Here is a 40,679-nt window from a genome sequence, read left to right on the forward strand (position 1 = left end):
GAGGTCTCCTTCGACATCGACGCGAACGGCATCATGCACGTCACGGCCAAGGACCTCGGCACGGGCAAGGAGCAGAAGATGACCGTCACCGGCGGTTCTTCGCTCGGCAAGGACGAGGTCGACCGCATGCGCCAGGAGGCGGAGCAGTACGCGGACGAGGACCTGCGGCGCAAGGAGGCGGCCGAGTCCCGCAACCAGGGCGAGCAGCTCGTCTACCAGACGGAGAAGTTCGTCAAGGACAACGAGGACAAGGTTCCGGCCGAGGTCAAGACCGAGGTCGAGGCCGCCGTCACCGAGCTGAAGGAAAAGCTCAAGGGCGAGGACACGGCTGAGATCCGCACCGCGACCGAGAAGCTCGCCGCGGTCAGCCAGAAGCTCGGCCAGGCGATCTACGCCGACGCTCAGGCCGGCCAGGCCGCTGCCGGCGCTTCCGGCGCCGAGCAGGCCAAGGCGGAGGACGACGTGGTCGACGCCGAAATCGTCGACGACGAGAAGCCGAAGGGCGGCGCTGCCTGATGTCGGAGGAGACCCCGGGTTTCGACGAGAAGCCCGAAGTCCCCACCGGCGCCACGCCTGACGACGCCGCAAAGTCGAAGGCCGCAGCTTCCTCCGAGGAGGAGGCCGCGGCCCCGGCCGGGGACTCCGGAGCCCAGTCCGCGCAGGACGCGAGCGCAGCTCTGCTGGCGCAGCTGGACCAGGCCCGTATGGCGCTCGGCGAGCGCACCGCGGACCTCCAGCGGCTCCAGGCGGAGTACCAGAACTACCGCCGTCGGGTGGAGCGGGACCGGATCGCCGTCAAGGAGATCGCGGTCGCTTCCCTCCTGACGGAGCTGCTCCCGACCCTGGACGACATCGGTCGGGCGCGGGATCATGGCGAGCTGGTCGGCGGCTTCAAGTCGGTGGCCGAATCGCTGGAGACGGCTGCGGCCAAGATGGGCCTGCAGCAGTTCGGCAAGGAGGGCGAGCCCTTCGACCCGACGATCCACGAGGCCCTGATGCACTCGTACGCGCCGGACGTCACCGAGACGACCTGCGTGGCGATCCTGCAGCCGGGGTACCGGATCGGCGAACGTACGATCCGCCCCGCGCGGGTCGCGGTGGCCGAGCCCCAGCCGGGGGCGGCCCCCAAGTCCGAGTCCGCGGACGGCGACACGTCGTCGGACAAGGACGCGGATGCTCCCGACAAGGGCTGACATCCATCAGTTTGAGCAGGTAGCAGTACGAGAGGAGGGACACCGGGGATGAGCACGAAGGACTTCGTCGAGAAGGACTACTACAAGGTCCTCGGTGTCCCGAAGGACGCCACCGAGGCCGAGATCAAGAAGGCGTACCGGAAGCTCGCACGCGAGTTCCACCCGGACGCCAACAAGGGCGACGCCTCGGCCGAGGAGCGCTTCAAGGAGATCTCCGAGGCGAACGACATCCTCGGCGACGCCAAGAAGCGCAAGGAGTACGACGAGGCCCGCGCCCTGTTCGGCAACGGGGGCTTCCGCCCCGGTCCGGGCGGGGGCGGCCAGTTCAACTTCGACCTCGGCGACCTGTTCGGCGGCACCCAGCCGGGTGGCGCGGCCGGCGGCTTCGGTGGCGGAGGCCTGGGCGACGTCTTCGGCGGACTGTTCAACCGCGGGGGCCCGGGCCCCGGGACCCGCACCCAGCCGCGCCGCGGCCAGGACATCGAGTCGGAGGTCACCCTTTCCTTCACGGAGGCGGTGGACGGGGCCACGGTCCCGCTCCGGATGTCCTCCCAGGCCCCCTGCAAGGCCTGTTCGGGCACCGGCGACAAGAACGGCACGCCGCGCGTGTGCCCGACGTGCGTCGGCACCGGCCAGGTCTCGCGGGGCAGCGGCGGCGGCTTCTCGCTGACTGACCCCTGTGCGGACTGCAAGGGCCGCGGCCTGATCGCGGAAACCCCGTGCGAGGTCTGCAAGGGCAGTGGTCGCGCCAAGTCCTCGCGGACCATGCAGGTCAGGATTCCGGCGGGCGTCTCCGACAGCCAGCGGATCCGACTGCGCGGCAAGGGCGCGCCGGGCGAGCGCGGTGGTCCCGCCGGCGACCTGTACGTGGTCGTCCACGTGGGCAGCCATCCGGTCTTCGGCCGCAAGGGCGACAACCTGACGGTCACCGTCCCGGTGACGATCGCGGAGGCGGCCCTGGGCGCCGACATCAAGGTCCCGACCTTGAACGGTCCCCCGGTGACGCTGAAGCTGCCGCCGGGTACCCCCAGCGGGCGCACGATGCGGGCCCGCGGCAAGGGCGCGGTCCGCAAGGACGGCACCCGTGGCGACCTGCTCGTGACGGTGGAGGTCACGGTTCCGGCCTCGCTGTCGGACAAGGCTCGCGAGGCGCTGGAGATGTACCGCGACGCGACGGAGTCGGAGGACCCGCGCGCCGTGCTGTTCGAGTCCGCGAAGGGAGCATGACATGGACGGCCGCCGACGACAGCCTCGCTTCGGCAGCGGTGCGTACGAACTGACCGACGAGACCCCGGTCTACGTGATCTCAGTGGCCGCCCAGCTCTCGGGTCTGCATCCACAGACCCTGCGCCAGTACGACCGCCTCGGTCTGGTCTCCCCGGACCGTACGGCGGGCCGCGGCCGGCGCTACTCGGCTCGCGACATCGAGCTGCTCCGCACGGTGCAGGCGCTGTCACAGGACGAGGGCATCAACCTGGCCGGGATCAAGCGGATCATCGAACTGGAGAACCAAGTCACCGCGCTCCAGCAGCGCGTGGCCGAGCTCTCGGCAGCGGTGGACGGCGCAGCCGCCGTGCTCCAGCAGCGCGAGGCCCAGGTGCACGCCTCGTACCGGCGCGACCTGGTCAAGTACCAGCCACCGGTGCCGGGCAATGCCCTGGTCGTCTGGCGACCGGCGCCGAAGCGCGCGACCGACTGACCTTCCCGACCCCGCACGTCCCCGCACGGCCCCGCCCGGGAGAGATCCCGGGCGGGGCCGTGCGTTTTCAGTCACCCTCGTCCTCCAGGATTCCGGAGCGTGCGATCAGGAAGCCGAGTTGGGCACGGCTGCCGCTGCCGAGGGTGCTGGCGAGCTTCGCGATGTGCGCGCGGCAGGTCCGTACGTTCATGCCGAGCCGGCGGGCGATGGCCTCGTCCACGTGTCCCTCGATGAGGAGCTGCGCGATCGTGCGCTGCACGCCCGAGATGCCGCCGCGGGTGTGCTGGTACGTCACCTCCTCCTGGAGGGGCACGGCGCGGTGCCACAGCTGCTCGAACACCTTGATGAGGTAGTCGACGAGCCCGGGGTGGCGCAGCTCCAGGGCGACCTGCCGGTCGTCGCTGGCCGGGATGAAGGCGACAGTCCGGTCGAAGATGATGAGCCGCTCGAAGAGCTCTTCCAGCGTGCGCACTTCGACCTTGCCCGCTTTGAGGAGATCGACGTACGCGAGCGTGCCGCGGCTGTGCCGGACCGTGTGCTGGTAGAGGGTCCGGATCCGGACACCGCGGTCGGTCAGCGGCTGGTCGCGCTCCAGGGCCTCCGTGAGCTCCAGGCTGGGGCGTGCGCCGCCGGGCTGGATGGTGAGCATCTCGGTGTGGCACTCGGCGGTGGCGAGGTTGAGGGCCGCGTTGATGGGGTCGAAACCTTCGAGCACGGTGATGGCGTGGGTGCTCGCCGGGTTCTGCGCGCTAATGGCGAGAAACGGCTCGAAAGCCTCGGACAGTTCGAGAGAATCGCGGCGCCGGTCGCGGATCTCCCGTTCGATCGGATGCAGCCGCTGTGCGAGGGCGACGGCCGGTGGAACCGGACGCAGCGAATTGGCGTCATCGGGGTCTGGCTGCAACAAGGCCAGATCGAGCAGGCAGGGTGCCGTTTTGACATCCCCACGTGCGATACGTCCCGTCCGCAGCGCGCTCGTGTAGAGCCGCGCCCCCTCGCTGCACAGCTCGGTGACCGAGTGGGGATGTGTCGCTTTTGTTCGGTTTATGGTCAAATCTCCACCCCCCAGGGTCCTGAACATGCAAGAACATGATGCATCGTCCCTGTGGCAGCGACGTGCCTGAATGAGCCATCGTCTGACAGGCGGGGGAGAGGATTTCATCAAGTGAGGACGAAGCCGACCATGAACAAGAGAATGCTTCGCTCGGCGCTTGCCACCGTCATCTTCTCGGCTGTGGCCGGTCTGGGACTTGCCGGGGTCACCCTGGGGGGCGCCGATGGGGGTGCCGCAGGCATCCAGGCGGCGCCGCTCGAGGACAGCGGATGGCGCGCGGCGCCGATGGACAGCGGATGGCGTTCGGCCCCCGTCGACGCCGATTCCAGCACCCTTGTCGTGGAGACCGCGGTATGACCCCCGACGACCGCGGTTTCCGACGCGAAATGGCCTCTGCCTACCGCTCCGGCTGGCAGTTCATCGACCTCGCCACGGCCATCCCCCACCCTGGCGACTCGTTGATGGTCACCCTCTTCGGACAGCCGATCGTCATCACGCGCGAGGAGGACGAAGACGTCCGGGCGTACCGATGCCTGCGCCGCCCCCGCGGCGCGCCGCAGCCCGTCCGCTGCGAGGTGCGCTACGGAATGGTCTTCGTCAACCTTGACCAGCGCGACCATCAGCTCTTCGAACCCGATATCACCACCGCCACCCCCCGCAGTGCCTGAAGCGATTCCCCCCGTCGTCGCAGATCGCTCCAGGTGCTTCCCCCACACAACGGCGCCATCGTGGACCTGACCACGATGGCGCCGTTGTGATGTCCGCGTCCAGTAGTTGAACCGGACAAGGTGAATCCTGAACTTCGCGCCGACCCCGGGCGTCAGGCGCGACCCATGGCCCGGTCGAGGGCGATCTCCATGACCACCCGGTCCGGGTTGGGCGAAGGCGTCCGCCCGTAGCGCTCGGCGTAGCGCGCCACCGCCTCGGCGACCGAGGCCTCGTCGGTACGGATCACCGCGCGTCCTTCGAGGGTGGCCCAGCGGCGGCCCTCCATCTGGCAGACCGCGACCCGGGCCGGGCCCTGCGGCGCCCCCTGGGCCGCCAGCACGTTGCGGATCTTCTTGCTGTTCTTGTTGCTGATCACCCGGGCCAGGCCGGCCTCCGGGTCGTACGTCACGCCCACCGGGACCACGTGGGGCGTGCCGTCGGGGCGGGGTGTGGTCAGCGTGCACACGTGCCGCTCCCGCCAGAAGGCGAGGTACTCGGGCGTCGGGTTGAGTACGTCAAGGGACATGCGCCGAGGGTACGCGCTGAGGGTATGACTCCAGCCTTGAGTGGAATAGACTCAACTTTGCGCACGTTGAGCGTGTCAGACCCTGTCAGGCACGTACGAACCGTTCGGAGAGGAGAACTCGCACGTGGATGCCGAGCTGACGAACAAGAGCCGGGACGCGCTGAACGCAGCCACCAGCCGGGCAGTCAAGGACGGCCACGCCGATCTGACTCCGGCGCACTTGCTGCTGGCCCTCCTCGCCGGCGAGGAGAACGAGAACGTCACCGACCTCCTCGTGGCCACCGATACCGACCAGGCCGCCGTGCGGGACGGCGCCGAACGACTGCTGGCCGCCCTGCCCAGCGTCACGGGCTCCACGGTCGCGCCCCCGCAGCCCACCCGTGACCTGCTCGCCGTACTCGCGGAGGCCGACCAGCAGGCCGGGAAGCTCGGCGACGAGTACCTCTCCACCGAACACCTGCTCATCGCCATCGCCGCCAAGGGCGGCGCGGCCGGTGAGGTCCTTTCCACCCAGGGCGCGACGGCCAAGAAGCTGCTGAACGCCTTCGAGAACGCACGAGGAGGACGGCGGGTGACCACCCCCGACCCCGAGGGCCAGTACAAGGCCCTGGAGAAGTTCGGTACCGACTTCACGGCAGCCGCGCGTGAGGGCAAGCTCGACCCCGTCATCGGCCGCGACCAGGAGATCCGGCGCGTCGTCCAGGTCCTGTCGCGCCGTACGAAGAACAACCCGGTGCTCATCGGTGAGCCCGGCGTCGGCAAGACGGCCGTCGTCGAAGGCCTGGCCCAGCGCATCGTGAAGGGCGACGTCCCCGAGTCCCTCAAGAACAAGCGGCTGGTCTCCCTCGACCTCGGCGCAATGGTCGCGGGCGCGAAGTACCGCGGCGAGTTCGAGGAGCGGCTCAAGACGGTCCTCGCCGAGATCAAGTCCAGCGACGGCCAGATCATCACCTTCATCGACGAGCTGCACACCGTCGTCGGCGCGGGCGCCGGGGGCGATTCGTCCATGGACGCGGGCAACATGCTCAAGCCCATGCTGGCGCGCGGCGAGCTGCGCATGGTCGGCGCGACCACCCTCGACGAGTACCGCGAGCGGATCGAGAAGGACCCGGCGCTGGAGCGGCGCTTCCAGCAGGTGCTGGTCGCCGAGCCGAGCGTCGAGGACACCATCGCCATCCTCCGTGGACTCAAGGGCCGCTACGAGGCGCACCACAAGGTCGCCATCAACGACAGCGCGCTGGTGGCCGCCGCGACCCTCTCGGACCGGTACATCACCTCCCGCTTCCTCCCCGACAAGGCCATCGACCTGGTTGACGAGGCCGCCTCCCGCCTCCGCATGGAGATCGACTCCTCACCGCTGGAGATCGACGAGCTCCAGCGCGCGGTCGACCGCCTGCGGATGGAGGAGCTGGCGCTGAAGAACGAGTCCGACCCGGCCTCGCTCGAACGCCTGGAGAAGATCCGCAAGGACCTGGCGAACAGGGAGGAGGAGCTGCGGGGGCTGACCGCCCGCTGGGAGAAGGAGAAGCAGTCCCTCAACCGCGTCGGCGAGCTCAAGGAGCGCCTGGACGACCTGCGCGGCCAGGCCGAGCGCGCCCAACGCGACGGCGACTTCGACACCGCCTCCAAGCTGCTCTACGGGGAGATCCCGACGCTGGAGCGCGAGCTGGCGGAGGCCACCGAGGCGGAGGCCGAGGCCTCGAAGGGGACGATGGTCAAGGAGGAGGTCGGCCCCGACGACATCGCGGACGTGGTCGGCGCCTGGACGGGCATCCCGGCGGGCCGGCTCCTCGAAGGCGAGACCCAGAAGCTGCTGCGCATGGAGGCGGAGCTGGGCCGGCGCCTGATCGGTCAGGGCGAGGCCGTACGGGCCGTCTCGGACGCCGTGCGCCGCACCCGGGCCGGGATCGCGGACCCGGACCGCCCGACCGGCTCGTTCCTCTTCCTGGGCCCCACGGGCGTGGGCAAGACGGAGCTGGCCAAGGCGCTCGCGGACTTCCTCTTCGACGACGAGCGGGCCATGGTCCGCATCGACATGTCGGAGTACGGCGAGAAGCACAGCGTGGCCCGCCTCGTCGGCGCGCCGCCCGGCTACGTCGGCTACGAGGAGGGCGGCCAGCTGACCGAGGCCGTGCGCCGGCGCCCGTACAGCGTGGTGCTGCTGGACGAGGTCGAGAAGGCCCACCCCGAGGTCTTCGACATCCTGCTCCAGGTCCTGGACGACGGCCGCCTCACGGACGGCCAGGGCCGCACCGTGGACTTCCGCAACACGATCCTGATCCTGACCTCGAACCTGGGCAGCCAGTTCCTGATGGATCCGGCAAGCTCGGCCGAGGAGAAGCGCGACCGGGTCCTGGAGCTCGTCAGGGCCTCCTTCAAGCCGGAGTTCCTCAACCGTCTCGACGACCTGGTGGTCTTCTCGGCACTGACCGAGGAGGAGCTGGCCCACATCGCCGAGCTCCAGATCGGCCGCCTGGCCCAGCGTCTGGCGGACCGCCGCCTCACCCTGGACGTCACCCCCGAGGCCCTGGCCTGGCTGGCGGACAAGGGCAACGACCCGGCGTACGGCGCCCGCCCGCTGCGCCGCCTGATCCAGACGGCGATCGGCGACCGCCTGGCGAAGGAGATCCTGGCGGGCGAGGTCAAGGACGGCGACACCGTACGGGTGGACGTGGCCGGCGAAGACCTGCTGGTCGGCAAGGCCCTGTAAGCCCCACGAGGGCCCCCGGAGCCCCGGGCCGCGGCAGCGCGGCCCGGGGCTCCCACCCGTACGGGGTAGTCCGCTCCCCTTATCGGCGCTTTACTCCTGTCCGCCCGGAGCGGATCGCGCGTGCAGGGGTGGACAGGGGGTGGGAGCGATGGGGGAGGATGACATCATCCGCACGAAGGGAAATACACGGTGAGCATCGACCCGGCCTCGATTCCGAACTTCGGAGGGCAGCAGCCCGATCCGCAGGCCACAGGACCGGCGGGCCCCGTCGTCCCCGACCAGGATCTGGTCAAGCAGCTGCTGGAACAGATGGAGCTCAAGTACGTCGTCGACGACGAGGGTGACCTCGCGGCGCCGTGGGAGGAGTTCCGTACGTACTTCATGTTCCGCGGCGAGGGCGAACAGCAGGTCTTCTCGGTGCGGACCTTCTACGATCGTCCGCACGCGATCGAGGACAAGTCCCAGCTCCTGGAGTCGATCGACGACTGGAACCGTCGCACCCTGTGGCCGAAGGTCTACAGCCACACGCACGACGACGGCTCCGTTCGCCTGATCGGCGAGGCGCAGATGCTGATCGGCACCGGCGTCAGCCTGGAGCACTTCGTTTCTTCCACGGTCAGTTGGGTCCGTGCCTCCATCGAGTTCGACAAGTGGCTCGTGGAGCAGCTCGGACTGGAGAAGGAGATCGACTCCACCGACGGCGAGGACGAGGACGGCGACGACAACTAGTCGTCTGTTCGTCTGCTCGTCCAGTCGGCGGTACCCGTCACAGCGGAACCCGGGCGACCAGCAACAGGTACAGCCCGTAGCCGTACGAGAGCCCGGCCAGCCCCGCGGTCACCATGACCGCGGAGCGCGGTCGGGCTCGTGCCATTGCGGCGGCGAGAGGCAGCAGCAGCGGGAACGCGGGGAGCAGGAAGCGCGGCTTCGATTCGAAGTAGCCGGCCCCGCCGAAGGAGATCAGCAGCAGTACCGCGGTGTACACGAGCAGCGGCAGCGGCGTCCGGTCGAGCACGGTCAGCACCGCCAGGAGGCCCGCCGCGGCCAGGACGCCCACCGTCACCACGGTGGCGAGCGGTGCCGGCCCGCCGGTCAGCACTCGCCAGACGGATGCCGTCGTGCCCGCGCCGAAGTCGAAGCGGGACCCCCAGCGCTGCTGCACGGTGAAGTAGCCGACCGGGTCCTGCATGCGTATCCCGACGGCCGTGACGTACGCCGCCCAGCCCGCAGGGGCCAGCAGCCCGGCCGCCCACACTTCGGGGGCGCGGGACCTTCGTACGAGCAGTGCGTGCAGGGCCGCGGCCGATACGGCGACCGCCACGGCGATCCCGGTCGGGCGGGTCAGCCCGGCGAGCACCGCCAGGCTCGCGGCCCACAGCCAGCGGTCCCGCAGCAGGGCGTACAGGGCCCAGGCGGCGAGGGCGGTCAGCAGGGGTTCGGTATAGGCGAGGGTCAGCACCACCGCGTGCGGCGCCACCGCCCACAACCCCACCAGCAGGACCCCGGCGCGGGGGCCGAGCACCAGCTCACCGACCCGGTACACCCCGATCGCGGCCGCTGCGGCGGCGGTCCAGGCCACCAGCAGCCCGGCCCAGGGGGTGCCGCCGGCCAGCCGCACGAGCAGCGGGTACAGCGGGAAGAAGGCGTAGTCGCTCTGCACCAGACCGGAGGCGACCCACATCTGGGTACGGCCGTACCCGTGCGCGGCGATACCGAGGTACCAGACGGAGTCCCACGAGACCCCCAGCACGCGGACGGGGCTCCGCCCGGCCCACCACGCCCCGACGGCCAGCACCACCGCCCCGCCGGCCCGTACGGCGGCGAACACCCCGAGTGCGACGACGGCCGTGGACGCTCCACTGGTCCGGAGCTCCTGCGGCCGTTCGGAAACCGACGCGCTGTCCGTCGCCGTCATGAACCCCGACTCTCCCGCGCTGCGTGGCCATGGCCGTCCCGACGGGGAGAGCCTCGGGCACCCTAGGGCCGCGGGTGCCACCCGGGCGTGAATGGCCCCGGAAGCTCCGGTGAAATCGCCTTCCCGGCTGGCACCCGGCCCCGCCGCGACGGACCGCCGCTCAGAGCCGCCGCAGCCGGGCCGCGGCCTCTTCGAGCACCTCCGTCTTCTTGCAGAACGCCCAGCGGACCTGGGTGGCGCCCGCCGCGCGGTCGTCGTAGAAGACCTGGTTCGGGATGGCGACCACGCCGCAGCGTTCCGGGAGGGCGCGGCAGAAGGCGAGGCCGTCCTTCTCGCCGAGCGGGGTGATGTCCGTGGTGATGAAGTACGTGCCCCGGGGTCGGTAGACGTGGAAGCCGGCCGCCGCGAGGCCGTTCGCGAGGATGTCGCGTTTGGCGGCCAGGTCGGAGCGGAAGTCGGCGTAGTAGCTGTCGGGCAAGTGCAGGGCCTCCGCGATGGCGTACTGGAAGGGGCCCGAGGAGACGTACGTCAGGAACTGCTTCGCCGAGCGGACCGCGGAGACGAGCTCCGGCGGGGCGGTGATCCACCCGACCTTCCAACCGGTGAACGAGAAGGTCTTGCCCGCCGAGCTGATGGTGACCGTGCGTTCGCGCATGCCGGGCAGGGAGGCGAGTGGGATGTGGGAGCCCTCGAAGACGAGGTGCTCGTAGACCTCGTCCGTGACCACGAGGAGGTCGCGTTCCACGGCCAGCTCCGCGATCGCCGCGAGCTCGTCAGCGGTCAGGACGGTGCCCGTCGGGTTGTGCGGGGTGTTCAGCAGGAGCAGTCGGGTGCGCGGGGTGACCGCAGCGCGCAGTTCGTCGAGGTCGAGGGCGAACGCGCCGTCATGCGGGCGCAGGGTGACCGGGACGCGGGTGGCGCCGGCCATCGCGATGCAGGCCGCGTACGAGTCGTAGAACGGTTCGAGGGCGATGACCTCGTCACCGGGTTCGAGCAGGGCGAGCAGGGAGGCGGCGATGGCCTCCGTGGCCCCCGCGGTGACCAGGACTTCGGTGTCCGGGTCGTAGGCCAGGCCGTAGAACCGCTGCTGGTGTCGTGTGATCGCGGTGCGCAGCTCGGGGACGCCGGGGCCCGGCGGGTACTGGTTGCCCAGGCCCGAGAGGACGGCGCGGGAGGCGGCCTCGGCGATCTCGGCGGGGCCGTCCGTGTCGGGGAAGCCCTGGCCGAGGTTGATCGAACCGGTGCGGGCGGCCAGCGCCGACATCTCCGCGAAGATCGTCGTACCGAAGGACGCGAGGCGGCGGTTCAGGAGGGGGCGGCTGCCGCCCACGGGTGCGCTCATGGGCGCCATCCTGCGGGGAACCTCTGGAGTTGCTCAAGTGTGCTTTGGCCGGTGTGGCGTGCGGGCATCCCCCCCTCACGCGGGACGGGCCCAGCAGGGTGATGCAGCCCGCACCTCGGGGGACCGAGGCGTCGAAGGGGGGTGGGGCCATGTCCGTGGCCCTCGGTGTGCTGATGGTGGTGCTGTTCGTCGCGCTCCTGGTGTTCCTGGTGAAGAAGGCGACGGGCAGTGGGGGCAGCTCCGGATCCGGTTCGGGTTCGGGCACGTCGTGGTGGGCGGGGGACGGCGGTTCGTCCTCGGGTTCCAGCTCGTGCGGGTCCTCGTCGTCCTGCGGTTCCTCCTCGTCGTGTGGTGGATCGTCGTCCTCCTGCGGCGGCGGAGGGTGCGGTTCCAGCTGACACGGGGCAGCTGGAACCGCGTACGTACAGGGCGCCCGGCGGCGTTGACGGCCGCCGGGCGCCCGCTCGTTCGGACTCCCCCGATCGGCCGTATCGCGACGCGTGGGACGGGCGTTGTTGAACACGTGAACTGAGTAGCCCCCGGGGGGATGTAAACCCAATCAAGTTGGGTAAAAGCGCTGTGAGTGCCGTGCCTTTCATGATTCCCTCGGTTGAGTAGACCAGTCCTCGGACCTCCCTGGACTTCCTGTGGACCCGTGCCGGTGTCCCCCACCCGTTGACCACCGCTGGCGGGCCCCGGCCCATCTCCCTCGCGCGTTTGCGGAGCCGACTCATGCTCACGACCCTCCAGACCACTTACACCGACACGCGTGCCGCCGATCTCGCCTGGGCCCTGGGGCGGGATCGACTGCCCGCCCTGGCCGTACTGAACCTCCAGCTGGCGGGCGCGAAGGTGGAGCTGCGCCTGCTCGGTGCCTCGCACCAGGTGCTCCTGGAAGAGGGCGCGGTGGTCTGCTCGGAGACGGTCGCCTGCATGTCCGGCAGCAGCACGCCGCTGCCGCTCGGTGTGGCCAAGCGGATGGGCGAGTGGGAGTACGAGTTCGCGGCGCGGGTCGAGACCCTCTCGCAGGGGTCCTTCGCGGGGAGGGCGCAGGAGCTGCTCGCACTGGTCGCGGATCACCCGAACGGATTGGCCGGAACCTTTCCGGGCAGTCCGCACGCCTTCACCGCCATGCTCGCGCAGCGCCACGAGGGGCAGGTGCGCTGGCGGACCTGGCACGCGTACCCGCAGGAAGGCCAGTTGGTGGCCACTCGTACGAGGGTCGATGTGCGGATGGGCGCACCCGCCGATGGCCCGGAGTCCGCCGCACGGTAGTGCGGGACCGAACAGGGCGTTCCGGGGGCGCGGGTTCCGCGGGCTCCGCAGAGGAGCCCCGCACGGTTGCGCCACTTGGCTGAAACCGTAAGTCACTTGCACCCATGTGGGTGACGGGATGCACGTGGGTGGTGACGTACGGTTCGCTGCATGATCGACCGTTCCGTCCCGCGCCGGGTGCTCCCGGCTCCGGAGCCGCGGGGCGTGGCGACCCTCCCGGCCGCCCTGCCCGTACGGCCCCGGACCGGCCGACTCCTCGTCCTGGCCACCGTGTTCGTCTGCGCCGCCTGCGGTCTCGTGTACGAGCTGGAGCTGCTCGCCCTCGGCTCCTACCTCATCGGTGACTCCGTCACCCAAGCGTCCGTCGTGCTCTCCGTGATGGTTTTCGCCATGGGTGTCGGCTCCCTGTTGGCCAAACGGCTGCGCCGGCGCCCCGCCTTCGGTTTCGCCGTCATCGAAGCGGGCCTCGCACTGCTCGGCGGCCTCTCCGCGATGGCGCTGTACGCGAGCTTCGCCTGGTTGGGCGAGTCCCGGCCCGCGCTCGTCGCCTTCTCCTTCGTGATCGGCGTGCTCATCGGCGCCGAGATCCCGCTGCTGATGGTCCTCATCCAGCGGATCCGCAGGCAGGACGCGGGCGGAGCCGTCGCCGACCTGTTCGCCGCCGACTACGTGGGCGCCCTGGTGGGCGGCCTGGCCTTCCCCTTCCTGCTGCTGCCGGTGCTCGGCCAGCTCACCGGCGCCTTGCTGACCGGCACCGTCAACGCCATCGTCGGCGCGGGCCTCGTCCTGTGGCTGTTCCGCCACGACCTGAGCCGGCGCTCCCGCTGGCTGCTGATCACCGCGAACATCGCCGTGCTGGCCGTCCTCGCCTGCGCGACCGTCCTCGCGGACGACTTCGAGCGGGTGGCCCGGCGCGCCGTCTACGGCGGCGAGGTCCGGGTCGCCGAGCAGACCGGTGTCCAGGAGCTCGTCCTGACCGGCCCCGCCACCGGCTCCCCGCGCTCCCTCGACCTGTTCCTCGACGGGCGGCTGCGGGTCAGCGGATATGACGAGTACCGCTACCACGAGGCCCTCGTGCACCCCGCGATGACCGGCCCGCACAGCCGGGTCCTGGTCCTCGGCGGCGGCGACGGGCTCGCCGCGCGCGAGGTGCTGCGCTACCGGGACGTCGTCTCCGTCACCGTCGTCGAGCTAGACCCCGGAGTGGTCCGGCTCGCCCGCACCGACCCGATGCTGTCCGCGCTCAACGGCCGGGCGTACGAGGACCCGCGCCTCGGGGTCGTCACGCAGGACGCGTTCCGCTGGCTGCGGGGGCCGGCCGCCCAGGACCGCTTCGACGTCATCGTCTCCGACCTCCCCGACCCGGGCATCACGCCCAGCACGAAGCTGTACTCGCAGGAGTTCTACGGGCTCGCCGCGCGGGCCCTGCGCCCCGGAGGGCGGCTCGCCGTGCACGCGGGACCGCTGGCCACGCGCCCGCGCACCTACTGGACGGTCGAGGCCACCCTGCGCGCGGCCGGCCTGCTCACCGCGCCCTACAGCGCGGGGGGCCGCCTGTCCGGATTCGCCGCCGGCCCCGACCGCAGCCCCGGGGTGGCCGCAGCGCCCCCGCAGGACTGGGGCCTGGTACTGGCCGGCCGGGACCGGGTGCCCGAGCTGCGTGTGGACCGCGACACGCCGGGGCTGCGCTCGCTGTCCACGCGGTCCCTGAAGGACGCCGCGCGCGACGCGGAGCGGACCCGGGTGGCGGGCCTGCCGCCCTCGACGCTCCCGCACCCCCGGTACTCGTAGGCGCGGGACCGGGTGCGGGAGGGTCTCCCGTCGGTAGGCTCGACCACATGGAGCATCAGGTGTTGGTCCCGGTACCGGCAGACGACCTCCGCGCCGTGCTGCGCGACCCCGCCCGGGTAGCCCGCTGTGTCCCCGGGCTCCAGCAGGACGCCGACGCCGCGTCCGGCCCCCTGGCGGGCCGCCTCAAACTGCGCGTCGACGGGAACACCGTCACCTATCGCGGGGCCCTGTCCGTCACCGAAAGGGATCCGGACCACTTCATCGTGGCCGGCGAGGGCGCGGAGATCCGCGGCAGCGGGACCGTCAAACTGTCGCTCGGCCTGCTGCTGACCGCGGTGGGCGGCGGGACCCGGCTGGAGTTCACCGCCGACGCCGCCGTCGAGGGGCGGGCCGCCGCGTTCGCGCCGGAGGCCACCGCGACCGCCGTCCGGCGACTGCTGGGCCGTGCTGCCGAACAGCTTGCGGCCCTGGCCGTAGCGGGGGAGCCGGTGACCGACGTCATCGCCGAAGCGGAGGAGGCGCAGGCGCAGCAGCCGGGCGACGACGCGGAGGACGATGGCGTCACCGAGGTCACCGCGTCCGTCTTCGACACCGAAGTGCCGCCCCCGACCCTGGACCCCTTCCTGAACGGCGATTTCGGGGACCTTCCCTTCGGCGAGACGGGCGGGGCCGGCGATGCTGGCGAGACCGGTGCGGCTGGGGAGACCAGCGAGACCGGTGCGGCTGGGGAGACCAGCGAGGCCGGGGAGGCCCGGGAGACCGGCGAGACCGGCGGGGCCAGCGAGGCCGGGGAGATCGGGGGGCTCGACGAGTTCGGCGCCGCCCAGCCTCCGGCCGAGGCCGCCCACGCCCGCCGCACCATGATCGGCCGCAGCGCCGAGGAGGTGGACCACGCGCCCCCGCGTGGCCGCTACGCCCCGGTCCCGGCCGCCGCCACCTCCACCGCCGGAGCCAACCTGCGCTGGCTCGCCCCGGCCGCCGCCCTGGCCCTGGCCTCGGCGGTCGTGGTGGGCCGGGCCCTGCGCCGCCGCCACTGACTCCTCGTTAGTCTCAGCGGCATGAGTACGCAACTGAGCGCAGGTGGCGCCGAGGTGACCGTCGACCAGGAGAACGGCTGCCGGATCAGCAGCCTGCGCATCGACGGGACGGAGCTGCTGCGCCAGGGCCCGACGTACGGGTGTTTCCCGATGGTGCCGTGGTGCGGGCGCACCGCGCACGGGCAGTTCCGGGACGGGCCCGTCGTCCACCAGCTGCCGGTCAACCAGCCGCCGCACGCCATCCACGGCTTCGGCCGCGACGCGCCTTGGCGCCCCGCCCGCATCACCGACACCGAGGCGGCGTTCACGTACGACCTCACCGAGCCGTGGCCGCATCCTGGCAGGGTCACCCAGATCGTCGAGCTCGGCGCGGACGCGCTGACCCTCACCATGGGCGTGGAGACGTACGGCGACTCCTTTCCGGCCCAGGCGGGCTGGCACCCCTGGTTCCACCGCAACCTCGGCACCGGCGGAGAGGACGTACGCCTCGACTTCGCCCCCGCCTGGCAGGAGGAGCGCGACGCCGACCACCTGCCCACCGGCAAGCGCATCGACCCCCTGCCCGGCCCGTGGGACGACTGCTTCGGCATGCCGGACGGCGTCGACGTCACCCTGACCTGGCCCGGTGCGCTCGAACTGAAGATCACCAGCCGGGAGGAATGGGTGGTCGTCTACGACGAGCAGCCCGAGGCCGTCTGCGTCGAGCCGCAGTCCGGCCCGCCGAACGGCCTGAACACCCTTCCGCGCCTGGTCACCCCCGTGGACCCGCTGGAGATCTCCACGACCTGGACCTGGCGGCGGCTCTCGTAGCGCCCCATTAGGCTCAGGGCCATGAGTGACGTCAACGAAGTAACGCCGTCAGGCACACGCGATGCGCTTCTGCAGCAGATCAAGGACAAGGCCGTCGTGCACGGCAAGGTGACCCTCTCCTCCGGCAAGGAGGCCGACTACTACATCGACCTCCGCCGGATCACCCTGGACGGCGAGGCGGCCCCGATGGTCGGCCAGGTCATGCTCGACCTCACCGCCGACCTCGACTTCGACTGTGTCGGCGGTCTGACCCTGGGCGCCGACCCGGTCGCGACCTCGATGCTCCACGCGTCCGCCGCACGCGGTCAGCGCCTCGACGCCTTCGTCGTCCGCAAGGCGCAGAAGGCGCACGGCATGCAGCGCCGCATCGAGGGCACCGACGTGAAGGGCAAGCGCTGCCTGGTGGTCGAGGACACCTCGACCACGGGCGGGTCGCCGCTGACCGCCGTCGAGGCCGTCCGCGAGGCTGGCGGCGAGGTCGTCGCGGTCGCCACGATCGTGGACCGCGGGGCCGCGGACGCCATCGCCGAGGCGGGCCTCCCGTACCTCACGGGGTACCGGCTGGAAGACCTCGACCTGGCCTGATCTCGCATGCTGGCCCCCCGCGGAACTGGTGATTCAGCTCCTGGGGGATGCCGGTACAGGTCTTGACCTGCTCTTTTCCGGCCGGGCGGAGTGTTTCACGTGAAACGGTCCGCCCGGTACGGGTCGACTGTCGTGCGGAGTCTGGAAAGATGGGCCCGACGGTTACGTCGCCCCCAGGTCAGGGCCAGCAATCGCACACTCCCCGCACATCCAAGGAGCGGACAGATGCCCATCGCAACCCCCGAGGTCTACAACGAGATGCTCGACCGGGCGAAGGCAGGCAAGTTTGCCTACCCGGCGATCAACGTGACCTCGACCCAGACCCTGCACGCTGCACTGCGCGGCTTCGCGGAGGCCGAGAGCGACGGCATCATCCAGATCTCCACCGGCGGTGCGGAGTTCCTGGGTGGCCAGTACAACAAGGACATGGTCACCGGCGCGGTCGCCCTGGCCGAGTTCGCGCACATCGTGGCGGCGAAGTACGACGTCACCGTCGCGCTGCACACCGACCACTGCCCCAAGGACAAGCTGGACGGCTACGTACGTCCGCTGATCGACGTGTCCGCCGAGCGCGTGGCCCGCGGCCTGAACCCCCTCTTCCAGTCGCACATGTGGGACGGCTCCGCCGAGACCCTGGCCGACAACCTGGCCATCGGCCAGGAGCTGCTCGCCAAGGCCGCCGCGGCGAAGATCATCCTTGAGGTCGAGATCACCCCGACCGGTGGCGAGGAGGACGGCGTCAGCCACGAGATCAACGACGAGCTGTACACGACCGTCGACGACGCGATCCGCACCGCCGAGGCCCTCGGCCTGGGCGAGAAGGGCCGCTACCTGCTGGCCGCCTCCTTCGGCAACGTGCACGGCGTCTACAAGCCGGGCAACGTCGTCCTGCGCCCCGAGCTGCTGAAGGACCTCCAGCAGGGCGTCGGCGAGAAGTACGGCAAGTCCAGCCCGTTCGACTTCGTCTTCCACGGCGGCTCCGGCTCCTCCGAGCAGGAGATCGCCACCGCGCTGGAGAACGGCGTCGTGAAGATGAACCTCGACACCGACACCCAGTACGCCTTCACCCGCCCGATCGCGGACCACATGTTCCGCAACTACGACGGTGTCCTGAAGGTCGACGGCGAGGTCGGCAAGAAGTCCACCTACGACCCGCGCACCTGGGGCAAGCTCGCCGAGGCGAGCATGGCGCAGCGCGTCACCGAGGCCTGCGCGAACCTGCGCTCCACGGGCACGAAGCTCAAGTAACACCGCGCCCGAAGGGCCCGGTCGTACCGTCACCGGACGGCACGGCCGGGCCCTTCGGCGTGTGGCGCCCCGGACGGGGACACGCACACGCACACGCAGACGCACATGGTTTTGGACTCGCGTTCGCACTCAGCGGGCGGCCAGCGCCTGGTGGGAGCGGGTACGGGTACGGCGGACCGGGAGGCCGTGCGCGGCGGCCGGGGCCGGGAGTTCCTCCGGCACCAGGCAGCGGGCCGCATGGGCCACCGAGGCCAGTGTGACGTGGCGGTGCCACCCCTGGAGGGAACGGCCGGAGAAGTCCCGCAGGCCGACCTCCTGCGCGCTCACCGCTGCCGCCGACACCCGGTGGGCCGTCTTCGTCATCCGCACCAGCGTCCCCGGCTCCGTCCGCACCATGTCCGTCACCCACAGCTGCGTAGGCAGCCGTCGCGTCGTCTCCCACTCCCCGAACAGCAGCACCTCGCGCCGCCGCCCCGGTGCCGGATCCGGCACCATCACCCGGACCGCCGCCACCAGCGACGTGCGCCGCGCCCCCGGCACCTCCGGGTCGGGCCATTCCACCGGCATCCGCAGCCCCCTGACGTTCTGGAGGACGTCCCGCGCGGCCAGGGTCCCCGCGCCGAAGCCCGGCAGCCGCGGGTCCGTCACCAGCAGCCGCGCCTCGGGGTTGATGCGACCCACGACCGGTACCCGCGCCTCCGCGAAGCGGTTCAACGTGGCCCGCGTCGCGATGTCGCGGATGTCGAGCACCACCGGCCGCGCGGCCGGCCACGACTCGCGCACGGTGTCCAGCACGCCCGTCACCGCACACTCCTCGTACGACTCCTCCGACTCCTCCGACTCCTCCGAGTCCTCGGCCGCCTCGTCGAGGAACAGCCGCCACCCCACCGGCGTGACCATCCCGGCCGAGGTGAACCACATGCCGAACGCCTGCTGCCCGCGGAACATCTGCCCCTGGTGCGGGTCGAACCGGTGCCCGGCCCCCACCGAGTGCTCCCCGCCCTTCGGGATCGCCATCGGCTGCGCGACCCACGCGTTGAGCGGGGCCGACTGCCCCAGGTACTGCGACAGCGCCGCACGGATCGGCTGCCAGTCCCAGGTCGATGCCGCGATGAAGTGGTGCAGGCTCTGCTCCGCCGCGGCGCCGCCCGGCCCGATCTGCTGCGCGATGTTGCGGATCGACTTGCGGCCCTGCGTCGCGATCAACCCGCGTACGTACTGGCGCCCGCGCTCCCGCTGGTCCCGACGCCGCAGGGACGTGAACACCGCCGCGCACAGCTCCTCGACGGCATCGTCGATCCGTTCCTGCCGCGGCCTGCCGGGTCGGACGTCCTGGTGCGTGCCGCTCCTGGTGGTGGTGTTCACGACTCCCCCTTCGTCGATGGCCCTCCTACCGTCCGCCCCGGGCCCCGCCCCCGGGGAGGTGCGCCGGGCACACGGCTGGGCCGACGGGTGGTGGGGGGCCCACCACTGCGCATGAACGGCAGCCGTCAGGGTGGTCGGGCCACCGCCCGTACCGGTGCCACCGCACCGCTGGAGGGGCCCGATACCCCAGACTTGGTCCATGTCCATTCACCAGAACCTGCTCGGGGGCCCCGCCCCCACCCACCTCCCCGACGAGCCGGGCCGCGAAGCGCTCGCCGCGGGCACGCCCGCCGTCGAGGTGGCCGCCGCGCACCCGACCTCTTCCCTCGCCTGGGCGACCCTCGCCGACGAGGCGTTCGCCGCCGGCCGCACCGTCGAGTCGTACGCCTATGCCCGTACGGGCTACCACCGCGGCCTCGACGCCCTGCGCCGCGCGGGCTGGAAGGGCCACGGCCCGGTGCCGTGGGAGCACGAGCCGAACCGCGGCTTCCTGCGCGCCCTGTACGCGCTGTCCCGCGCGGCCGAGGCGATCGGCGAGAAGGAAGAGTACGAGCGCTGCTCGACCTTCCTGCGTGATTCGTCGGAGACGGCGGCGGACGCCCTGGGCGCCTGACCCCGCCAGACCCGCACCTTCGTAGGTCGGGGCCCCGAAACGGGGTCCCGATCGGTGGTGGTGTCCGAAAAGTAACCGTGACCCCGGTCACATCCCATTGGAGGCGGCCCGGCAATCGGTCCTATGATGCGGACAGGGGACCGGGGCTCCACTCACCCATCGGAAGGGGCGGACCGCTACCCGGAAGCACGTGTCGAGGAGACAGCGATGTCGAACACCCTTGATGCCTCCGGAGCCGGTTCGGACACCCCGAACCTCGACTTCGACGGCACGACCCCGTACGAGGACTACGTCCAGGCGGACGTCCTCACCCACCTCCAGCACCTCCGCTCGGACGACCCGGGCGAGATGGTCTTCCTGGTGACGACCCAGGTCATGGAGCTGTGGTTCACCGTCATCGTCCACGAATGGGAGACGGCCGCGAAGGCCCTCCGCGAGGACCGCATCCCCGTGGCGATGGATGCGCTGAAACGGTCCCTCCGCGAGCTGGAGGCCCTCAACGCCTCCTGGCGCCCGCTCGCCCAGCTCACCCCGAGCCAGTTCAACGCCTACCGCGCCGCCCTCGGTGAGGGTTCCGGATTCCAGTCGGCGATGTACCGCCGCATGGAGTTCCTGCTCGGCGAGAAGTCGGCCTCCATGCTCGTCCCGCACCGCGGCGCCCCGCGCGTCCACGCGGAGTTGGAGAAGGCCCTGCACGAGCCCAGCCTCTACGACGAGGTGCTGCGCCTGCTGGCCCGCCGCGGCCTGCCGATCCCGTCGGAGGTGCTGGAGCGCGACCTCTCCCAGCGCTACGAGCCCTCGCCCGAGGTGGAGGCCGTCTGGACCTCCCTGTACGCGGACCCCGACGCCCAACTCGACCTCCACCGCCTCGGCGAGGTCCTCACGGACGTCGCCGAGCTCGTCTGGCGCTGGCGCAACGACCACCTGGTCGCCACCCGCCGCGCCATGGGTGCGAAGACCGGCACGGGCGGCTCGGCCGGCGTGACCTGGCTGGAAAAGCGCGCCACGAAGAACGTGTTCCCCGAGCTGTGGACGGCGCGCAGCCATGTCTGAACCGCTGTCCGCACCTGCGCAGCCCGCACCCGCGCAGCCCGTGACCGATCTGGCCGCGCGTGCGGCGGAACTCGACGCCGCCGACGAGCTCGGCAAGCTCCGCGAGCGCTTCACCCTCCCCGACGGCGTCGTCTACCTGGACGGCAACTCCCTCGGCGCCCTCCCGGCCGGGGTCGCGCAGCGCATCGCCGAGGTCGTCACCCACGAGTGGGGCACCGAGCTCATCCGGTCGTGGAGCAGCGGCACCTGGTGGACCGCCCCCGAGCGGATAGGCGACAAGCTTTCCCCGCTCATCGGTGCGGCCCCCGGCCAGACGGTCGTGGGCGACTCCACCAGCGTCAACCTGTTCAAGGCCCTGGTCGGCGCTGCCCGGCTGGCCCGCCCCGGCCGCACCCAACTGCTGGTCGATGCCGCCACCTTCCCCACCGACGGCTACATCGCGGAGTCGGCGGCCCGGATGACCGGCCTGACCGTCACCCCGGTCGACCCGGCGGAGGCCGCCGGGGCGATGGGGGAGGACACCGCCGTCGTCCTCCTCAACCACGTCGACTACCGCACCGGCCGCCTCCACGACCTCCCGGCCCTCACCGCGGCGGCGCGCGCCGCCGGGGCCGTCACCGTCTGGGACCTCTGCCATTCGGCCGGCGCCCTCCCCGTCGACCTCGACGAGCACTCCGTCGACCTCGCGGTCGGCTGCACGTACAAGTACCTGAACGGCGGCCCCGGTTCACCGGCGTACCTCTACATCGCCGCACGCCACCAAGCCGCCTTCGACTCCCCCCTCCCCGGCTGGAACGGCCACGCGGATCCCTTCGCGATGACCCCCGACTACGCCCCGGCGGCCGGCGCGATCCGCGGCCGGGTCGGCACCCCGGACATCCTGTCCATGCTGGCCCTGGAAGCGGCGCTCGACGCCTGGGACGGGGTCGCGGTGGAAGCCGTGCGCGCCAAGTCCCTTGCCCTGACGGACTTCTTCCTCGCCTGTGTGGCGGCGTACGTCCCGGCCGGCAAGGTCGAGTCGGTCACCCCGGCCGAGCACGACCGCCGGGGCAGCCAGGTCTCGTTGCGCACCGAGAACGCCCGCGCGGTCATGGACGAGCTGATCGCCCGCGGTGTGATCGGGGACTTCCGCGCTCCCGACGTGCTCCGCTTCGGCTTCACCCCGCTCTACGTCGGTTTTGCCGACGCGGAGCGTGCGGCCCGGACGCTGGGTCGCATTTTCGGGTGACGTTCGGGTCGTGGAGGGACGAAACGTCACCTCACGGGGGCGGACGGGGCTCTGGCTCCGCCCGCCCCCACACATTTCGGCCACGGCCGACTCCTGCCGCGGAAGGCCGTGTTCCGGCCTGATACGGTCCCGCTCTGCCGGAACACCAGTCCCACGCGTTACCGAGAGGTTGAGCCGATGACGGACCCCGCAGTCGAACGGGACGCCGCCGAGGCCGCCTCGGCCTTCGCCCACCCGCCGGTCGCCCCGGACGCAACCGCGGCGTACGGGGACCACCCCGACCAGGTGGTCGACTTCTACGCTCCGCGCGGGGACACGGCGGCCGGACCGGCCCCGCTGGTGGTGGTGCTGCACGGCGGTGCGTGGCGGGCGCCGTACGACCGGCAGCACATCACGCCCCTCGTGGACTTCCTCGCCCGCTGCGGCTTCGCCGTCGCCAACGTCGAGTACCGCCGCGGGAGTTCCCTTCCGCACCAGCACGCGCAGGGCTCGGTGGCCGGCCGCTGGCCGGAGACCTTCGACGACGTCGCGGCGGCCATGGACGCCCTGCCGAACCTGGCCCCGGCCGCACTGCCGCAGGCCGACCTGCGCCGTACGGTCGTCACCGGCCACTCGGCGGGCGGCCACCTCGCGCTGTGGGTGGCTGCGCGTCACGTCCTGTCGCCCGGGTCCCCGGCCGCCTGGCGGCTGCCCACCCCGCCCCAGCTGCGCGGTGTGGTGGCGTTGGCCCCCATCGCGGACTTCGAGGTCGCGGAGGAGTTGGGCGTGTGCGGGGGCGCGTCCGCGCAACTGCTGGGCGGCTCCGAACACTGGTCGCGCCGGCTGCCGTTCGCGGACCCGGCAGCCCTGCTGCCGACGGGCATCGCGACGACGATCGTCCACGGCCGGGAGGACATCGTGGTCCCGCCCGCGGTGGCCGAGTCGTACGTGGCCGCGGCGGCCAAGGCCGGGGAGACGGTCGGCCTGACGCTGCTGGACGGAGTCGGCCACTTCCCGCTGATCGACCCGGCCGCGGACGCCTGCGCGGTGGTGGCCGAGGAGATCTCGCAGCTGGCCTGGTAGCGGCCTGCGGCGTGGTACAGCAGCGGGGCGTGCACGAACCGGTCCTCCCGCGTCGGCGGACACAGCCAGGCCAGCGGCCAGGCGCCGTCGAGGGCGGGGACGGGGATGTACGTGGTCCGGCGCGGCCCTGACGTCAGTCGTGTGAAGCCCGCCGGCCAGACCCGGTGGGCGGCGCTCCCGACCGGGATCAGGAAGTACACGGGCTGCCACCCGTTGGCCTGGACGACGATCGGCCCGGGGTCACCGCCAGTGAGCGTGGCGAGGAGATCGGCCAGGTTGCGTCCTGTGTCACCGTCCACACGTACCGCGTCAAATAGCACGCCGGCCTGGCGGATTCCGATTCCGGTCTCCGGAATCCAGCTGGGCGCAGGGGAGTTGGGCGCGTTACGTTCCGTGTTCATGGCCCAAGGGTGATGGCTCAGGTCCACCGTTTTCCACGTATCGGAGTTGATAGGTGAGAAGTACGGGAAGGCGCGCCATGCGCTGGAGACCGTTTGAGTTGCTCAGCGGTATACGAGAACCTCACCGGCCCGACCCAGGCCGTGGCCCCCACGGCCTGGGCCGATTTCGCCGGCTGGGCCGCGGGGGCGTGAAGCTCCGCCGCCCGCCGCCCGTCAGAAGTACACCGGGGTCACCCGGACCGTGGTGCGAGCCATCACCCCGGACTGCGCGCCGCGGGCCGTGTAGGTGTGGGCGCCGATGCGCAGGTTGCCGGCGGTGACGTGGGTGAAGCGGCCTTCCTTGTCGGCCGTGAGGTCGGGGAGGGGGGATCCGTCGCGGAGAAAGTAGATCTTCTCTCCCGGTTTGAAGTTGCTGCCCTGGAAGGTGCAATCGGAGTACTGGGCGAAGGTTCCGCAGCCGGTGAGCGTGGCCGGCCCCTTCGGGACCCACGGCTTCGGCGACACGGGCTTCGGCGACTCGGGCTTCGGGTCGGGGACGGGAACCTTGCGACCAGGGCTCTTGGTACCCGGATTCTTGGGTTCGGGCGTCTTCGGGGCGGACGTCGCCGGGTCGGGTGTGCGCGGAGCCGGGTCGTCCTCGAACGGGTTGTCGCAGCCGGCCACGGCCAGGACTGCGGCCGCGACGATGGCGGCGAGGAGTGCTCGTTTCATGTGGGCCACGGTCGCCCCCGCAGACGGTCCGGGTCGTCCGTACTACCACTGAAACGCGGTACGCAATCGAGGGCGGCCGCCGTCGTGCGTGCTGCGGGATACTGCCGGCGTGGGAATCGAATTCGTAGGCAGGGCAGCGGAGTTGGCGATCCTTGCCCAGCGGATCGAAGCCGCGGGGCGGGGCTCTGGATCCGTGGTACTGCTCGCAGGGCCGGCAGGCATCGGCAAGAGCACCCTCGCGGCCGAGGCGCTGCGCCGCCATGCCGCTCCCGCGCGGTTCACCGTCGCGCGGGGCCATTGCCCCAGGGGTGCGGTGGCACCGCCCTTGTGGCCCTGGCAGCGCGCGTTACGCCTTGCCGGAGCCACCACCGGGATCCCCGGACCGCGGACCGCCGAGCCGCCGCAGACGGGCGCCGCAGCGGGGCAGCAGCCGTGGAGTGCGATGGCGCCGGCCGACGCGGCGGCGGCGCAGTTCCTGGAGCTGGCCCGGATGTGCGAGGCGCTGGCCGCGACGGCCGCCGAACGCCCCCTAGTCGTCCTGCTGGAAGATCTGCACTGGGCCGACGCCGCGAGCCTCGACCTGCTGTGGCAGCTCACCGGCGAGGTCGCCGAGTCCGGGCTGTTCGTACTCGGCACCATCCGGGAACCGGTGCCCGAGGAAGCCGCCGGAGCCCTCGCGGACCTGGGCCGGTACGGGGCCGACACCCTGCGTCTGGCGCCCTTCAACCGGGAGGAGGTCGCGCGGTGCGTCGGCGAGGCGGAGGCGGCGGAGTCGTACCGGCAGACGGGCGGGGTGCCCCTGCTCGTCGCTGCGCTGCGCACGCATGCGAGCAGTCTCGCCAGCGTCGTCAGCGGCCTGCTGGCAGGGCTCACCGACGAGCAGCGCGACGTCGTACGGGCCGCGGCCGTGCTCGGCGAGCGGCTGGACACCACTCAGCTCGCCGCGGTCCTGCCGGAACCGGGTGAGACCGCCGTCGCGCAGGCGCTGGAAGCGGCCTGGCACGCGGGGGTCCTCACCGCGGCATCGCCCCCCGGTGCCGGACGCACCTACCGCTTCACCCATGACCTGGTGCGCGACGAGGTGCTCGGCCGGACCGCGCCTGCGACCGCCCGTGCGCTGCACGGGGCCGCCGCGCGGGCACTGGAGCAGGCCGGAAACCCTGCCGAGGCGGCCCGTATCGCGGCGCACTGGCGACAGGCGGGCACGGAGCCCGGTCACCGCGCCGCCGCGGCGCACTGGTCCCGGATCGCCGCAGACCTGGCGCGCGAACGGCACGCCTACGCGGATGCCGCCCGGCACCTGGCGGACGCCGCCGCCGTACTCGATGCGGCGGACCCGCAGCGGGCTCCGGCGCTCATCGAACTGGCTCGCGCCGAGTACCTCGCCGGGCACTACGACGTCTGCCTTCGCCATTGCGACGAAGCGTCCGGCGCGGCGGAGGCGAGCGGCCGGCCGGCCCTGCTCGCCGAGGTCGCCCTGGTCCTGCAGGGCGTCACGTTCCCCCGGGCCGCGCAGGCCCTCACCCGGCTGTGCGGGGCGGCGCTGGCCGCCCCGGACCTGCCGGACGCGATGCGTGCCCGGCTGCTCGCCCAGCTCGCCACCGCCTCGGCCGAACTCGACGCGCCCGAGGAGTGCGGCCGGGTACGCCCGCGCCGCCCTCGAACTGGCCGGGGCCACCGGTGAGCTCCGGGCCGAACTCGACGCCGTCCGAGCGGTGCAGATGACCCTGGCCCATCCCGACGACACCGCCGAACGCCTGCGTCTGGGCGAGCTGGCCGTGTCGCGCGCCGAGCAGCTGGGGGATCTGCTCGCCGTCGTCCTGGGCCACCAGTGGCGCGTGCAGGCGGGATACCTGCTGGGCCGGCCGGAACTGGTGGACGACGCGATCCGCGGCATCGAGGCGGTGGTGGCCCGTTCCGCGCTGCCGCTGGCCCGCTGGCACCTGCTGCGGGTGAGTGCGGCCCGCGCCGTGCAGCAAGGACGGTTCGCCGAGGCCCGCAGCTGCAACGCGGAGGCGACCGGGCTCGCCCGGGCCAGCGGGGACCAGTCCGCGATCGTCATGAGCTACGTGCTGCACCAGCAGCTGGCCTGGGTGCGCGGCGACGCCGCGGAACTGCCCGAGGAGATGTGGAGCGACCTCGACCGGGCGCCGCGACACCCGCTGCTGCTGTCCGCGCGGGCACGGGGGCTGTTCCTCGCCGGGCGGCTGGACGAGGCGCGGGAGGCCTATGACCAGCTGCGCCCGCTGCTTCCGATCCCGATGACGAACCCGCCATGGCCTGCGGTGCTGCTGAACCTGGTCGACCTGATCCGGCTGGCCGGTGATGCGGAGTCCGCGCGGCTCGTGTACGACCAGCTCGTGCTGTTCCGGCCGTATCCGGGAGCGCTCGGCACACCCACGGCCTACTTCTCGGGCTCGGTCAGCCGCGAACTCGGCGTTCTCGCGCTGACCGCAGGCCGTCCGGCGCAGGGCGAGGAGCTGCTGCGCGAGGCGCTGGCCCGCAACCGGGTCCTCGGTGCACGGCCGTTCGTGGCGCTGACGTGCCTGGACCTCGCCGCACTCCGGTCCGGCGCGGGGGCCCTCGCGGAAGCGGCGGCCCTCGCCGGGGAGGCCCTGGCGATCGCCGGCCAACTCGACCTGCCGGGCCCCTCCGCCGCTGCGGTGCGGCTCATCGGCGACATCGCCGCCCTGCGAGCCGGCACCGGCCGGCTCACCCCGCGCCAGCTCCAGGTCGCCGAGCTCGTGGCCCTGACTGCCCGTACGAACCGTCAGATCGCCGAAGACCTGGTCATCTCCGAACGCACGGTGGAAAGCCACGTCCGCAGCATCCTGGCCAAGCTCGGCTGTGCCAACCGGACGGAACTGGCGGCTCGCTGGGCCGGCCGCTGACCGAAGTACGGGACCGGCCGGTGCCGGTCCCGCCCGGCATCGATGCGCTGCTCATGCCCTGAATCCTGCAGAGCCTCGCCGATACTGGTGTGAAACGGTCGAGGGGGGGCGGATGACCAGGTGGGGGCTGCTCGTCGAGCAGAATCTCGGGGCGGGCGGCACGCACCACCGGATGTGGTCGGTGGGTGTGGTGGGCCATGTCGAGGGCACGCGCGAGGAAGCCATGGCGGAACTCCGCCGCCGGGCCGAGACGTTCGAGCCGATGCGTCCTCGTACGGTGCGCCGCCGGGTGGTGTACCAGACCGGGGACGGCTTCCTGGTGGTCCTGGACGGGGCCTGGCAGGTGTTCCACTACCGGTTCTCGGTGGCCGAGCAGGTCTACGACAGCGCGCCGCCCCCGGAGCCGGACCGGGAGCACCATCCCGGGTCCGAGGTGTGGGTCCCGCCCGCCCCCTGGACGGCGCGGGCGAACCCGAAGCCCCCGGCGCTGCCCGCCGAGCCGCCGAAGGCGTGGGACGCGGACGTGCCGGCCTCTCCGGCGTGGCTCGACCGGGAAAGTCCGGAATGATCCATTCCGTGCTGGATGTTCTACCCTGAGCTGGATTTCGAACCTGTTCAAGGTTCACACCAAACCAAGGGGGGAACGGTGCTCCGTCGCCGTCTCATGCTTTCCGCCGCCGTCGTCGCCGCGGGCGTAGGCCTCGTTCCGGGCCTGGCCCACGCGGCGGGCCCGGCAGCGCCCGCCGCCCCTGCGGTGGCCGCTCCGCAGCCGGGCCCGGCCAAGGCCACGGCGTCCCGCGTACAGACCTTCACCAGCCCTGCCGACCGTACGGTCCGCACACCGCTGCCGGGAGCCGGCAAGGGGGCGGCCGCGCGGGCTCAGAGCGCGGCCGATGCCGATCTCGCGATCGTCATGGACGCCGAGGCGCCCACCGCACACTCGATCAAACTGCGGACCCACGTCATGGGCGAGCCCGCCGCGCTCGACATGACCATCGCCTGGGGCGACGGGACCACGGACCAGGTCGCCGTCACCGGCTCCGGCTCCGGCTCGGACGTCCGCTACACCGAGCACAAGTACGCCAAGGTCGGCACGTACGACGTCACGGTCACGGTGAAGGACGCCGCGCACGGCGTCCAGGCCGTGAACCACCTCGAATTCGTCACCTCGGGCAGCGAGTTCACCCCGCACGCGCCCACCCGCCTGCTCGACACCCGCGCGGGCCTCGGCGCCGCGCAGGCCAAGGTCGCGGGGCGGGGCTCGGTGGCCCTGAAGGTCGCAGGCGCCGCCCAGGTCCCGGCGGGGGTCCGTGCAGTGGTCCTCAATGTCACCGCCACCAACGCCACGGGAGCGGGCCACATCGTGGCCCAGCCCCGCAAGGACGGCTTCGAGGAGGGGTCGAACCTGAACTACGCCGCGGGGCAGACCGTTTCGAACCAGGTCATCGTGCCGGTCGGCGCGGACGGCTCCGTGTACCTGATCAACGGCGGCTGGGGCTCGGTCGACCTCATCGCGGACGTCACCGGCTACTTCACGGCGTCGACCGCCGGCGGCTACACCACGCTGGACCCGTTCCGCGCCGTCGACACCCGCGAGGGCACCGGGACGGCGAAGGGCCAGGTCCCCGGCTACGGCACCTTCGGGGTCGACATCGCCGGGCGCGGGGGCGTCCCCAAGGGCGCCACGGCCGTGGCGCTCAACCTGACGGTCACCAACCCGCGGGCGGCCGGGCACCTGACCGCCTACCCGGGCGGGCAGGCGGCTCCGACCACGTCGAGCGTGAACTTCACCGCCGGGCAGACGGTCGCCAACTCGGTGATCGTGCCGATCGGCCCGGACGGGAAGATCACCATCCGCAACGGCAGCTGGGACCGGGCCGACGTGGTGGCCGACGTCGTCGGCTACTACAGCACCGACAGCAGGTCCGCCCTCGTGTCCATCGGCGGGCCGTACCGGATCATGGACACCCGCAAGGACAGCTGGGGCCGCAAGGCGGGCCCGATTCCAGCCCGTACGCACCTCCCCGTGCGGCTCGACGCCGACACGACGGACTCCAAGATCAACGCCTGGGTGCTGAACACCACGGTCACCAACACCACCGGGGAGGGCTTCCTGTCGGTCGCCGCCGACCCGAACACGTGGCCCGACTACCTGAAGGGCACCGCGGTCACGCCGCAGCGGCCCGTCTCCTCGTCCCTGAACTGGACGGCGGGCGCGACGGTCTCGAACCTGGTGCAGACGTCGGGGGGCAAGGGGGGCATGGTCGACTTCTGGAACCAGGGCTGGCAGGACATCGACCTGGTCTTCGACCTGCTCGGCTGGTACCAGACGGTCTGACCCGCCGGTACGCACAAGGGGTGGTGTGCCGTACGGCGCACCACCCCTTCGGCACAGCCGTACGGTCGGCGCTCAGTCCATACCTTCCACCGGGCTTATCTCGAACATTCCGCACACCCGCAGGTGGTAGGGGATCTCCACGGCCACAGTGCTGTTCGGCGGGTAGACCTTGACGTAGGTGGACGGCGCCCGGCAGTTCGGCGCCACGGAACGGCTGTTGGTGCGCATGACGGCGGTCACGGTGTCGTCGGGGAAGACGGACACGGTGCTGATCGCCTCGCCGGTGCGGATCGCGGAGGTGCCGATCTGGCGGTGCCGGGCATCGGTGACGCTGACGCCCGGGTACCCGCGCAACGCGCAGGTGTGGCCAGTGGTGTTGGTGAACAGGATCGGGTAGTCGATCGACCCCCCGGAGCGTTCCGGCCCGCCGACGGCCACATCCAGGTCGGCCACACGGCAGGTCGGGGCCATCGGCAGGGCCGATGCCTGGGCGGCGCCGATCGATGCGCCGGTGGTTGCGAGGAGGGCTGCGGAAGCGATGACCGCCGCCCGGGTCAGGACATTGCTCATGGCAAACTCCTGTGCCAGCTAAGGGAATTGCCCGCTACCGGTGCAACGACGTCCACCCGAGTGGCTCGACGTTTGCGGGTGCGCGTGGCACCTGAGGGAGGGGTGCTCGCCCCTTCGCGGAGGCCCCGATCGAGCGGTGCGCTCCCGCGGCTGAACAGCGCGGGCCTGATGGCACCATTCTACCGGCCGGGGGTCCGCGCGACCTTTCGGCAGCGGACACGCCGAGGGGGCGGTGCGCCGCACGGCGCACCGCCCCCTCGCGGTGCCGCTACAGGAACGAGTTGATCTCGATCGTCTCGGTGCGGCCGGGGCCGACGCCGATCGCGGAGATCGGGGCGCCCGACATCTCCTCCAGGGCCTTCACGTACGCCTGGGCGTTCTTCGGGAGGTCCGAGAACGTCTTGGCCTTCGTGATGTCCTCGGACCAGCCGGGGAGGTTTTCGTAGATCGGCTTCGCGTGGTGGAAGTCCGTCTGCGAGTACGGGAGCTCCTCGACGCGCTTGCCGTCGATCTCGTACGCCACGCAGACCGGGATCTGCTCCCAGCCGGTCAGCACGTCCAGCTTGGTGAGGAAGAAGTCCGTCAGCCCGTTGACGCGGGTGGCGTAGCGGGCGATCGGCGCGTCGAACCAACCGCAGCGGCGGTCACGGCCGGTGGTCACGCCGCGCTCGCCGCCGATCCGACGCAGGTCCTCGCCGTCCTGGTCGAAGAGCTCGGTCGGGAACGGGCCGGCGCCGACGCGGGTCGTGTAGGCCTTCAGGATGCCGATGACGCGGCTGATCTTCGTCGGGCCGACACCCGTACCGGTGCAGGCGCCACCCGCGGTCGGGTTCGAGGAGGTGACGAAGGGGTACGTGCCGTGGTCGACGTCGAGCAGCGTGCCCTGGCCGCCCTCGAAGAGCACGACCTTGTCCTCGTCGAGCGCGTTGTTGAGGATCAGGGTGGTGTCGGCGACGTACGGCTTGATCTGCTCTGCGTACTGGAGCATCTCTTCCACGATCGCGGAGGCCTCGATGGCCCGGCGGTTGTAGAGCTTCGCGAGGAGCTGGTTCTTGCCTTCGAGGGCCGCTTCGACCTTCTGGGCGAGGATCGACTCGTCGTAGAGGTCCTGGACGCGGATGCCGATGCGGTTGATCTTGTCCGCGTACGTCGGGCCGATGCCGCGGCCGGTCGTACCGATCTTGCGCTTGCCGAGGAAGCGCTCGCCGACCTTGTCGAGGGTGACGTTGTACGGCGTGATCAGGTGCGCGTTGCCGCTGATGAGCAGCTTGGAGGTGTCGATGCCGCGCTCGTTCAGGCCGCGCAGCTCGGAGAGCAGGACGGCCGGGTCGACGACAACGCCGTTGCCGATGACCGGGGTGCATCCGGGGGAGAGGATGCCGGAAGGGAGAAGGTGCAGCGCGTACTTCTGGTCGCCTACGACGACCGTGTGGCCGGCGTTGTTGCCGCCCTGGTAGCGCACCACATAATCAACGGATCCACCGAGCAGGTCGGTGGCCTTTCCCTTGCCCTCGTCACCCCACTGAGCTCCGAGCAGCACAAGAGCGGGCACAGGCGTACACCTCTTCCGGATGGGGCATGTCCAAGGTCAGGGGGCGTACGACGATGTACACCGCAGGCTGAGCCGTCGGACCGGTACCCCGGAATAGACGAAGGCCCTGGCGCAATAGCGCAAGGGCCTCTTGCACAAAGATGCTACCCGAGGAAGGACCGAGGTGTCGGCTCCAGAGCCCACCATGAGCCATGCGGGCGCGCCGGTAGGCGGCCTGCTCGTGCTCGTCGACCCGGTCGCCCGCCGTCTTGACGGCGAGTCCGTGCGGATCGCGAAGGATGTTCTGTCAGCGGGAGCGGCGGCGAAGATCTGCCTGCCGGATTCGCTGGAGGAGTTTGCGCGGGCTCTTGCCCGCCGGGGCCATCGGCAGCCGGTGATCGTGGGCGACGACCGGGCTCTGGTGCGAGCCGTGGGGCTGCTGCACCGGGAGCGGGGGCTGGGGGACGGGGCCGTTTCGCTGATTCCGGTGGGGCAGGGGGGTTCACTGGGGCTGGCGCGCTCGCTGGGCGTTCCCCTGTCCGCGGTGGCGGCGGCCCGGGCGGTCTTGGACGGCCGTACCCGCACGCGCGACCTGCTGGTCGACGACAGCGACGGGGTGGTGCTGGGGGATCTACGGATTCCACCCGTCCGGGCGGTGCCGAGGCCGGCGGGGCCGTCGGTGTGGAGCGCGTACCGCTCGCTGGTCCGCACGCTGGTCCCCTCCGGCGGTCCGGCCGTGGTCGGGCACCGGGTGCGGGTGGAGGCGGACGGGGAGGTGCTCGCGGACGTGGACCGGCCGGTGGAGGACGTCTCGGTGACAACGCTGTCGGGCGGGGACGGCCTTGCGGAGGTGACGGTACGGGTGGCCGGCTCCACGGTGGTCAGTGCGCGGGCGCGGTCGGTGACCGTGTCGGGGTCGGACTTCCGCTACCGCGCGGATGCGGTGGTGGCGGGGCCGGTCCGGCGCCGTACGTGGACGCTCAGACCGGCGGCCTGGACCCTCACGCTCCCGCACTGACCCGCCCGTGCGGGCCGCCCCGCCCTGATCCGCCCGTGCTGGGCCGCCCGTGCTGGGCCGCCCGGCCGCACTCGGCGCGGGCCGGGCCTGGCGCCGCCGTGGCCGGCGCTCGGTGGCGGTGTGTTCCGTTCGGGCGGGGGTGGGAAGGGGGCGTGTCCTCCAGCCCGCCGGCCGGGGCGGCGTCGTGATCGGACCGGCCGCCCCCGGACCGCGGTGCGGGGCCGTCGGGCCCGTACCGCGCCGCCGGCTACGGCAGGTCCAGCTTCGCCCGGTGCGCGCGCCAGCGGTCCATCATCCCCAGCATCTCCCCCTGCAAGAACTCGAAGAACGCCGCCGTCTCCGCGACCCGCGCCCCCGCCGGGGTGTCGGTGCCGAGCCCGGCCGCGCCGTCGCGGAGGGTCTTCTCGAAGAGGGTCAGCACCTGGTCCCGCCGGGTGAACGTCTCGTACCAGAGCTCGTTGTGCAGCACGTACCGGTCCCGCCGCGACCCGGGCTCCCGCTCGCGGCTGACCATGTTGACCTGGGTCAGGTACGACACCGCCCCCGACACCGCCGCCGGACTGATCTGTAGGGCTTCGCTCAGCTCCGCCGACGTCATCGCGCCGCTGTCGCTCGCGAGCAGCTGCGCGAAGACCCGCGCGGCCATCCTCTGCATCCCCGCGTCGGTCAGCTGCGCGGCGAACCGCTCCACGAAGCGGGAGACCGCCTCTTCGTTCCGTACGTCCATGCCCACGTCCATGTCCATGTTCAAGCCCTCCGCCACCCCTCCAACTTTACGCGATTTCTTATCTTCACAATCTTGTGAAAGTAGCGTACGTTCAGAAGTATGACGAAGGCAATCAGCGTCGCCGGACTCCACAAGGCGTTCGGCCGCACCCACGCACTGGACGGACTCGACCTCTCGGTCGCCACCGGCGAGGTGCACGGCTTCCTCGGCCCCAACGGCTCCGGCAAGTCCACCACCATCCGCGTCCTGCTGGGCCTGCTGCGCCCCGACTCCGGAACCGCCGAACTCCTCGGCGGCGACCCCTGGGTCGACGCCGTGACACTGCACCGCCGCATCGCCTACGTCCCCGGCGACGTGACGCTGTGGCGCAACCTCTCCGGCGGCGAGGTCATCGACCTCTACGGACGGCTCCGCGGAGGGCTGGACCGGACCCGGCGCGCCGAGCTGATCGAGCGGTTCGAGCTGGACCCGACCAAGAAGGGGCGCACGTACTCCAAGGGCAACCGCCAGAAGGTCGCCCTCGTCGCCGCCTTCGCCTCCGAGGTCGAACTGCTCATCCTCGACGAGCCCACCTCCGGCCTCGACCCGCTGATGGAAGAGGTCTTCCAGGGCTGTGTCGCCGAGGCCCGCAACGCCGGCCGGACCATCCTGCTCAGCTCGCACATCCTCAGCGAGGTCGAGGCCCTCTGCGACCGCGTCAGCATCATCCGCAAGGGCCGCACGGTCGAGACCGGGACGCTGGCCGACCTGCGGCACCTGACGCGTACGTCGATCAGCGCCGAGCTCGTCGGCCCGCCGAACGGCCTCGCACACCTACCGGGTGTGCACGACGTGGAGGTGCAGGGGTTGAAGATCCGCCTCCAGGCCGACACGGACAAGCTGAACGCCGTACTGCGCTCCCTCACCGAGGCCGGGGTCCGGTCGCTGACCTCGACCCCGCCCACGCTGGAGGAGCTCTTCCTGCGGCACTACGTCGACGAAACCGGGGCGGACGTACCGACGGGTGGCTCGCGATGAACAGTCAGTACGCCGGCACCGGCGCCCTGGTCCGGCTCGCCCTGCGGCGCGACCGGGTAATGATGCCGGTCTGGATCGCGGTCGTGGCGCTGATGGTGCTCAGCCTGCCGGCCTCGCTCGCATCGGCGTACGGGACGGCTGCCGAACGGGCCCGCCTGCTCGCCACGATGAACACCAACGGCTCGCTGCGCGCCATGTACGGGCCCGTCTTCGGTGACTCGATCGGAGCCCTGACCGCATGGCGGGGCGGGATCTTCGCCGGGGTGCTCGCCGCGATCATGAGCCTGGTCATCGTGGTCCGGCACACCCGCGAGGAGGAGGAGACGGGCCGTCAGGAGCTGCTCAGCGCGGCGATGGTGGGCCGCCGGGCACCGCTGACGGCTGCGCTGCTGGCGGCCCTGGTGGCCAACGGGCTGGCCGCGCTGCTGGTGGCGGCCGGTCTCGCCGGGCGCGGCGCGGGCGGTGCGTTGGCCCTCGGGTCGGGCATCGGGGCCACCGGGATGCTGTTCGCGGGGCTCGCGGCCATCGCGGCGCAGGTCACCGAGAGCGCGCGGCTCGCGAAGGGGCTCACGGGTGCTGCGATCGGTGCGGCGTTCGTGTTGCGCGCCGCCGGCGACGCGGGGAGCGCCGGGGGTTCGAGCAGACTGACCTGGGTGTCGCCGCTGGGCTGGCTGGAGCACGTACGGGCCTTCGCGGGCGAACGGTGGTGGGTGCTGGCCCTGTTCGCGACGGCGGTGATCGTCCAGGTGGCGGCGGCGTACGGGCTGGCCGGCCGCCGTGACCTCGGCATGAGCCTCCTGCCGGCCCGGCCGGGCCCGGCGGAAGGCCGGCTCGGCAGCGCCGGGGCGCTGGCCCGGCGGCTCCAACGGGGCAGCCTGATCGGCTGGAGCCTCGGATTCCTGGCGGCCGGCGCGGTCTTCGGCGGGATGGCGGACGGGGCCACCGAACTGGTCGGCGACAACGAACGGACCCGCGAGATCATCGAGCGGATGGGCGGACGGAGCGGGCTCACCGACGCCTTCCTCGCGACGATGGCCGGGATGCTCGGCATGGTCGCCGCCCTGTACATCGTCTCGGCGGTACTGCGGTTGGGCGGCGAGGAGTCGGGGCAGCGGGCCGAACCGCTGCTCGCGAACGCGGTCGGTCGGCTGCGGTGGGCCGGCGGCCACCTCGCCGTGGCCTTCGGCGGCTCGGCGCTGATCCTGCTGCTGGCGGGTCTCGGGCTGGGCATCGGGCACGGCGGTCAGGACGTGGGGGCGGCAGTCGGGGCCTGCCTGGCGCAGCTCCCGGCGGTCTGGGTGATCGGCGCCCTGGCGGCCCTCTTGCACGGTGCGGCGCCCCGCTACGCGGTCGCCGCCTGGGCGGTGGCCGGAACCGCGCTCGCGCTGGGCTGGATCGGCCCGGCGCTGAACCTCCCGCAGGCCGTCCTGAACGTCTCGCCCTTCGCCCACCTGCCGAAGCTGCCGGGTGCGCAGGCCGTGTCCTGGACTCCGCTGCTGGTGCTGACGGCCTTGGCGGCGGCACTCCTGGCAGCCGGCCTGACCGCCCTGCGCCGCCGCGACCTGGTCGTCTAGTGCTGTGATCGGGAAGGTTTGCCGGACGCCTCCGCCAGGTGAACCCACCCTTCCGGTCTCAGCACTGAGCGGCGTCTAGTCCTTCGAGGCGGTTAGAACTCCACGAGGAGCTCGTCCAGGCCGCGGATGACGTACCCGTCCCGCCACCGGGGCTCGCGCACGAGCCGTAGCGGCGGGACGCCGTCCGCCAGCAGGGCCCCGAACGAGGCGGTCAGCTCGCGCCGTGCGAGCGGCGCCCCCAGGCAGTAGTGGATCCCGGCCCCGAAGCTCAGATGCGGATTGTCGGCCCGTACGAGGTCCAGTGCGTCGGGGTCCTCGAAGCGGGCGGGGTCACGGTTCGCGGACCCGAAGAGCAGCGCGACCTCGGCGCCGCGCGGGATGACCGTGTCTCCGATCCGGATGTCATCGAGCACCCAGCGTTCGAACATTTGTAGTGGAGTGTCGAAGCGCAAGAGTTCATCCACAGCTGTGGACAACTTTTGGGAATCGAGCGAAGCGAGCTGCTCGGGATGACGGAAGAGGGTCCACCAACCGTTGACGGTGGCGTTCACGGTGGCCTCGTGGCCGGCGTTCAGCAGGAGCACGCAGGTGGAGATCATCTCCTGCTCGCTGAGCCGGCCCTCCTCGTCGTGGGCAGCGATCAGACCGGAGATCAAATCCTCACCGGGGTGCTTTCGCCGTTCGGCGATCAGCTCGCGCAGGTACGCGCTGAACTCCACGCTCGCCCGTACCGCCCGCCGTGTGCGCTCCTCGTCCGGTCGGAGCTCGAACATCCCGCAGATGTCCGACGACCAGGGCCGCAGCAGCCCCCGGTCCGCCGCGGGCACCCCGAGCAGTTCCGCGATCACCGCGACCGGCAGGGGCTCGGCGACGACGGTGAGCAGGTCCCCACCCCCCGCGGCGAGGAGTTGCCCGACCAGCTCCCGGGCGAGCCGCTCCACGGCGGGCGCGAGCCGCTCCACGGTCCGCGGGGTGAACGCCTTCGACACCAGCCTCCGCACCCGCGCATGGGCGGGATCCTCAAGGTCCAGCAGGCCGTTGCCGTTGAGGACGTGGAAGGGCTCGTGCTCCGGAGGCGGGGCCTCGCGCCCGAACTCCTCGTGCGAGAAGCGGTGTAGATAGGTCCGACCCAACCGGCGGTCGCGCAGCAACGCGCTCACATCGGCGTAGTGCGGCACCAGCCATTGCCCAGTGGCCTCCGACCACAAGGCCCGGCCCTGCTCACGCAGCTCCCGGTAGGCGGGGTACGGATCGGCGACGAACGCGGCATCCCACGGATCAAAGCCCATACCCGCACTCTAGGACCTCCTGCCGATGCCGCACCGAGCCCTTACCGCAGCAGCAGCACCAGCCGCCGCCGTCGGCGCAGCAGCCGCCGGTTCCGCAGCGGCCCCCGGGCTCGGTTCCGGTCACCGGGGCCGAGCTGCCGACGGCCCTCTACCTCACCGTCCACGCCGACTGTTGTGGGTGGACGGCGCGGCATATCCGCTCCAGACCGTCGCTCGCGTGTACACGTTCATCCTTCAACCCCGTCGCAAGGAAGCGGTGCTGACCTTCGTCAAGCGGACGGCGGTCACGATCCTCACCGCGATGGCCTTCACTCTGTTCGGAGGCATGGCGACCGTCCTCGCCCGGGAGTCCGACAGCAGCGTGAGCACCTGAACGTGGGGATGGCAGGAGCATGAGCGGAGACAGTTACTACTTCGGCAAGACCGTCAACATGCACGGTGGTCAGCGCAATATCGGCATGGTCAACCACGATGCGCAGCCCAACGGCGCCCAGCCGGTCGACCCCGCCCTGGCGGAGGCCGTCCGCCAACTGCTCGACCTGCCAGGGCGGCGGGCTAGGCCGGCGTGACCAGCCGGGTCTCGTAGGCGAATACCGCCGCCTGGGTACGGTCGCGCAGGCCGAGCTTCACCAGAATGCGGCTCACGTGCGTCTTGATCGTTGACTCTGCGACGATGAGCCGGTCCGCTATCTCCGCGTTCGACAACCCCTGCGCGATCAGCACCAGCACCTCTGTCTCCCGCTCGGTCAGCTCTCCGACCCCCACCGGATCCGCGAGCTTCGGCGGGGCCGAGAGCTTGGAGAACTCCAGGATCAGCCGCTTGGTGACCGTCGGTGCCAGCAGGGCTTCGCCGGAGGCCACCACCCTTACGCCATCGGCCAGTTGTCGGGCCGAGGCATCCTTGAGCAGGAACCCCGACGCCCCGGCCCGCAGGGCCTGGTACACGTACTCGTCGAGGTCGAAGGTCGTCAGGACCAGCACCTTCGCGTCCGTGTCCGCCGCCACGATCTCCCGCGTGGCCTCCAGCCCGTTCATCACCGGCATCCGGATGTCCATCAGCACCACGTCCGGCCGCAGCGCCGCGACCTGGGCGATGGCCTCGCGGCCATCCACCGCCTCCCCGACCACTTCGATGCCGTCCATCGCGTTCAGCAGTACCGAGAACCCCTCCCGCACCATCATCTGATCGTCGACGATCAGAACCTTGATCGTCATGACGGCCCCTGCGCCGCAGCTGCGTCCTTCCGGTTGGCCACCGGTATGAACACCGCCACCTCGTACCCACCCGTCGCCGTCTCCCCGGCCGTCATCTCCCCCTCCAGCATGGCCACCCGCTCCCGCATCCCGGTGATCCCGTGCCCGGCGCCCGGCGAGGGCCGCACGTCCCCGGTCCCCGCCTCATTGACGATCCTGATGCCCAATCCCCCCAGCACATAGGAGATCTCGACCCCGGCCGCCGCTCCAGGCGCATGGCGCAGCGTATTGCTCAGCGCCTCCTGGATGATCCGGTACGCCGACAGCTCCACGCCCTGCGGCAGCTCCCGCACCGCACCCGTGACCGTCTTCTCCACTCTCAGCCCGGCCTCGCGGACATTGGCCAGCAGCCCGTCCAGCGATGCAAGCGTCGGCTGCGGGGCGTCCGGAGCCTCGTAGTCCGCGGAACGCACCACACCCAGTACCCGGCGCAGCTCCGTCAGCGCCGCCACCGCGTTCTCCCGGATGGTGACGAACGCAGCCTCCAGCTCCGGAGGAGGGTTCTTCACCCGGTAGGGCGCGGCCTCCGCCTGGATCGCCACCACCGACATGTGGTGCGCCACCACGTCGTGCAACTCCCGTGCGATCGTCGTCCGCTCCTCCAGCAGCGTCCGCCGGTCCCGCTCGACGGCCGTGACCTCTTGCTGCGCGCTCACCACCTGCTCCGCTTCCTTACGGATGTTGCGGACCGTGACCACCAGCAGGGCCACCGCCAGGACGAAGGCCATCGGCCCGACGTTGACCGATCCGCGCTGGCCGACCACGGTGGGTATCCCGGCCCCGAGCATCAGCGTGATCAGCCACATCCAGGCTGCCGCCCGGGGCCGGGTCCGCATCGCCACGATGGTCACCACCGCCAGGTACGACACGAAGGCACCCGGCGACCAAGGCCACGTCAGGTCCCGCGAGGTGACCACCGCGAGCAGGCCGGTGGCCACGACGGTCGACCAGAAGGCGCCCACGGGACGTACCAAGGTCATGAGCACCGGTACGGCCGCTATCAGCCCGATCACCAGAGAACTGGACGGCGGAAGGTAGTCGGCGGAGGTCCACGCGACCATGACCACGATGAACGCCACGAACCCGACGGTCGCGTGCGGCAGATATGCGGCCCGCCGCTGAACGCGCTGCGGAAGTCTCCGCGTCAGCCGCCCGTCCGTCCGCATCAACGGCAGCGGCCGGTACGCGAAGGCATCCGTGATCAGATCCTGGCGCAAGCTCTCGAACAGGCCGGAGGCCAGCCGGATCTCGGGGGTCCGGGGGGTCGCCCCGGGGGTCGTCTCGGTCATACCCACACCGTAGGTCGGCCGCCCCCTGCTCCGCGTCGCCGCTGAAGGGGATATCTCCGCATCCCCCTCAGGTACTACCCGGGGGCCTCAGTAGCCCGCCGGACGGACCAGACCCGTCTCGTACGCGAACACCGCCGCCTGGGTACGGTCCCGCAGTCCCAGCTTCACCAGGATCCGACCCACATGGGTCTTCACGGTCTGCTCGGCCACGATCAGGTGCCCGGCGATCTCCGCATTGGACAGGCCTTGCGCGATCAGCGACAGCACTTCGGTCTCCCGCTCGGTCAGTTCGTCGATCCGCGCCTTCGAGGGCGCCCGCGGCGCACCCATCCGGGAGAACTCCGTGATCAGCCGCTTGGTGATGTTGGGCGAGAGCAGTGCCTCGCCGGCCGCCACCACCCGGACCGCCTCGGCGAGCTGGTCGGCCGAGGCGTCCTTGAGCAGGAACCCGGAGGCCCCGGCCCGCAGCGCCTCGTACACGTACTCGTCGAGGTCGAAGGTGGTCAACACCAGCACCTTGACATCGGCGTCCGGGGCCGCGGTGATGACGGACGTGGCCTCGATGCCGCCCATGCCCGGCATACGGATGTCCATCAGGACCACGTCCGGGTCGAGTTCGGCGACCTTCGCCACCGCGTCGGCGCCGTTCACGGCCTGGCCGACGACCTCGATGTCGGGCTGGGCGTTGAGGAGGACGGTGAAGCCCTGCCGGACCATCATCTGGTCGTCGGCGATCACCACCTTGATCGGGTCGGCCGGAGTGCTCATTAGAGGACCATCCCTTCTGCAGCCCTCACGGGTAGGGTTGTGACCTCTCGGTCCTGGTGGGTGCACGGCCATGTGTGCGAGCCGTTC

General features: G+C 71.4%; 41 protein-coding genes. 27 read left to right on the forward strand and 14 right to left on the reverse strand.

Annotated features, from left to right (window positions below; translation table 11 throughout):
- The 4 genes from ABZZ20_RS33665 to ABZZ20_RS33680 form a co-directional block, all read left to right on the forward strand.
- Positions 1 to 516 (forward strand): Hsp70 family protein (locus ABZZ20_RS33665; protein ID WP_356876274.1); only part of this gene is annotated, 516 nt, incomplete at its 5' end.
- Entirely contained in the window at positions 516 to 1,193 is a 678-nt protein-coding gene (grpE, locus tag ABZZ20_RS33670) for a nucleotide exchange factor GrpE (protein ID WP_356876276.1), read from the forward strand. The genes ABZZ20_RS33665 and grpE, both read left to right, overlap by 1 nt.
- A gap of 48 nt (positions 1,194 to 1,241) precedes the next feature.
- Positions 1,242 to 2,420 (forward strand): molecular chaperone DnaJ, encoded by a 1,179-nt coding sequence (gene dnaJ / locus ABZZ20_RS33675; RefSeq protein ID WP_356876278.1) that lies wholly within the window; start codon positions 1,242 to 1,244, stop codon positions 2,418 to 2,420.
- 1 nt (position 2,421) lies between these two features.
- Positions 2,422 to 2,892 (forward strand): helix-turn-helix domain-containing protein, encoded by a 471-nt coding sequence (locus tag ABZZ20_RS33680; protein WP_356876280.1) that lies wholly within the window; start codon positions 2,422 to 2,424, stop codon positions 2,890 to 2,892.
- A gap of 67 nt (positions 2,893 to 2,959) precedes the next feature.
- On the opposite strand, the gene ABZZ20_RS33685 is transcribed toward ABZZ20_RS33680, so the two are convergent.
- Entirely contained in the window at positions 2,960 to 3,973 is a 1,014-nt protein-coding gene (locus ABZZ20_RS33685; protein ID WP_078987796.1) for a helix-turn-helix transcriptional regulator, read from the reverse strand.
- Positions 3,974 to 4,075: 102 nt separating this feature from the next.
- Between ABZZ20_RS33685 and ABZZ20_RS33690 the strand changes: the two genes are divergently transcribed.
- Together ABZZ20_RS33690 and ABZZ20_RS33695 are read left to right on the forward strand one after the other, a co-directional pair.
- Positions 4,076 to 4,303, forward strand: a complete 228-nt coding sequence (locus ABZZ20_RS33690) for a hypothetical protein (RefSeq protein WP_356876282.1) — start codon at positions 4,076 to 4,078, stop codon at positions 4,301 to 4,303.
- A complete protein-coding gene (locus ABZZ20_RS33695; RefSeq protein ID WP_030299141.1) occupies positions 4,300 to 4,614 on the forward strand; it encodes a hypothetical protein in 315 nt (104 codons plus the stop codon). The genes ABZZ20_RS33690 and ABZZ20_RS33695 overlap by 4 nt, the downstream gene beginning before the upstream one ends.
- Positions 4,615 to 4,766: 152 nt before the next feature.
- Here ABZZ20_RS33695 and ABZZ20_RS33700 read toward each other — a convergent pair whose 3' ends face one another.
- Positions 4,767 to 5,180: a TIGR03618 family F420-dependent PPOX class oxidoreductase gene (locus tag ABZZ20_RS33700; RefSeq protein ID WP_356876284.1), complete on the reverse strand. Its 414-nt coding sequence runs from the start codon at positions 5,178 to 5,180 to the stop codon at positions 4,767 to 4,769.
- 124 nt (positions 5,181 to 5,304) lie between these two features.
- On the opposite strand from ABZZ20_RS33700, the gene clpB reads away from it, so the two are divergent.
- A complete protein-coding gene (clpB, locus tag ABZZ20_RS33705) occupies positions 5,305 to 7,890 on the forward strand; it encodes an ATP-dependent chaperone ClpB (RefSeq protein ID WP_356876286.1) in 2,586 nt (861 codons plus the stop codon).
- A 189-nt stretch (positions 7,891 to 8,079) separates the two neighbouring features.
- On the forward strand, positions 8,080 to 8,619 hold the full coding sequence (locus ABZZ20_RS33710; protein ID WP_356876288.1) for a YbjN domain-containing protein: 540 nt from the start codon (positions 8,080 to 8,082) through the stop codon (positions 8,617 to 8,619).
- Positions 8,620 to 8,656: 37 nt separating this feature from the next.
- On the opposite strand, the gene ABZZ20_RS33715 is transcribed toward ABZZ20_RS33710, so the two are convergent.
- Both ABZZ20_RS33715 and ABZZ20_RS33720 read right to left on the reverse strand, forming a co-directional pair.
- Positions 8,657 to 9,805, reverse strand: a complete 1,149-nt coding sequence (locus ABZZ20_RS33715; RefSeq protein WP_356876290.1) for a hypothetical protein — start codon at positions 9,803 to 9,805, stop codon at positions 8,657 to 8,659.
- 160 nt (positions 9,806 to 9,965) lie between these two features.
- Entirely contained in the window at positions 9,966 to 11,156 is a 1,191-nt protein-coding gene (locus tag ABZZ20_RS33720; protein WP_356876292.1) for a pyridoxal phosphate-dependent aminotransferase, read from the reverse strand.
- A 723-nt stretch (positions 11,157 to 11,879) separates the two neighbouring features.
- Between ABZZ20_RS33720 and ABZZ20_RS33725 the strand changes: the two genes are divergently transcribed.
- The 6 genes from ABZZ20_RS33725 to fbaA all read left to right on the forward strand — a co-directional run bounded on the left by ABZZ20_RS33725 (position 11,880) and on the right by fbaA (position 17,893).
- Complete coding sequence (locus ABZZ20_RS33725) at positions 11,880 to 12,422, forward strand: DUF2617 family protein (RefSeq protein ID WP_356876294.1); 543 nt, start codon at positions 11,880 to 11,882, stop codon at positions 12,420 to 12,422.
- Positions 12,423 to 12,572: 150 nt separating this feature from the next.
- Positions 12,573 to 14,213 (forward strand): polyamine aminopropyltransferase, encoded by a 1,641-nt coding sequence (locus ABZZ20_RS33730; RefSeq protein WP_356876296.1) that lies wholly within the window; start codon positions 12,573 to 12,575, stop codon positions 14,211 to 14,213.
- Positions 14,214 to 14,260: 47 nt separating this feature from the next.
- Positions 14,261 to 15,250, forward strand: a complete 990-nt coding sequence (locus tag ABZZ20_RS33735; RefSeq protein WP_356876298.1) for an SRPBCC domain-containing protein — start codon at positions 14,261 to 14,263, stop codon at positions 15,248 to 15,250.
- 21 nt (positions 15,251 to 15,271) lie between these two features.
- The gene (locus tag ABZZ20_RS33740) at positions 15,272 to 16,060 is read left to right on the forward strand and encodes an aldose 1-epimerase (RefSeq protein WP_356876300.1); all 789 of its coding nucleotides are present in this window, start codon (positions 15,272 to 15,274) and stop codon (positions 16,058 to 16,060) included.
- 21 nt (positions 16,061 to 16,081) lie between these two features.
- The gene (pyrE, locus tag ABZZ20_RS33745) at positions 16,082 to 16,645 is read left to right on the forward strand and encodes an orotate phosphoribosyltransferase (protein ID WP_356876302.1); all 564 of its coding nucleotides are present in this window, start codon (positions 16,082 to 16,084) and stop codon (positions 16,643 to 16,645) included.
- 225 nt (positions 16,646 to 16,870) lie between these two features.
- Entirely contained in the window at positions 16,871 to 17,893 is a 1,023-nt protein-coding gene (fbaA, locus tag ABZZ20_RS33750; RefSeq protein ID WP_356876304.1) for a class II fructose-bisphosphate aldolase, read from the forward strand.
- A gap of 129 nt (positions 17,894 to 18,022) precedes the next feature.
- On the opposite strand, the gene ABZZ20_RS33755 is transcribed toward fbaA, so the two are convergent.
- Positions 18,023 to 19,258: a transposase gene (locus tag ABZZ20_RS33755; RefSeq protein WP_356876306.1), complete on the reverse strand. Its 1,236-nt coding sequence runs from the start codon at positions 19,256 to 19,258 to the stop codon at positions 18,023 to 18,025.
- A gap of 199 nt (positions 19,259 to 19,457) precedes the next feature.
- Between ABZZ20_RS33755 and ABZZ20_RS33760 the strand changes: the two genes are divergently transcribed.
- The 4 genes from ABZZ20_RS33760 (at position 19,458) to ABZZ20_RS33775 (ending at position 23,214) form a co-directional block, all read left to right on the forward strand.
- Positions 19,458 to 19,871, forward strand: coding sequence for a DUF3151 domain-containing protein (locus ABZZ20_RS33760; RefSeq protein ID WP_356876308.1), 414 nt, complete (start codon positions 19,458 to 19,460; stop codon positions 19,869 to 19,871).
- A 207-nt stretch (positions 19,872 to 20,078) separates the two neighbouring features.
- Entirely contained in the window at positions 20,079 to 20,924 is an 846-nt protein-coding gene (locus ABZZ20_RS33765) for a tryptophan 2,3-dioxygenase (protein WP_356876310.1), read from the forward strand.
- Between the two features lie 40 nt (positions 20,925 to 20,964).
- Entirely contained in the window at positions 20,965 to 22,152 is a 1,188-nt protein-coding gene (gene kynU / locus ABZZ20_RS33770; protein ID WP_356876346.1) for a kynureninase, read from the forward strand.
- A gap of 177 nt (positions 22,153 to 22,329) precedes the next feature.
- Entirely contained in the window at positions 22,330 to 23,214 is an 885-nt protein-coding gene (locus ABZZ20_RS33775; RefSeq protein ID WP_356876312.1) for an alpha/beta hydrolase, read from the forward strand.
- A 614-nt stretch (positions 23,215 to 23,828) separates the two neighbouring features.
- On the opposite strand, the gene ABZZ20_RS33780 is transcribed toward ABZZ20_RS33775, so the two are convergent.
- Entirely contained in the window at positions 23,829 to 24,326 is a 498-nt protein-coding gene (locus tag ABZZ20_RS33780) for a hypothetical protein (RefSeq protein WP_356876314.1), read from the reverse strand.
- 109 nt (positions 24,327 to 24,435) lie between these two features.
- Between ABZZ20_RS33780 and ABZZ20_RS33785 the strand changes: the two genes are divergently transcribed.
- The 4 genes from ABZZ20_RS33785 (at position 24,436) to ABZZ20_RS33800 (ending at position 29,555) form a co-directional block, all read left to right on the forward strand.
- On the forward strand, positions 24,436 to 26,010 hold the full coding sequence (locus ABZZ20_RS33785; protein WP_356876316.1) for an AAA family ATPase: 1,575 nt from the start codon (positions 24,436 to 24,438) through the stop codon (positions 26,008 to 26,010).
- Positions 26,011 to 26,047: 37 nt separating this feature from the next.
- Positions 26,048 to 27,217, forward strand: coding sequence for a LuxR C-terminal-related transcriptional regulator (locus tag ABZZ20_RS33790; RefSeq protein ID WP_356876348.1), 1,170 nt, complete (start codon positions 26,048 to 26,050; stop codon positions 27,215 to 27,217).
- 112 nt (positions 27,218 to 27,329) lie between these two features.
- Entirely contained in the window at positions 27,330 to 27,785 is a 456-nt protein-coding gene (locus ABZZ20_RS33795) for a hypothetical protein (RefSeq protein WP_356876318.1), read from the forward strand.
- A gap of 78 nt (positions 27,786 to 27,863) precedes the next feature.
- Positions 27,864 to 29,555 carry a PKD domain-containing protein gene (locus tag ABZZ20_RS33800; RefSeq protein WP_356876320.1) on the forward strand — a complete coding sequence of 564 codons (1,692 nt, stop codon included), beginning with the start codon at positions 27,864 to 27,866 and terminating at the stop codon, positions 29,553 to 29,555.
- A gap of 72 nt (positions 29,556 to 29,627) precedes the next feature.
- On the opposite strand, the gene ABZZ20_RS33805 is transcribed toward ABZZ20_RS33800, so the two are convergent.
- Entirely contained in the window at positions 29,628 to 30,125 is a 498-nt protein-coding gene (locus ABZZ20_RS33805; RefSeq protein ID WP_356876322.1) for a DUF4232 domain-containing protein, read from the reverse strand.
- A 268-nt stretch (positions 30,126 to 30,393) separates the two neighbouring features.
- Positions 30,394 to 31,677 carry an adenylosuccinate synthase gene (locus tag ABZZ20_RS33810; protein ID WP_356876324.1) on the reverse strand — a complete coding sequence of 428 codons (1,284 nt, stop codon included), beginning with the start codon at positions 31,675 to 31,677 and terminating at the stop codon, positions 30,394 to 30,396.
- Positions 31,678 to 31,840: 163 nt separating this feature from the next.
- Here ABZZ20_RS33810 and ABZZ20_RS33815 point away from each other — a divergent pair, with 163 nt between their 5' ends.
- Positions 31,841 to 32,674, forward strand: a complete 834-nt coding sequence (locus ABZZ20_RS33815) for a diacylglycerol kinase (protein WP_356876326.1) — start codon at positions 31,841 to 31,843, stop codon at positions 32,672 to 32,674.
- A 247-nt stretch (positions 32,675 to 32,921) separates the two neighbouring features.
- Here the strand turns inward: ABZZ20_RS33815 and ABZZ20_RS33820 are convergent, their stop codons facing one another.
- On the reverse strand, positions 32,922 to 33,413 hold the full coding sequence (locus tag ABZZ20_RS33820) for a MarR family transcriptional regulator (protein ID WP_356876350.1): 492 nt from the start codon (positions 33,411 to 33,413) through the stop codon (positions 32,922 to 32,924).
- 87 nt (positions 33,414 to 33,500) lie between these two features.
- Here ABZZ20_RS33820 and ABZZ20_RS33825 point away from each other — a divergent pair, with 87 nt between their 5' ends.
- Entirely contained in the window at positions 33,501 to 34,418 is a 918-nt protein-coding gene (locus ABZZ20_RS33825; protein ID WP_356876328.1) for an ABC transporter ATP-binding protein, read from the forward strand.
- Positions 34,415 to 35,992 carry an ABC transporter permease gene (locus ABZZ20_RS33830; protein WP_356876330.1) on the forward strand — a complete coding sequence of 526 codons (1,578 nt, stop codon included), beginning with the start codon at positions 34,415 to 34,417 and terminating at the stop codon, positions 35,990 to 35,992. The genes ABZZ20_RS33825 and ABZZ20_RS33830 overlap by 4 nt, the downstream gene beginning before the upstream one ends.
- 92 nt (positions 35,993 to 36,084) lie before the next feature.
- On the opposite strand, the gene ABZZ20_RS33835 is transcribed toward ABZZ20_RS33830, so the two are convergent.
- Positions 36,085 to 37,281 (reverse strand): cytochrome P450, encoded by a 1,197-nt coding sequence (locus ABZZ20_RS33835; protein WP_356876332.1) that lies wholly within the window; start codon positions 37,279 to 37,281, stop codon positions 36,085 to 36,087.
- A 41-nt stretch (positions 37,282 to 37,322) separates the two neighbouring features.
- On the reverse strand, positions 37,323 to 37,445 hold the full coding sequence (locus ABZZ20_RS33840; protein ID WP_356876334.1) for a hypothetical protein: 123 nt from the start codon (positions 37,443 to 37,445) through the stop codon (positions 37,323 to 37,325).
- A gap of 53 nt (positions 37,446 to 37,498) precedes the next feature.
- Between ABZZ20_RS33840 and ABZZ20_RS33845 the strand changes: the two genes are divergently transcribed.
- Positions 37,499 to 37,654, forward strand: coding sequence for a hypothetical protein (locus ABZZ20_RS33845; protein WP_356876336.1), 156 nt, complete (start codon positions 37,499 to 37,501; stop codon positions 37,652 to 37,654).
- 19 nt (positions 37,655 to 37,673) lie between these two features.
- The gene (locus ABZZ20_RS33850) at positions 37,674 to 37,850 is read left to right on the forward strand and encodes a hypothetical protein (protein WP_356876338.1); all 177 of its coding nucleotides are present in this window, start codon (positions 37,674 to 37,676) and stop codon (positions 37,848 to 37,850) included.
- On the opposite strand, the gene ABZZ20_RS33855 is transcribed toward ABZZ20_RS33850, so the two are convergent.
- The 3 genes from ABZZ20_RS33855 to ABZZ20_RS33865 form a co-directional block, all read right to left on the reverse strand.
- Positions 37,837 to 38,496, reverse strand: coding sequence for a response regulator transcription factor (locus ABZZ20_RS33855; RefSeq protein WP_356876340.1), 660 nt, complete (start codon positions 38,494 to 38,496; stop codon positions 37,837 to 37,839). The genes ABZZ20_RS33850 and ABZZ20_RS33855 overlap by 14 nt on opposite strands.
- On the reverse strand, positions 38,493 to 39,824 hold the full coding sequence (locus ABZZ20_RS33860) for a histidine kinase (RefSeq protein ID WP_356876342.1): 1,332 nt from the start codon (positions 39,822 to 39,824) through the stop codon (positions 38,493 to 38,495). The genes ABZZ20_RS33855 and ABZZ20_RS33860 overlap by 4 nt, the downstream gene beginning before the upstream one ends.
- A gap of 87 nt (positions 39,825 to 39,911) precedes the next feature.
- Positions 39,912 to 40,592, reverse strand: a complete 681-nt coding sequence (locus ABZZ20_RS33865) for a response regulator transcription factor (protein WP_356876344.1) — start codon at positions 40,590 to 40,592, stop codon at positions 39,912 to 39,914.
- Positions 40,593 to 40,679: the final 87 nt, after the last annotated feature.

The sequence above is a fragment of the Streptomyces sp. NPDC006430 genome, assembly GCF_040612395.1.
In the GTDB taxonomy this organism is placed as follows: Bacteria; Actinomycetota; Actinomycetes; order Streptomycetales; family Streptomycetaceae; genus Streptomyces.

Excerpts from the sequence above, each read along its gene's own strand:
- grpE (WP_356876276.1), top strand. The coding sequence starts at position 516 with ATGTCGGAGGAGACCCCGGGTTTCGACGAGAAGCCCGAAGTCCCCACC.
- dnaJ (WP_356876278.1), top strand. The coding sequence starts at position 1,242 with ATGAGCACGAAGGACTTCGTCGAGAAGGACTACTACAAGGTCCTCGGT.
- ABZZ20_RS33680 (WP_356876280.1), top strand. The coding sequence starts at position 2,422 with ATGGACGGCCGCCGACGACAGCCTCGCTTCGGCAGCGGTGCGTACGAA.
- ABZZ20_RS33685 (WP_078987796.1), bottom strand. The coding sequence starts at position 3,973 with ATGTTCAGGACCCTGGGGGGTGGAGATTTGACCATAAACCGAACAAAA.
- ABZZ20_RS33690 (WP_356876282.1), top strand. The coding sequence starts at position 4,076 with ATGAACAAGAGAATGCTTCGCTCGGCGCTTGCCACCGTCATCTTCTCG.
- ABZZ20_RS33695 (WP_030299141.1), top strand. The coding sequence starts at position 4,300 with ATGACCCCCGACGACCGCGGTTTCCGACGCGAAATGGCCTCTGCCTAC.
- ABZZ20_RS33700 (WP_356876284.1), bottom strand. The coding sequence starts at position 5,180 with ATGTCCCTTGACGTACTCAACCCGACGCCCGAGTACCTCGCCTTCTGG.
- ABZZ20_RS33715 (WP_356876290.1), bottom strand. The coding sequence starts at position 9,805 with ATGACGGCGACGGACAGCGCGTCGGTTTCCGAACGGCCGCAGGAGCTC.
- ABZZ20_RS33720 (WP_356876292.1), bottom strand. The coding sequence starts at position 11,156 with ATGGCGCCCATGAGCGCACCCGTGGGCGGCAGCCGCCCCCTCCTGAAC.
- ABZZ20_RS33725 (WP_356876294.1), top strand. The coding sequence starts at position 11,880 with ATGCTCACGACCCTCCAGACCACTTACACCGACACGCGTGCCGCCGAT.
- ABZZ20_RS33730 (WP_356876296.1), top strand. The coding sequence starts at position 12,573 with ATGATCGACCGTTCCGTCCCGCGCCGGGTGCTCCCGGCTCCGGAGCCG.
- ABZZ20_RS33735 (WP_356876298.1), top strand. The coding sequence starts at position 14,261 with ATGGAGCATCAGGTGTTGGTCCCGGTACCGGCAGACGACCTCCGCGCC.
- ABZZ20_RS33740 (WP_356876300.1), top strand. The coding sequence starts at position 15,272 with ATGAGTACGCAACTGAGCGCAGGTGGCGCCGAGGTGACCGTCGACCAG.
- pyrE (WP_356876302.1), top strand. The coding sequence starts at position 16,082 with ATGAGTGACGTCAACGAAGTAACGCCGTCAGGCACACGCGATGCGCTT.
- fbaA (WP_356876304.1), top strand. The coding sequence starts at position 16,871 with ATGCCCATCGCAACCCCCGAGGTCTACAACGAGATGCTCGACCGGGCG.
- ABZZ20_RS33760 (WP_356876308.1), top strand. The coding sequence starts at position 19,458 with ATGTCCATTCACCAGAACCTGCTCGGGGGCCCCGCCCCCACCCACCTC.
- ABZZ20_RS33765 (WP_356876310.1), top strand. The coding sequence starts at position 20,079 with ATGTCGAACACCCTTGATGCCTCCGGAGCCGGTTCGGACACCCCGAAC.
- ABZZ20_RS33775 (WP_356876312.1), top strand. The coding sequence starts at position 22,330 with ATGACGGACCCCGCAGTCGAACGGGACGCCGCCGAGGCCGCCTCGGCC.
- ABZZ20_RS33780 (WP_356876314.1), bottom strand. The coding sequence starts at position 24,326 with ATGAAACGAGCACTCCTCGCCGCCATCGTCGCGGCCGCAGTCCTGGCC.
- ABZZ20_RS33790 (WP_356876348.1), top strand. The coding sequence starts at position 26,048 with ATGACCCTGGCCCATCCCGACGACACCGCCGAACGCCTGCGTCTGGGC.
- ABZZ20_RS33795 (WP_356876318.1), top strand. The coding sequence starts at position 27,330 with ATGACCAGGTGGGGGCTGCTCGTCGAGCAGAATCTCGGGGCGGGCGGC.
- ABZZ20_RS33805 (WP_356876322.1), bottom strand. The coding sequence starts at position 30,125 with ATGAGCAATGTCCTGACCCGGGCGGCGGTCATCGCTTCCGCAGCCCTC.
- ABZZ20_RS33820 (WP_356876350.1), bottom strand. The coding sequence starts at position 33,413 with ATGGACGTGGGCATGGACGTACGGAACGAAGAGGCGGTCTCCCGCTTC.
- ABZZ20_RS33825 (WP_356876328.1), top strand. The coding sequence starts at position 33,501 with ATGACGAAGGCAATCAGCGTCGCCGGACTCCACAAGGCGTTCGGCCGC.
- ABZZ20_RS33830 (WP_356876330.1), top strand. The coding sequence starts at position 34,415 with ATGAACAGTCAGTACGCCGGCACCGGCGCCCTGGTCCGGCTCGCCCTG.
- ABZZ20_RS33835 (WP_356876332.1), bottom strand. The coding sequence starts at position 37,281 with ATGGGCTTTGATCCGTGGGATGCCGCGTTCGTCGCCGATCCGTACCCC.
- ABZZ20_RS33850 (WP_356876338.1), top strand. The coding sequence starts at position 37,674 with ATGAGCGGAGACAGTTACTACTTCGGCAAGACCGTCAACATGCACGGT.
- ABZZ20_RS33855 (WP_356876340.1), bottom strand. The coding sequence starts at position 38,496 with ATGACGATCAAGGTTCTGATCGTCGACGATCAGATGATGGTGCGGGAG.
- ABZZ20_RS33860 (WP_356876342.1), bottom strand. The coding sequence starts at position 39,824 with ATGACCGAGACGACCCCCGGGGCGACCCCCCGGACCCCCGAGATCCGG.
- ABZZ20_RS33865 (WP_356876344.1), bottom strand. The coding sequence starts at position 40,592 with ATGAGCACTCCGGCCGACCCGATCAAGGTGGTGATCGCCGACGACCAG.